We start from the raw sequence: 57,671 nt of genomic DNA, 5'->3' as shown, positions 1-57,671 counted from the left end.
ACCAATCCATATTAGCACACTTAGCCACATCATTGATGAGTACCACGGCGCCTGGTACCGGGAATGAGTTTTCATCAAAGAATACATTATCACCAAAATTTGGGACAGCAGCGTCCGGATTGATCTGACCACCAGGTTGATCACTCCAGTGCTGAATTTCATTCCAGTTTCCGGAACCTCCAATCCAATAAAAATCTTTAGCATTAACAGCACTTGAAAATGACAGTAGGATAATAATATAAATTAAGCTGATTGCTTTTGTATTCATAGCAAAATCAATAAAGTTGCGTATTATTTAATCATATAAAATCATGAGAAGATTCCTATTTCTAAATAATAAAAAGAGGAATAGTCGTATGTGAGGTAAAAATAAGCTAATTAATTGTAAAAAGCATCAAAATCGTGACTAATGGAATGTTTTGACGGTTAAAAATATTTTAGTGTTGTTAACATATAGGGTAATTTGGATTTTGTGGATGACGAAATGAGAATTTGGTATTAAAATATTAAAAGCAGGTTAATAGTTTTGATTGATTTAGATTTTATGAATTATTTGATATTTATGTTGTGTGTTAGGTTTTGTATTTCGTTTTGTAAAACGAAAAAACCACACAAAACTTGAATCTATTCAAGCTTTGTGTGGTAAGTTTTTTTTGTTTCAGAGATTATATATGAGGATTTTATTCCATGAAGATAATTTTTTCAAGTTCGCTCCATTTTACAATGTGGTATTCTTCTGAGGATGTGAAAATAATAATGCCTGCATTTTTATAGGATACATCGGCCTGATCGCCCAGAAATAGTTTCTCTCCACTTTTGAGTTCAATGGAGGAATAATCTTCAGCCATTGGTTTGATACTTTTAATGTTTCTGAAGGGAATAGAAAATTTAATATCATCATTGTAGCCATTTAGTAATTCAGAATCCATGGCTTCGTCTAAATCATAAACAATAACGCCTTCGAATTCTTTTCCTGATTTTGTGACGATTTTACCATAAAGTCTTTCACTTTCCGGGAATAAAGTGTCGCAAAGATTTTCTGTTTCAAGCTCACTCATGATTTCAAAAGAGATAAAATGCTTCCAGTCAAAATCGGCTCTGCCAATGTTAGGAAGGCTCATGATAATTCCTTTGTTACTGCTATTAACATCATTGGTGCTGTACAACTCAATTTCTCTTCCCGAATTGAGTTTCACGAGACAGCCGTTTTCTTGTTTTGTAATATTGTTGATTTTTCGGAAAGGTATCTTGAGATTCCCATCGGAGGAATTTCCATCCAATACATCATCTAATAATCGTTCGTCATGATCCCACTGAACAAAACCCGTAAATTCGCCTTGAGTGGTTGTGAGTTTGCCATAAATACCTTGACCGAATGAATCGTTAATTTTTTGAGCAGGGCGGAAAAATCTGATGATATCAACTTTATTCCAATTCAGATTGATTAGTCCAAGTTCAATATCTAAAACTGATATGCTGGTGTTTACATCATTGGATCCACCTTTGAGATTGATGAATTTTTCTGATTTCAGTTCTAAACTAACACTTTCTCGTCCAGTTACCGTTATTGATTTTATATCACCAAACCGACATTGAAACTTTCTGTCGAAGGAACTCGTACTTTGTCTGTCGGTGTGGACTGATATATTAACCCAATCCCGGGAATGGGTGTGAGTCGAAGATTTGTAAGTTGTTTTAAAGTTTGATTTATTCAGGTATTTGATATAGGGATTTGAGATTTTTTCAGAATTGAAAATGTCAGACAAGAAGACTTCTTCGTTCCCCCAACGTATTGGTCCTTCATAAGTTTTCCCCTCAATTGTTGTGACACTTCCGTAAATCATGCATTTGCTTTGTGCTGATATTGAGTTTGATAAAGTAGTAAGTCCCGTAAGTAGAGTAAATAAAAACAATAGCTTAAGCCTGGATTGAGTGTGTGGATATTTTTTCATTGTAAGTAAGCGTTAAAATATTCAAGTTGCTTATTTAACGAACAGACGACTCAAAAGTTACAGGTAATTGCAAAAATATAAGAAATGCGTTTGTTACAATGTTTAATATCTGTTGAGAGATATTCTGATTTTCGGTGTTGAATTGAAACGAATTGCTTGATTTATTGTTTTTTTCTAAAGAGAATTTGAATGATTTTAGCTTTTTCGACAGGAGGGTAGATTTGAATTAATTCCCAGTCTTTATCGTAGTTGGCTATTGTTTTTTTGAGCTGATAAATTTTCAGCAAATCTTCGGTAATGCCGTCTCGAATATCATGATCGTCAACTTCCCATGGGAAGGACTCCAAGCGATAGAGGAATTTTCGATTCTTCTTATTAATCTTAACTTCAATCTCGGCTAGATCTGATCCTATATTGATAGGTATTGGGATACATAATTCTCTCATAGCTAAGTTTTATAAAATATTATTGGTGAACTATTCATATTTAATGACCATAACCGGATCAGACTTGGCAGCTTTAAAGGATTGCCACGAGACTGTAGAAAGACCGATAATGAGTGTAATAATCAGAGTTAGAATAAAAACCCATGCATGTATAACAATTCTATAAGGAAAATCCTGTAGCCAAATATTAAGAGCCCAATAAGCAAAGGGAACTGCAATCAGGTTGGCGATTATTATGAGTTTAAGAAATTCCCGGGTTAAGAGATATACAATATTATTGGTTGATGCTCCCAGGACTTTTCTTATGCCGAGTTCTTTGTTTCGTTGTTCAGCCATAAAGGAGGATAAACCAAATAATCCCATTGAAGCGATTAAAATACAGATGAATGAAAAAATAATAAACAGTAGAGTCAATCGTTCTTCGGTTTTAAATCTCTTATTGATTTTATCATCCAAAAAGAAATAATGAAATGCATGATTGGGACTAAAGGATTTCCATACATCCCGAATGTAGCTTATGGTTTCATTTTGATTAGTTTGTCTGATTTTAATATAAATAACATCTCTGTCTTCAGGGGCTTCAGAAATAAAGAGGCTCAGGGGTTCAATTGTTGTGCTTAGGGTTTGATAATGAAAATCAGTTATAACACCGATGACTTTCCCTAATCTTACTTCTTTATGTTCTCCAAATGAAACGCCAAATTGAAGTTTTTTGCCTATGGCATTGGCTCCCCATTTAAATTTATTACTTGCAGATTGGTTGACAATAAAGGCGGTTGTAGAGTCGGTCTTAATTGCTTTATTGAATTTACGCCCTTGCATCAATCTTAATTTCATTAAATCAATATAATCAAAGTCAATTATGTTGAAATTTAAAGCATGCTCTTTCATTCCATCGGCTGTCTCATACAAATGAACGGTCTTTGAATTAGAGAATCCGATTATTGAATTAGATGTTGCTACAGCTTCAATATTCGAGTTTTTCTTGAGTTCAGTTTTGAAAATATTCATATTGGTCCTGAGCGAGGAGTCACGAATAGGAGCAATAAGAATGTTTTCTTTATCAAATCCCATATCCTTATTTTTCAGGAAAAAGAGTTGCGAAATGACAATGATTGTTCCGCTAATCATGATAGCTGAAACTGTAAACTGGCAAATAACCAGAATTTGTCTTAAACGCTTGTTGCCACCTCTTGCTTTTCTTCTTCCCTTAAGAATTGCTACCGGACGAAAGGCGGATAAATAAAATGCCGGGTATGATCCTGAGAGTATCCCAAGGATTAGTGCTATAGAAATAATAAATAAAAAGATGTCAGGCGTTTGAACGATGTTTAGAACCAGATCTTTGTTGACCATCATATTGAAAACAGGAAGGATTAATTCTACAATTATGATTGCGATGCCTAAAGCAGCAAATGTGAGAGTTAAGCTTTCTAACAGAAATAAACGAATGATGCTTTCTTTTTGAGCACCAACAACTTTACGCATACCAACCTCTTTGGCTCTTTTGCTTGATCTTGCAGTGGCCATATTCATATAATTGATTCCTGCAATTGATAGGATAAAGATGGCAATTGCCAATAGAATATAGATGTACTTTATATTGCCTGTTGGAGCATCCCAGTTTAAATCTGATTTTAAATGGATATCTGTAAGTTTTTGAAATATTATTTTGAAATCGATCCCAAATTGTTCGCCAAAGTCGTTCATGTATTTTTGATAATAAAGCGGGAATCGTTGTTCAACTTTATCAATAGAGCTATTCTCTTTGAGTAAAATGAAAGTGTAATAGCTAAAATTCCAAAAGGAGATGGGTTCAATAGTGTTGAAGTTGGCGTTTCCACTTCGTTTAGCCAATGTACTGATGGAATAAAGGATGTTGAATTTAAAATGTGAATTGGACGGAATGTCTTTTATGATAGCTGTGACAGTAAACTGGTGTCTTTCATCAACTTTAATAATCTTGCCAATAGGATCTTCATCCCCAAAATATTTATGAGCTAAGGTTTCGTTTAATACTGCAGAGAAAGGTTGTGTTAGTGCCTTTTTCGGATCTCCTTTTACTAATTCATATGAGAAAACATTAAAAAGAGTTGAGTCTGTATAGGCAATATTTTCTTCGTAAAAGTTTTTGTCTTGATATGTAATTTGTTGTTTGTGCGCGGTTATAAACCGTACATATTCTTGCACTTCGGGGAAGTATTGTTTGAAGGTCGGACCCATGGGTAAAGCTGAAGTGGCTGTGCGGTCACGATTCCCGTTGAGGACAAAATCTATTCCAATTCTGTAAATTCGGTCGTGTTTAAGATTGTACTTGTCGTAGGAATATTCATCACGAATAAAGAGCGTGATTAAGATAGTACAGACTAATCCTATGGACAATCCTACCATATTGATAGCAGAATAGAACTTATTTCTTGATATATTTCGAATAATAGTGATAAAGAAATTTTTGAGCATAGGATTGTTCTTTTATTCCATAAGTAGGTCAAATATTTTTAGAGATTACAGTTTTTGTCTCATATTTTCAGTTACAATATGTCCGTCGAAAAGTTGAATGATTCGATGAGAACGATCCGCATCTGAAGGGGAGTGGGTTACCATCACGATGGTGGTTCCCGTCTCGTTGAGCTGAGTCAGCAGATTCATCACCTCTTCTCCATTGGTTGAGTCGAGATTCCCAGTCGGCTCATCGGCTAAAATGAGTTTTGGGTTTGTGATAACCGCACGGGCAATGGCAGCTCGTTGTTGTTGTCCTCCGGATAATTGCTGGGGGAAATGCTTGGCTCTGTGCATAATTTTCATTCTGTCTAAGGTCTCATTGACACGTCTTTTTCGCTCCGAACTTGAAACTTTCATGTAGAGTAAGGGAAGTTCTACATTCTCATAAATGGTTAGTTCTTCAATCAAATTAAAACTTTGGAAAACAAAGCCAATGTTTTCTTTTCTGAGATTGGTTCGTTGTCGTTCATTATATCCGTCAACACGTTCGTTGTAGAAAAAAAGCTCGCCACTACTAGGGTTGTCCAATAAACCCAGAATATTAAGTAGCGTCGATTTTCCACAACCGGAGGGCCCCATGATAGCAACAAATTCACCTTCATTTATTTCCAGGTTTACGTTATTCAGAGCAGTGGTTTCCACCTCATTGGTTCTGAATTTTTTCATTAAGTTGTTTGTCTTTATCATGATATCTTTAATTTCAGTTTGTGAGAAATATAGTGTGTCATTTTATTCGTATCTAATTGCTTTTATAGGGGCAATTGTTGATATTTTATAACTCTGATAAAAAACCGTTATAAAGGCAATTAGGATAGACAGAAGGCCAGCTCCCAAAAATTCCATCCACGAAATATGAATTCGATAAGCAAAACCTGCTAACCACCATTGCATAAGAAAATAAGCAATTGGCCAGGCAATAAGGTTGGCTAGTAATATCCATTTCAGAAAACGGTAGAGGAATGATCTTAACAGGTTTTGAAATTCAGCGCCAAAAACTTTTCGGATCCCCATTTCCTTATATTTCTGTTCAATAATGTATGATGACAAGCCAAATAAGCCCAGTGCCGATATAATTATCGCTATTAGAGTAAAGGATATAAAAACCAGACTCATGCGTGATTCGGCTTTGTATAAATATGAGAAATCATCTTTCAAGAGGCGATATGAGAAAGGTATTTTAGGAAAAGATTTGCTCCAGGTTTCCCTAATTTTGTTTATTATGGGTTGTTCGTCTCCCGATGTTTTAATTGCAATATATTTAAATTCATCGGAGCTCATAAGCATGAGTAAGGGTTTGACACCAACTTGTAAGCTGTTAAAATTGAAATTTTTGACAATACCAATGACTTCGCCCTCGTAATCCCAAATTTTGACTTTTTCTCCAATGGTATATTTCATATTCATAACGGAAGCAGCAGCTTCGTTAATAACCAGTTTTAGACTGTCAGCGCCTTGTTTTGATGAAAAAGCACGTCCTTGTAGGACTTCCATTTCAAAAGTTTCAATAAAATCATAATCGACGAAACTTAACTGGAACAAGACATCTTTTGCATCTTTCGACTTCCCTTTCCAAGAAATATCTGATGTTGAATTTGTAAAATTAATGGGCATTTGGTTGGCCGCAGTAACCTTAAGTACACCGGGTATTTTAATCAGATTTTCCTTCAATTTTGGATAGTGTTTCTGGAAATTATCCAGCATCTCAATGTAAATGATGTTGTCTTTCTGGTAGCCAACATCTTTATCTTGAAGAAAATCCAATTGTCTGTAAATAACGCTTGAGCAAATAATGAGAGCTACTGATATTATAAATTGAATAATAACCATCAATTTACGAAATAAATGGGAATCGCGGTATAATTTTCCCTTGAGGATTCGAATGGGTTTAAACGATGATAAATATAAAGCTGGATAGCTTCCCGAAACAAAACCGGTAAACAGAACGATTGCAGCAAAAGATAAAAGTAAAGTTGGATTGGATAATTTTAAGGTGAGATCTCTTTGTGTTAATTCCTTAAAAAAGGGTAGAAGTAACTCCACGAGTACAATTGCTAATCCAAAAGCTAGCAGACTGATGAAAATTGATTCAGCCATAAATAAAGCGAACAATCCTCTTTTGTGCGCGCCTACAACTTTTCTTACAGCAACTTCTCTGGCTCGTCGTTCTGAACGTGCTGTGGATAGGTTCATATAGTTAAAACAGGCAATCAATAAGATAATAAACGCAACCAGGGTGAAAATTCTGATGTACAGAATGGGACTGAGTTTGTTCCCATTGATTGAATGGAGGTGATAATCAGAAAACTTTTGTAATGCCAGATCGGTATTTGATTGTTTTAGGTTTTGTTTGATATAGGGTTTTATTTTAGTCTCTAAACTTGGTATATAGGTGTTGTTTTTAATTTGGATTATCGTTAAAAATGCATGAGAATCCCAATTGTTTAGATTAAATCCCCAATTTTCTTTAATAAAGTTGAAGGGTAATAAAAAGTCAAAATAGAGTGACGAATTTTTAGGCGAGTCCTTAAGAACCGCACTGACATGATATTTAAGATTTGTATTGATGCTGATGGTTTTTCCCAATGGATTGTCCTCTCCGAAATAGCGTTTGGACATCTTTTCAGTAATAACAATTGATCGTTCATCCGGCATAACTAGGTTGGGGTTGCCAAGAAGGACCGGAAAACTAAATATTTTGAAGAAATCCGGATCAACACATAATCCCGAATTTTCAACAAAAGTTGATCCTTCAGTGCTTAGCATTAATTTCCCCCATGTTCTTGAAATGCGAGTAGCCTTATCAATTTCATCAATATTTTCTTTCAGATTGGCGGCAAGTGGCGCAGGGGTTGCATAAACGGTGAAAGTTTCACCATCAGCATAGGTCTGATTTTCGTAAACACTGTATATCTGGCTTTTGTTTTGATGAAATGAATCAAAACTTAATTCGTATTCAACCCATAATAAAATAAGTAAGCTACAAGTAATTCCTGTAGCTAAACCTAAAATATTAATCAGTGAATATCCCTTTTGAAGATAGAGTTTCCTGAAAACAGTATTTAGAAAAATTTTGAACATTAATTAATATATCTGTTGTTTCGAGAATTGTTTTGCGAATTTAAAATAATATTATTTTAAATTTTCGGCTGATTTATTTTCCTTCTTCAATTACCAAAATTTTTATAATAGAAAACAGAATTTATGATTACACTCGAATACTTTATGAGTTTATTTATCAGCTAGTTTCGTGCCAAAAAATCTTGTTTGTTGTATATCAGCTTATCATGCAGTAATTTAATCATTTTTAGATTTGCAAAATGATCGATTTTCGAACAAATTTTGTACGAAATCGAACATTTTTGTTTTGATTTTGGATTTTTAGTCCTATCTTGATGTTCGATTTTGGACACATACAAATCAAAAAAGAAGATGAAAAGGCTTTGGTTAGATTAGAACTTAAGCAGTTGAGATATAAAAACGGAAACAATGAGTAAAGTCGGAAAAATTTTAGCAATTGATGATAATGAAGATATTCTTTTTTCATTGAAATTGCTGTTGAAGCAGCATGTTGAGTTGATTCACACCGAATCAGATCCTGAATTGATTCCCAAATTGATGAAGCAGGAAACCTATGATGTGATTCTTTTGGATATGAATTTTACAAAGGATGCCATTAGTGGGCAGGAGGGCTATCATTGGTTGAATCGAATTCTTGAAATTGATCCCCGAGCGGTTGTGCTTTTCATCACGGCTTATGGTGATGTTGAGAAATCTGTAAAAGCAATCAAGGCAGGTGCGACTGATTTTATTTTAAAGCCTTGGCAAAATGAAAAGCTAATGGCCACAATTTCTTCAGCGATCAAACTTAGAAAATCGAAAGAAGAGGTGAAGCAATTAAAATCCAAGCAAAAAGAGTTGAATGCGGTTTTGGATCAGCCTTTCAATGATTTTATTGGTGTTTCTCCTGAAATGCAAACTGTTTTTTCGACCATACAAAAGGTGGCGGTAACAGATGCCAATGTTTTAATATTGGGAGAGAATGGAACGGGAAAAGAACTTGTTGCGCGAGCTCTTCATCGAAATTCGTCGAGAAAGGATGAGGTGTTTGTAAGTGTTGACTTGGGTTCAATTAATGAAAACTTATTCGAGAGTGAATTGTTTGGTCATGTAAAGGGTGCTTTTACCGATGCAAGAGCGGATCGTCCCGGTCGTTTTGAAATCGCCTCAGGAGGGACACTGTTTCTGGATGAAATAGGTAACTTATCTTTGCCTATGCAGGCTAAATTACTGACGGTTCTTGAAAGACGCGAAGTTATTCGTGTGGGGTCAAACAAACCGATTCCGATTGATATTCGACTGATTTGTGCAACAAATATGCCTATTCTTCAGATGGTAGCTGAGGAAAATTACAGACAGGATTTGCTTTACCGAATTAATACAGTAGAGATTAGTTTGCCGGCACTAAACGAACGATACGAGGATATTCCTTTATTGGCAGAACATTTCTTGAAGATTTATGCGAAGAAGTATAAGAAGAGTTTTGGTCCACTTTCAAAAGCGTGTATCAATAAATTATACGATTATTCCTGGCCCGGAAATGTACGCGAACTTCAGCATTTGATGGAGCGTGCAGTAATTATGGCCGATGATAATAATTTGCAACCCAGCGATTTTCAGATTAATACCGGACATTCGCAACAAAGCGATGTTGAGCTGGATAGTTACAATTTGGAAGAGGTGGAAAAGAATATCATTCAGAAAGTATTAAAAACCAATCAGGGAAACATTTCGAAAGCAGCCGGAGAACTTGGTTTAACTAGAACATCCTTGTATCGAAGATTAGAGAAATATGGTTTATAAAAGCTTCAGACTTAATTTTATTTTTAGGATTGTAGCGCTTTCTGCAGCTATATTTCTATTGGCTTTTGTTTTGTCAAAGAATAACTATTATACGACAGCCAGTCTTATTTTTCTTGTAATTATCTATCAGATTTACGAGATGATTAAGTACGTTGAAAAAACCAATAGGTTGCTTAAAAATTTCCTGGAATCGATACGCTATTCTGATTTTACAAGAAATTTTAAGGTGCAGGGCTTAGGGAGTTCTTTTGATAAATTGCAGGAGTCTTTTAATGCGGTGATTTCTGATTTTCAGAAAATCAGGGCCGAGAAGGAGGAGCATTATTTTTACTTGCAAACCGTTATTCAGCATATTGGAATTTCACTGATAGCATTTCATCGCGATGGTTCGGTTGAGATGATAAACAATGCTTCCAAGAAACTGTTTCAGGTTAGTAATCTGACTAAAATTCAGGATTTAGAAAGTTTCAGTCCTGAATTTGTTGAGGCGCTTCTGAAACTTAAGCATGGTGAAAATACGCTGATCAAGGTTAATGATAATGATGATATTTTGCAATTGGCGATTTATGCTACCGAGTTTAAAATAAACGACAGACAGGTTATTCTGGTTTCGATTAAAAATATCCAATACGAGCTTGAGGAACAGGAAATAGAATCGTGGCAAAAATTGATTCGTGTTTTAACTCATGAAATCATGAATTCTATTACCCCCATTTCTTCTTTATCGAATACATTGACTACTATTCTTGATGATTTTGGGATGAGTAATGTCAGTAAGTTTGATGAAAAAGATCAAGAAACGATTACCGAAGTGAAGATGGCTTTGGCAACAATTCAAAAACGTAGTTCGGGTTTGTTGCATTTTGTTGATACTTATCGAAATCTGACTAAGATACCGAATCCGAATTTTAGTATTTTTCCTGTTAAGCAACTTTTCGACAACATCCATATGTTGATGAAAGAAGAGATGAAAAATCGTAATATTGAGTGTAGTATCAGTATTGATCCTGAATCGATTGAGCTTTCAGCTGACGAACTTTTAATTGAGCAGGTATTGATTAATTTGATAAAGAATTCAATTCATGCACTTGAACATACCGAGAACCCTAAAATAAGTTTGAGGGCCTATTTGAATAAGCGTGGACGGATTTCGATTCAGCTTACCGATAACGGGCAAGGTATAATAAAGGAGGTGTTGGATAAAGTTTTTATTCCATTTTTTACCACCAAACCTAAGGGATCCGGAATTGGATTGGCTCTATCAAAGCAAATTGTACGTTTGCATGGTGGTACAATTACTGCACATTCTATTCCTGATGAAAAAACAACATTTACACTAACTTTTTAATTGCAAGGAGAAATTCGTGCAGACGAAAATAAAAAATGGTCTGTCTCTTGTTTTGAGACAGACCATTTTTTTAATAATTGAATTTGAATTATAAATCTTCAGGAAATTCCTTCAAATTATTCTGATATATTTTCAGTCCTGTTTTAGGATCGTAATGGGAGCTAGGCCCTGCAATACAGCCTCCTTCACAAGCCATCACTTCAATGAAATTACCACTGGTTTTTCCGGTTTTTGCAAAGGCTTTTAGCATATTGATTTTCTTTTTGTCTAAGCCATTTACGATAACAGGTTTTATATTGACGTATGGTTTTACCTCCAGCACCGATTGAGCAACACCACCACTGGCAGCATAAGCACGACCGTGATTTTTAATACTTCTGTCAAGCTCAATTGGATTACCATCGATATTTATATGCCATCCTCTAAACAGACCGGACAACTCCTCAAATGTCATCACATAATCCACATTCGGATCAGCCATTCCTTCACGGCGTTTAGCAATACATGGACCAATAAATACCAATTTGGCATTTGGGTATTGTTTCTTAGCTAATTCAGCAGTGTAATACATCGGACTTTTTGTGTGCGATACGTACTGCTCCATCATTGGAATATGTTTTTTTACAGCTGAAACATAGGCCGGACAACATGATGTGGTCATAAATGGAGCTTTGTCTTCCAGACGTTCAAGTAACTCATCTGCCTCATTTACGGTTGTGACATTTGCACCTTTAGCAACTTCAATCACGTCATGGAAGCCAAGTGTTTTTATGGCACCAATAACATTTTCTGTTTTATATTTGAATTGGCCATATAGGGCTGGAGCAACCAGAGCGATCGTTTCTTGTTCTGATTTTAGAGATTTCATCACATCGATGATTTGTGAATTCTCCATAATTGAACCAAATGGACAAGCTGTAATACACTTACCACAATCGATACATTTTTCTTCATCAATTTGTTCCTTACCGTGCTCATTTTTAGAGATGGCACCTACAGGACAGGCATTCTCGCATGGTACAGGCATGAAAATAATTGAATGATAAGGGCAAACATTCATGCAGATCCCACAGTTGATACAGTTTTTAGGATCAATTTGAGCCTGACCATTCGCATTCCAGCTTACTGCTTTTTTAGGGCAGTTCATCATACATGGATGAGCCACACACCCCTTACACAGATTGGTTACGATATATGAATTCTGAACACATGAGGTACAGGCTTCGTCAACAACAGTTAGTATCTTTTCGATAGGATTTTCTCTCTGAAGAGCTTCTGTTGCATATTCACCTAGTGTTTTAAGTTCATCACGATCATCTTCAAGTTCGAAACCCAAAAGTGGAATTAACTTTTCTTTAATGATGACTCTTTCCTTAAATATACAGCATCGATCCGCGTCTTCTCTATTTCTTGGAGCCATTTCAAGGGGAACCCTATCAAGATTAGAAACAAGTTTGTCATCGTTAAAGAGCTCTGCCATATTGGCAACCAGATCTCTTCGAATAATCATTGTATTATCTACGTAAGCCATTTTTGCTGTATTTTTGGGTTGTTAGGATTGTTTTTTTTGACGCCGCAAAAGTAGATATAATATGCTTTCCCTTTTTAAATTTTAATGTTTTTTTTAACTATGTTTTAAGTGTTTCATAAAAAAAACTCGAATGAAACATTCGAGTTTTTTATTTACTTTTTTGAGTTGGCTTTTAAGCCAAGTTCTTTACCTTTTTTGAGCATATACTGATAGGCTTCTTCGTAGTTGTTTTGAATTTCACCATCGAGAATCGCATCTTTTATAGCTGTTTTTATATCTCCGATAACACGTGAAGGTGAAAGGTTGAAAGTGCTGATGATTTCTTCACCACTGATAGGGGGTTGAAAATTTCTGATAGTATCTTTTTCTTCAACCTCCTTTAGTTTGCGACGTACGAGTTGAAAATTATCCAGAAATTTCTTCACTTTGGCTTCGTTTTTCGATGTGATATCAGCTTCGCAAAGCAGCATTAATTCTTCAATATCGTCACCTGCATCGAATAATAAACGGCGAATAGCCGAATCGGTCACAACTTCTTGTGCTAAAACGATAGGGCGCATATGTAAGGAAACCATTTTTTGAACAAATTTCATTTTTTCATTCAAAGGCAGTTTCATGTTCTTGAAAATTTGGGGGACCATTTTCTCGCCTATAAAGTTGTGAGCGTGAAAAGTCCAGCCAATACCTTTGACAAACTTTTTTGTTTTGGGTTTGGCAATGTCGTGAAGTAAAGCGGACCAACGCAACCATAAATTGTCAGAGTGGCAGCATAAATTGTCAAGAACTTCAAGGGTGTGATAGAAATTATCTTTATGGCTAATGCCGTTTCGTGTTTCTCTACCTTTCAATTTGCCAAATTCAGGAAAAATAAGTTCGAGTAAGCCCGCTTCATCCAGTAATTTAAACCCAATTGAAGGCTGTTTTGACATCACAATTTTATTCATCTCTTCAATAATTCTTTCTTTAGAGATGATGTGAATTCTATCCTTATTGGCTTTTATAGCCTCAAAAGTAACATCAGAAATTTTAAAGCCCAGTTGGGTTGCAAAACGAATGGCACGCATCATTCTCAGAGGATCATCTGAGAAGGTGATAATAGGATCAAGTGGTGTTTTGATAATTTTGTGTTGCAGATCTTCGATGCCTCCAAAGGGATCAAGAAGTTCTCCAAAGTTATCTTTATGCAGGCTCAATGCCAAGGCATTAATGGTAAAGTCCCGACGTTTTTGGTCGTCATCCAGTGTCCCATCTTCTACAATCGGATTACGTGAATCTCTTTGATAGGACTCCTTGCGTGCGCCTACAAATTCGATTTCAAAGCCTTTGTATTTGAGCATGGCCGTACCGTAACTCTTAAAAATAGAGACCTTAGTATTACCTGCACGAGCAGCGACTTTCTTAGCCAATTCGATGCCGCTGCCTATTACGACAACATCAATGTCTTTCGATTCTCTTTCAAGAAAAAGGTCACGAACAAAGCCTCCAATTACGTAGGATTCAAGGTTTTCTTCCGTTACAATATCTGAAAGTATAGGGAATATGGGGTGTGTTAAAAATCTCTTCACAGTTTAAACTTATATAAATATCAATTCAGGAGTGTATTAGCTTAAGCTGATACATGTTTCAAGTTTGAAACGAATATCTCCTTGATCGGGCAAAAATACAATTATTTAGGATCATTCTAAAATATAAGAATAGATAATCAGCTTTCTAATGAAATTGCACCTATTTTAAAGATGATTTGGATGCTATTGATTTCATGAATTAGTCAGGCGCTCTTCAATCTAAACAGTGGCATTTTGTCATATTATTATCTTGGCATGTTAATTGATATGTAGAAATAGACATATTTACATTTTTAAATTTAATAATTATGGTAGAGCATTTAACATTAGCATCTTTCAAGGAAAAGGTGTTTGATTTCGAAAATAATAAGGATTGGAAATTTGAAGGGAATAAACCTTGTTTAATTGATTTTTATGCAGACTGGTGTGGACCTTGTAAAGCGGTAGCTCCTGTTTTGGAAGAGTTGAAGAAAGAGTATGGTGACAAATTGGAGATTTATAAGATTAACACGGAAGAAGAAAAAGAGTTGTCTTCTGTATTTGGTATACAAAGTATTCCTTCGCTCTTATTTGTACCACAGGATGGCCAGCCTCAGATGGCTCAAGGTGCCTTGTCAAAAGAATCCTTCAAGCAAGCATTTAAGGATGTTTTAGGCGTGAGTGAATAATCTTCTGAAGTAAGAATATTCAAGTATATTTGAGCATCAATAATAAATCAAACAATTATGAGAAATTTAATAAAATCAACCTTCCTGTTAGGGTTTGTATTCCTGAGCCTTGCAGGCTTCTCTCAATCGAAAGTGATTGCTTTGGATGATGAAGGTTTTAAAGAAAAAGTTTTTGACTTTGTGAATGAAAAGGAATGGGTGTTTAAAGGTGATAAGCCTGTAATTGTTGATTTTTATGCGACTTGGTGTGGTCCTTGCAAAAGGGTAGCGCCAATTCTTGAAGAATTACAAGAGGAATATGGCGATGCCATTCAAATTTATAAGGTGGATACGGATAAGGCCAGAGCGGTTTCGGCTGCATTTGGTATTACAAGTATTCCTTCCTTCTTGTTTATTCCTGCCCAAGGGCAACCCCAGATGGCAAAAGGGGCTTTTCCAAAAGCAACCTTTGTGAAAGCTTTAACCGAAGTTATGGGGGTAAAGGAAGTTGTTAGTGAAAAATAGAGGACTGCTAAGTCTTTAAATATGAGAGCACCCAAGTTTTATGGGTGCTTTTTTTGTGCCAGAGACTTTGTTTGCTATCAGATATTCCTTGTATCTTTGTTGATAATGAAAAGTTTAGATCATTCCGTATTGAAATGAATTGAGACTTGTATTTTAAGGAAATCAAATTACCTTTGCGCACTAATAACAGTGGGGTGCCTTAAATAAACGGGCTGAGATTATACCCTTAGAAACAGATTAACTTCGGTTTCTTACACCTGATCCGGATAATGCCGGCGTAGGGAATTGCGAAATTACTATTCGCCTGATATCTCATCTTAAGAACCTCATTGCAATATTTTTTTATCGAATGCTGATCTATTCAGCCTAAAAAACTTTATTGTAATGTCTACAAAAAAAATCAGTTCATTATTTACAAAAGTAGCTTTGCTGCTTGTGTTTCAATTTTTCTGTTTTGCAGGATTTTCTCAAATCACGTTGAGAGGGAAAGTGCTTAATCAGGATGGAAATCCTCTGCCTGGGGCAGCAGTTGTAATAAAAGGGAGTATGCATGGCGTGTCTGCCAATGCTAATGGTGAATACAAAATTGAAAACTTAAAGCCGGGTTTTTACGAGATTGTGGCAAGCTTTTTAGCTTTTAAACCGCAAACACAAGAAGTTGATCTTAAATCAGACCTAAGATTGGATTTTGTTCTTCAATATTCAGCTATCCTGGCAGATGAGGTCTTGGTGTCAGCAACCCGAGCAGATTCAAAAACGCCGGTTGTTGTCACTAATGTAAGTCATGAAGATTTGTCGAAGCGAAATTTGGGACAGGATATTCCGATGCTTTTATCAATTACCCCCTCATTCGTAACCACAACTGATGCGGGCGCCGGTGTGGGTTATACCGGCTTTCGTATTCGTGGATCTGATGCCAATCGTATCAATGTGACAGTTGATGGTATTCCTTTGAATGATTCAGAATCGCATGGTGTTTTCTGGGTAAATATGCCTGATTTTACTTCATCGCTTGATGATATTCAAATTCAACGTGGTGTGGGAACATCAACCAGTGGAGCAGGTGCTTTTGGTGCGAGTATCAATATGCAAACACAGAATGTAAATGCTTTGCCTTATGCTGAAATCTCAAGTTCGGCCGGATCATTTAATACCTTTAAAAATACCGTTAAACTTGGAACTGGTTTAAAGAAAGGTTTTGCTTTTGATGCACGTTTGTCTAAAATTACGTCGGATGGGTTTATTGACAGAGCTAGTTCTGATTTGCAATCGGCCTATGTTTCTGCAGGATATTATGGGGAACGCACCAGCGTAAAAGCCAATGTAATTGTAGGGAAAGAAAAAACGTATCAAGCCTGGAACGGCGTACCTAAAGTTCGTTTGGAAAATGATGCAGAAGGTATGCAACGTTATGCCGATCATTGGTTAGTTAGTCAGGAAGTGGTTGATCATATGTTGGCTTCCGATTCCCGAACTTACAACCAGTATACCTATGACAATGAAACCGATAATTATTGGCAGAAGCATTACCGTTTGTTTTTAACTCACCTGTTTGCGGATAATACTAAGTTTAATATGGCTTTTCATTATACGCAAGGAGAGGGATATTACGAGCAGTTTAAGAAAAATGATAAACTTGAAAAATATGCTTTGGCTCCAGTTGTAATCGGGGGTGAAACCATTGAAAAAACCGATATTATTCGTCGTAAATGGTTGGATAATGATTTTTACGGAGCAGTCTTTTCTTTTTCGAAGAAAATGGAATCGCTTGACCTGGTTGCAGGGGGTGGCTGGAACAAATACGATGGTGACCACTTTGGTGAAATTCGTTGGATGAAAAATGCCGGGGATTCATTTTTAGGCGATCATTATTATGATAATAATGGAACTAAAGAAGAGTATAATGCTTATGTAAAAGCTAATGTTGCCGTAGATAATTCTTTGAGTTTGTATGCTGATATGCAATTAAGAGGGATTGATTATAAAATTAAAGGCATCGATTCAGATTTAAGAGATATTACTCAAAATCACGATTTTTTATTCTTTAATCCTAAAGTTGGTTTGAATTATGAATTCAACGAGAATCACCGTCTTTTTGCTTCTTTATCAGTCGCTAATCGTGAACCTAATCGAAGTAATTATACTGATGCAAAGCCTGGAAGTGTACCAACGAGTGAGCGTTTATTTGATTACGAGTTAACTTATAAGTTATCAAAAGCGAATTTCCTGTTTGAAGCGAATGTGTTTTATATGGATTATAAGGATCAGTTGGTTTTGACCGGTGAAATAAATGATGTTGGTTCAGCTGTGATGGTAAATGTTGATAAGTCTTATCGAACAGGTGTTGAGTTAAGTGCAGCAACAAATATTACAAAATCGCTTTCCTGGAAAGGGAATTTATCATTGAGTGAAAATAAAATAAAGGATTTTGTAGAGCATGTTGATAATTGGGATAACTGGGAGACTGGAGAACAAGCAGTTTCTGATTTAGGTACAACAGATTTGGCTTTTTCACCCAATGTAACGGCTAATTCGGTGTTTTCGTACACTCAATCTGGTTTTGGCATGCAGTTAATATCTCAATATGTGGGTAAACAATATATCGATAATTCATCAAATGATGACAGAAGTTTGGATGCTTACACCGTATCGAATGTAAATTTCTCATATGAATTCAAACCAAAATTTGCAGAAAGTTTGAAATTCAATCTGTTGGTGAATAATGTGTTTGATGCAGAATACGAATCGAATGCCTGGGTGTATTCATATATCTATGGTGGCGAACGTTATGCAATGGATGGTTATTTCCCTCAGGCTGGAATTAACTTTATGGCTGGCTTAAGTCTTACTTTTTAATCAGGAATAGATTCGGATTCATAATTTAAGTTATTAATTTTAAAACCAAGCTGAGAGCGATTACTTTCAGCTTGGTTAGATATAAAAACAGGATGTTAGATTGGATCAGTGCAAACAGTGTTGAAATAATAGGAACGCTTTCAGGCTTTATTTTTCTGTATTTAGAAATCAAACAAAACAAATGGCTCTGGCCGGTTGGTTTGTTCTCTGCACTGATGTATATCTATGTGTTTTTTGTTGCCAAGTTTTATGCAGATATGGGGCTTCAGTTCTATTATGTATTCATCAGCATATATGGTTGGTTTCATTGGTCTCGCTCGAAAGGGCAGGTTGAAGAAGAATTACCCGTAGTCAGTTTAGGGCTTGGTTTGTTTTTTAAGCTTTTATTGGCGAGTTTGTTTATCTACATTGGCATTTCTTTTATTTTGGTTAATTATACCGATTCTCCTATTCCATACTGGGATTCGTTTACAACCGCTCTAAGTATTGTCGCCACATGGATGTTGGCTCGTAAGATTCTGGAGCAATGGCTGGTTTGGGTACTCGTTGATGCCGTATCCATGGGATTGTATCTTTACAAAGGTTTGTACCCAACTTCAATTTTATTTGCTTTTTACACGATTCTGGCTTTGTATGGTTATTATCAGTGGAAAAAAGATTTGGCAAAGTCTCAAGCAATCTAAAGCAAAACCCTATTTTTGTGACTCATAAGTTTACACCACAGAAAAATGAGATCAAAATCAGCAGTTATATTGGCTAATGGCAGTTTTCCAGTCCATGAAATTCCATTGAACAGTTTAAAATCATCGGAATGCATTGTCTGTTGTGATGGAGCCATTAATAAGCTGGAAACTGCGGGTATAGAAGCTCATGCAATTGTGGGTGATTTAGATTCACTTTCTGATGATTTAAAACGCAAATATCAGGATATTATCCATCATTTTTCGAATCAGGATACCAACGATTTAACCAAAGCCGTAAACTGGTGTTTGGCTAATAAAATCAACGATATTACCATTGTTGGTGCTACGGGAGAACGGGATGATCATATGATTGGTAATATTTTTCTTCTGCCATCTTATACGAAAAAGATGAAGGTGAAAATGCTGACTGATTATGGGATCTTCACCCCGGTTATGCGCTCCCGAAACTTCGATTCTTATATCGGTCAACAAGTCTCAATATTCTCTCCTCAAGCAGAAACCATTATCACGACAGCTAACCTACGCTACGAACTAACTAATCAGAAACTGGACATGTTGTGGCAAGGGACATTAAACGAATCCATGGGAGATAGCTTTCGAATCGATTTCGAAGGCAACTCTTTGATTGTGTATCAGGAATATGAAAAATAAATTGTATTCGTTGATTCTGTAAGACCCGTTTTTATTATAATGAATAGATCTTCATAAATTTGACAGATTTGACAGATCATAATATAAAATAATTAGGATAAATTTGTGTCATTATAAACTAACCCTAAAAAAATATTATGAAGAAAATCTTAGTTGTTATTTGTGTTTTAATCGCTTCTTATGGGTATGCACAAGATGTTAAATTTGGTGCAAAAGCAGGATTAAACCTTTCAAATCTCGTAGGTGATGATGTTGACGATGTTGATATGAAAGCTGGTTTATATTTTGGTGGATTTTTGAATCTACCATTAAATAATAATCTATCTTTTCAACCAGAATTGCTATATTCTAGACAAGGCTGGAAAATTGATAGTGGGGATGGTGATCTATCGATAAAAACTACTTATATAAATATTCCATTACTCTTGAAAATGAGTCTGGGAGCATCTGATAAAATTCATGTGTATGCAGGTCCACAATTGGGGTTTTTGGTAAAAGCTGAAGCTCAAGCTGAACAAGGTGATGTGACTGGTACAGTTGATATAAAAGATGAATTTAAGGATTTTGATTTTAGTTTAAACTTCGGTTTATCTTTTGATGTAAGTGATGAAATATCTCTTGACGTAAGATATAATAGAGGGTTGTCAAAGCTTGATGATATTGATAATTCTAAAGCATATAATTCAGTGATTCAGTTGGGAGTTGCTTATTCGTTTTAAGCTGATATAGAAATATAACTTATAAACCTTCAAGGATTTTACTCCTTGGAGGTTTTTCTCATTTAAATAAGTTTAAAAATACCTAGTTTAGCTTCTCACATCATCTCATCCTCAAATCGTCACATCTTCTTAATTAACACATTTTAACTCTCATTAAAAAAACTATCTTTGCGGCAAATCTTAAATTATAAGCAATTGCTATGAATCGCAAAAACTATTTATTTTTATTTATTCTATTTTTCTGCAGTACAAGTTTATTGTCTGCACAATCCACAGAAGAGAAAAAGCCTATTCAGGTAAAATTTGGAGGCTATGTACATTCTCTTTTTACTTATGATACTCGCCAAACAGTAAGTGCTCGTGAGGGCTTTATTTTGCTATATCCTCAGGATGAATTATTGGATGCCAGTGGTAAAGACATAAACAAAGGTGGCGTTTACAATATGGCTGTTATTCAGTCGCGTGTAAATGCAAAAATTACAGGTCCGGATATTTTGGGTGCCAAAACCAATGGTTTGTTGGAAGCTGAGTTTATTGGGAATGCAGAGTCTGATGTTAATGGTATGCGTTTGCGTCATGCTTTTGTGAATTTAGACTGGGGAAATATATCTTTATTGATTGGACAGACTTGGTCGCCCCTTTTTGTTGCTGAAGTTTTTCCAGGAACAGTTGGTGCCAATGCTGGTTTGCCATTCAAGCCATTTGCTCGTAACCCGCAAGTGCGTTTAACTCATAAAACAGAAAATTGGAAAATTTTAGCTGCTTTGGCATCTGAGCGTGATTATACAAGTACTGGTCTTTTAGGGGCAGGTAACCGTTATTTGAGAAATGCAGGTTTACCAATCATTCAAGGACAGGTTCACTATTATGCAGGAAAGCATTTGATAGGAGCTAGTGCTGAATACAAGACTATTAAACCTTCACTTTTGAGTACAACAGGTTCTAAAGAAAATAACGATCTTCAAACTTGGAAGAATGATGAAACCCTTTCTTCATGGGCAGTAATGGGCTATTTCAAGTTAAATTTTAAACCGCTTACAATTAAAGCACAGGCAACTTACGGATCGAATATGACCGATGTGTTGATGTTGGGTGGTTATGCGGCTAAGAGTTTAAATCCTGTAACCAATGAAGCTTCTTACACCCCCATTAAAGTGTTGGGGACATGGGCAGATCTTTCATATCAGAAAAATAACTATGAGTTAGCCTTATTAGCTGGTTATTCAAAAAATTATGGCGCTGATGATGAGGTTGTGCCTAATATGATTTATAGCCGTAGTCAGAATATTGGTGAGTTGTACCGTATTGCACCTCGTGTGTCAAAAAAGATTAACAATCTAAAGCTTGAATTGGAAGTTGAATATACGGCTGCTGCTTATGCAGATTCTACTGATGGTGCTATTAATGAAAAAGCTGAGGTGATCAATTCTCACTGGGTTGGAAACACACGTATTTCTGTAGGTTTATACTATTTCTTCTAATAGAGAAATTACAATATATAGAAAAGCTTCACCGATTTTTATTGGTGAAGCTTTCTTTATTTTTTAGGATCTGTTATTTAATTACTGGCTAGATTTACCAGTAAAGTCTTCAGTTCTTCATTAAGAAGTTGAGTACAACATGAGTAATTGTTGATGATGAGACTAATCGCAAGTTGGGTGCCATTTTGTCTTTTAAGGATTCCGGAATAGGATCTGACACCCGTCATGCTACCTGTTTTTGCCATGAAATTTCCTGCTAAGTCGCTTTGTTTTCCAAAACTTTTTAGTGTGCCATTTTGACCTGCAATAGGTAGTGAATTGAAAAAGGATGTTGCATTTTCACTTCTATTCATGTGAACCAAGACTTGATTCAAAGCTCGTGCTGATATCGCATTAAAGTGGGATAGACCACTACCATCAAATAAAAATAAGCTTGAGGAATCAAGGCCTTTTGACTGCCAGAACTCTTTTAAAGCGCTGATGCCCGATTGCCAATTGCCTTCTTTTTTTTGTGTTATCCCAATTTGAAATAAAAGATGATCGGCAAACAGGTTGATACTTTTTTGATTGGTTAAAGCGACTATTTCAGATAGGGGAGGTGACTTGAATTTTAGTAATGTTTTCTGAGTTTTTGTCTTAAAATCCTGCTCTTTAATTTGAATGCCTCCCGCCTGAAGAACTTTGCTTAAATCTGAAAGCAATACGAGTTCAGGTCTTGATACGGCACCTTTTACTTTAAAGTCAGTGCGATTCTGAGGAATGGTCCCGTCAATAAGTCTATGCGAATCCGTAGGTCCACCAAAGATATAGGCTCGGTCTTTATTGATGGTTGAGCTCATCACTTCATTGGAGAATGTCATTCCGCTTTGTTTGCTGTCAACTTTTGTGATCTTTGTGAGTTGACCAGCTTCCTTAGATTCAAAATGCAGCGTGTAAGTATTGTCCTTATAACTGATTGTATGAGGTATGGCTCCATAATAATTCCCAATATCTTCCCAAATCCATGTGCGTGGCACAGAGCTTTTGTAGTAACTCGCATCAACTATTAGCTTGCCATTAATCTGATGGATTCCATTTTTTTTCAGTTCATTGTAAATCGAAGAAATAAAGCGGTTGTTCTCTGGAAAATATTTGGATGCCAGGCTGGGATCTCCACTGCCTCTGATAAGGAGATTTCCCATCAATATGCCATCCTTATTAATTCGACCAGTGATTAAAACTTCAGTTTGAAACTGAAAATCTGAGCCTAAAATTTCAAGTGCCGCCGCTGTTGTCAGTAGCTTTTGTGTTGAAGCAGGAGTCAGGCTCTTTTCTGAGTTGTGAGCGGCTAAAATTTCACCTGTTTTCAGATCCCGAATCTCAATGCCAATGCTCGCTGATTTAAATATTTCATTTTTTACAAATCCGTTTAAATAATCTTGATCGCCAGTTTTTTGAGCATAGGTCGAAAAATTTAGCACAATAAGATAGATACAGAAACATAAGTTTAAAGCAGATCGATTCATATTTATGTGTGATAAGGACAGTTAGGTATATAAAAAGTCAGAAATTTATTTTAATCATCCATTTCATTCAGGATGTTTTCAACTTCCTTTTCGGTGTTGTGTAATTTTTCTTTGCAGATTTTTAAAAGCTCAGAGACACGTTTTACTTTATCCGAAAGTTGATCCACATCCAATTCTTCATTTTCAATTGCCTGAATGGTTTCTTCAATTTCGGTGATGGCTTCGCGGTAGTTTATTTTCTTTTTTGACATGGGATATATGTTTAAGACGTTTATAATTTATAGTAAGTTTTATTTTTTTATCTGTTTGACCTGACTTTCAACACTGCCTTTGGCAAATTTGGTTTCGATGATATCATCTTCTTTCAGCTGGCTGGCATCTTTTACAATTTTACCTTGACTAAGAGTTAAAGTGTAGCCTTTTTTCAATATGTTTTCAGGATCTGCGTATTTGGCACTTTGTTCGAAAAGTTCGAGTTGATGCTTGTGTTTGTTGAAGAATCGCCGACTCACATTTCTTTGTTTTAATATAAACTGATTGAGATTCATTTGTTCCATATCAAGCAGATGCTTGCTGTTTAGCTTTATGTCGAAAGAGAAGGATTGTAATTGATGTTTTGAGTTACGCAACAGACTTTTGCCGGACGCAATGATGCTTTGTCTGGCCATATCAAGTTGATTTGTTTTATTAGCTAATATCTGACGAACCTGCGGGGTGAACTTTTGTGAAAGCATCTGTAATCGATCAGAAGATTCGGTTAAAATATCTTGTACACCAGCAATGAAACTCTCTTGTAAACCTTCATGATAGGCCTCGCATTCGTCAAAACAATCGATTAAGAATTCGGCAGCAGCCGTTGGCGTTTTTACTTTTACATTAGCCACCATATCTACGACACTTTCATCTCGTTCATGACCAATTCCTGAGATGATAGGAATTGGGAATTGTGCAATGTTTTGAGCCAGGGCGTAAGTATCGAAGCAATTGAGATCAGAACTTGAGCCTCCGCCACGGATGATAACAACTACATCAAAAATATCTTCGTAGGCATATATTTTCTCTAAGCTTTCAATAATAGATGCTTCTGCCTGATTCCCTTGCATAATAGCCGGGAATAATTTGTGGTGGAATTTATATCCTTGTGAATTATTCTCCAGTTGATCAACGAAATCTTCATATCCGGCTGCTGTTGGCGATGAAATAAGGGCTATAGTTTTGGGAATTTCCGGAAACAGAAGATCCCGATTCATATCAAAGACGCCTTCTTGTTTCAATTTTTCGATGACCTCTTTTTTTCTTCGGGCCATATCACCCAAGGTATATGTGGGATCAATATCCTTAATATTCAGACTGTAACCATATATTTCCTGGAACTCAACACTAACTTTTATCAAAACTTTAATTCCTGAACTAAGTGTTTGTCCTGTACTGGTTTTGAAATAAGGATGAAGCATTCTAAAGGTGTATGCCCATATTGTCGCACGAGCTTTGGCTGTAATCTGATCTGTATTTTCGTCTTTTTCGATTAGCTCCAGATAGCAATGTCCTGTTTGAGTTTGCCTCAGTTCTGATATCTCAGCAACCACCCAGATTTCATCCGAAAAGGCATCGGATAAATGCGATTTGATTTGATTGTTTAATTGATATAGGCTGATGCTTTTCACAGGTCGTGTTTATTTAATAAGGTTTACAGATTGTGTATTTGCTTTTTGTTACTACAAAATACTTATTTTCCTCGTTGTTTCATTAAATACTCAGTAGGGTTATCTATATAATGTTCCGGATCGATATCCTTATTTTTATTCGCTTCCATAGCTTCTAGATCCTGTTGTTGCTTGGCATCAAGTTCATCTTGGTTATCAGCAATTCCCATTTGGTATGTTATCGTTTTATCAATTTTACCTTTTATCGTGTAAAAAATCCATTTTTCATGTCGCTTGCCGTTTTTATAAAATCCATCAATTTTAATAATGCCATTGTTATAATAGGTTGTGAAAGCGTCATTCAGTTTGCCATTGGAGTAGTGGGCACTTATGACTTTATTTCCGAATTTATCGTAACGGATCCACTTCCCATTTTTAAGGTCGTTTTGATATTCATAGGTCTCGTATACTTGACCATTGGGGTAATAATAAGTGCTCAGCCCATCTTTTTCCCCATTTTCATAATATTCCTGAATTCGAATTTGTTCATTTTTATCAAAGTATTGCCAAAGAGAGTCTTTCTTTTTGTTGCTATAATTCCCGATAGCAGATAACTGTTCGTATGTGTTGTAGAGTTTTGCTGTGGCCTTTTTACCTTCGTTTGTAAAGACCAAGCGAGCTTTTATAGTACCATTGTCATGATAGCGAATCATTTCACCATCAGGATAGCCATCTTTAAAATATCCGGCATATATTTTTTTTCCCATGGGCGTGGTATTTTCCCAATAGCCTTGTTTTCGTCCTTGTTCATCCTTTTTGTTTTGGGCAGATATGCTTAATGAAAATAAAAACAATAGAGCTAAGGATATGATTCGTTTCATGAATTTGAAATTAAAGTAATGTTTGTAATTCTTATAGGAATATTGAATTCTTCTTCCAAAAATAGTAAGAAATAATGCAGATTCATGCAAAATCTTAATTTAATAAAACTGTAGACTCAACTGGATTTATCGTCCCTTTAAATATGATATTCTTTGAATTTCTAGATTGGTTATTTAATTATCAATAAAATATTAGTTTTGTAATCAGTAACAATACCTTTTTTATATTTAATTCAGATTGATCGACATGAAAAAGATCCTTATTATTTTGGGACTACTAGTGATAGTGGCCATTTCTGTATTTTTTCTTCTGGGAAAAGAAGAAAAGATGCCAACTCATGTGAAAATAAATCCTGGCTTTAGTGAATATGTTGATTCCTATACTTCAGGTATTATTTCTAGTGAGTCGAAAATAAAAATTCGACTGAGTGGACAATTTAAGCAGGATGTTGAGTCAGGAGTTCCAGTGAAAAATAATGTGTTTTCTTTTGAACCTGAAATAAAAGGGAAAATTACATGGTTGGATAATAGAACTCTTATTTTTAATCCTGAGGAAAGTCTAAAATCCGGACAGAGATATAAAGGGACTTTTCATTTAGGCAAGTTGATTGATGTTCCTAAAGAATTTGCTGAATTCCCAATTCAGATACAGATCATAAAACAAGCTGTTCGAATTTCTAAAATTAGTTTTTCGCCTTATAAGCCAACTGAATTAAAATATAATGCATTGAAGGGAGAACTGGCTACTTCTGATGTAATTGATAATCAGATTGTCGAGAAAATGATGAAGGCAGAGCTTGAAGATAATAGGATAAAATTAAAATGGGAACATAATGTTGGGTCGAAAATCCACTGTTTTACAATTGATAGTCTGATTCGTACAGATAATGACAGAAAGTTGATTCTTGCTTTCAATGGCGAACCTTTTAATGTTGATGTGAAGGGTGAAAAAGAAATTGAAATTCCGTCTATCAATAGTTTTCAACTGATGAAAGCCCTTGTTTTACAGCAACCGGAACAGCATGTTGAGATTCATTTTTCTGATCCTTTAGATGGACAGCAGGATTTTCGTGGATTGGTAGAGATTGAAAGTGCAAAGAAGCTCAAGTTTACAATCGAGGGAAATGTCTTAAAAGTTTATCCGAATAATCGTATAACAGGTTCTAAAGAAATTAAAATTTCAAGTGGAATATTAAGTGTTTCTTCAACTAAATTACAGAAATCATATACTAAGGGATTAACATTTGAGGCTATTAAACCACAAATTAGTTTGATTGGTAAAGGGGTTATTGTTCCTAATTCCAATGGTTTGCATTTCCCTTTTAAGACCGTGAATTTATCGGCAGTTGATGTTGAGATTATAAAGATTTTTGAAGATAATGTGACACAGTTTTTACAGGTAAATCAATTGGATCAGGATAGTGAGATGAGACGAGTCTCGCGTCCGGTTTTCAAAAAGACCATTGAACTGACTTCTCCTAACTTAATTGATTACGGGCAATGGAATACTTTTTCAATAGACTTGGATGAATTTATTCAGAATGACCCCGGAGCCATTTATCGTGTGGAATTAAGTATGAAAAGGGCTTATTCACTTTATCCTTGTTCAGAAGAAGCCCAGTCTGATGAAGAGCTTGAAGATAATTGGGATAGTATTGATGAAAAGGAAGATTCGGCTTGGGATGGTATCGAGACCTACTATTATGATGAGGATTACAATTGGTATGATCGAAACAACCCTTGCAAAAGCTCCTATTACAAGAATAAAAAAGTGGGACGCAATGTCTTGGCTTCTGATTTGGGGATTATTGCCAAATCGGGAAATGATAAAAAGGTAGTGGTTGCCGTAGCCGATTTGCGAACAACAGAGCCCTTATCAGATATTGAAGTTGAAATATATAATTATCAGCAACAACTTTTGGGTAAACAGAAAACAGATAAGGATGGCTTGTGTACTATTGATTTGAAACAAAAGCCTTTCTTGTTGATTGCTAATAAAGGTAAGCAAAAAGGGTATTTGAAGTTGGATGATGGATCTTCTCTATCCTTGAGTACTTTTGATGTTTCAGGAGAGAAAATATCCAAAGGAATCAAAGGCTATATGTATGGAGATCGTGGAGTTTGGAGACCGGGTGATACTCTTTTCTTGAATTTTATTCTTGAGGATAAGCAGAAAGTGTTACCTAAAAATCATCCGTTAAGCTTCGAATTGATTAATCCGCGGGGACAAACGACTAAGCATATGGTGAAAACTCAAGGTGTTGGTGATTTTTATTCTTTCATAACAACTACCGATTCTGATGCACCGACAGGTAATTGGTTGGCAAGGGTTAAAGTGGGAGGAGCCACATTTGAGAAAAGTCTTCGTATTGAAACAGTAAAACCTAATCGTTTAAAAATTAAGATTGATTTTGGAAAAGATAAGTTAACGGCGCAGGACAATGCTGTGAAAGGAAAACTAGAGGTGAAATGGTTGCACGGTGCTGTTGCACGTAATCTGAAAGCTGTTATAGATGTCAAGTTAAAGTCGGTAAAGACCCGTTTTAAACGTTATACTGATTTTGTATTTGATGATCCTACTCAGGAATTTGAATCCGAAGAATACAGTCTTTTTGAAGGAGAGGTGGATGATAATGGATTGGCTGATTTTTCTTCTAATCTAAAAATACAGAGTCATGCCCCGGGAATGCTTAAAGCAACTTTTTTAACTCGAGTATTCGAAGAAGGCGGCGATTTTAGTATCGATCAAATAAGTTTGCCATATGCGCCTTATAAAGCTTTCGTTGGTTTGAAGACGCCTGCAGGTGATAAAGCTCGCGGTATGTTGCTTACCGATGAGAATCATAAGGTTAGTGTTGTGACTGTTGATGCTAATGGGAATCCTATTGCACGAAAAGGGATCGAGGTTCAGGTTTTTAAAGTGAGCTGGAGATGGTGGTGGCAGTTAGGACCAGATAATTTGGCATCCTATGCCGGAAGTTCTTACCACACGCCACTTATTTCCAAAACCATTTCAACCAATTCACAAGGTATTGGGGATTTTGATTTTAAAATAAAATACCCGGATTGGGGAAGATATTTGATTCGGGTGAAAGATACTGACGGTCATGTTAGTGGTAAAACGGTGTATGTTGATTGGCCAGGTTGGGCCGGAAGAGCTCAGGAGGATAATCCGGGTGGTGCCAGTATGTTGATGTTTGGCTCCGATAAAAAGGATTATAAGGTGGGCGAAACTGCTAAAATTACGTTTAAAGGCAGTAAAAATGGGAGAGCTCTGATTAGTTTGGAAAATGGGTCGAAAGTGCTGAATTCATTTTGGGTACAAACTCAGGATGAGGAAACTGTTTTTGATTTGAAGTTGACTGATAAAATGGCTCCGACAGTTTATGTTAGTATTACTCTTTTACAGCCACATGCTAATACGGCTAACGATTTACCTATTAGATTGTATGGGACTATTCCTTTAAATGTAGAGGATCCGCAAACTCAGTTGAATCCGGTTTTGAATATGCCGGACGAACTTTCGTCCGAACAAGATGTCACTCTAAAGGTGAAGGAACGTGATGGTAATCCCATGACCTATACTATTGCTATGGTTGATGAAGGTCTGCTTGATTTGACTCGTTTTGAAACACCAAACCCGTGGAGAAATTTCTATAAGAGAGAAGCCCTGGGCGTGAAAACATGGGATATTTACAATATGGTATTGGGGGCTTATGGTGGTCAAATCGAACAGGTTTTTGCTATTGGTGGTGATGAGGATTTACAAGGAAAAGGCAAAAAGAAAGCTGATCGATTTAAACCAGTAGTTAAGTTTTTAGGTCCCTTTGAATTGGATAAAAATAAAACAGCTGAACATCATATCAAGCTACCTAAATACATAGGCTCTGTAAGAACCATGGTTGTTGCGGGAAAAGACAATGCTTACGGTTCTACTGATAAGGCTACAGCCGTTAAAAGTCCTTTGATGTTATTGGCAACTTTGCCCCGTGTCTTGAGTCCATTTGAAGAGGTGAAAATTCCTGTTACGGTATTTGCTATGGATGAAAAACTGCAAGATGTTTCAGTAAAAATTGAGTGCAACGATCTATTACAAGTTGTAGATGGTAGTATCAAGCAGATAAAATTCAATCGTATCGGAGATCAGGATATTGAATTTAATTTGTTGGTTAAGGAAAATTTAGGTGTGGCTAAGGTGAAAATTATTGCCGAATCAGGTAGTGAAAAGGCTGAATACGAGATGGAAGTACAGGTGAGGATTCCCAATCCCAAAGTAACTGATATTTATTCAACAATCATTCAGCCTGGTGAAATGTGGAAACAGGAATTTATTCCTGTGGGCATTAATGGAACCAATACAGCGATTCTTGATTTGGCTAGTATTCCACCTATTGATTTTGGCAGACGATTAAAGTATTTGATTGATTACCCTCATGGTTGTGTGGAACAAACAACTTCATCGGTATTTCCTCAGCTTTATTTGGATAAAGTGATGGAGGTTGATGAGAATGTGAAAGAGAAATTGACGACCAATATTGAGGCAGGTATCAATCGTTTGAAAAGTTTTCAACTTGCCGATGGTGGTCTGAGCTATTGGCCGGGAGGGGATAAATCAGATGCATGGGGGACTTGTTATGCCGGTCATTTTATGCTTGAAGCGGAAGCCTTGGGGTACCAATTACCTATTGGTTTTAAAGAACGATGGTTGGAATTTCAGCAACGCGAAGCCAATAATTGGCAATCTGATGGTAAGGCTCATTCTCAATTGATTCAAGCTTATCGTTTATATACAATTGCCTTGGCAGGAGAAGCTGAGATTGGGGCAATGAACCGCTTGAGAGAGTCGAATGATTTGACCAATGCCGGGAAATGGCGATTGGCAGCGGCCTATGCCTTGGCGGGAAAGCCTGAGGTGACTAAGGAAATAACGAGCTTGTTGCCAGGCTCTATTCCTTCGTATAAGGAACTGTCTTATACTTATGGTTCATCCGAACGTGATGAGGCGATGATTCTGGAGACTTTGATTTTATTGAAGGACAAACAGCGCATGGTGCCCCTTATCGAAAAACTGTCCGGAGAGCTAGCATCAAAAAGCTGGATGAGTACACAGACCACGGCTTATTGTCTGATTGCTTTTTCCAAGTTATTGCAAGGCGACTATGCCGGAAGTGGTGATCTGAATTATACCTATCGTTTTAATGATCAGGAAAAAGTTGAGGTGAACACTGATAAAAAACTGAAGCAGCATCAGGTACAATTACAGTCTACTGACAAGGGAGTTGTCGAGATTGTTAATCAGTCAACTACAGTTATGTATGCCACATTGGCTGTTGAAGGTATTCCTTTGGAAGGTGATAAAACTGCATCAGCTAATGGTTTAACAATGAAGGTCGATTATAAGGATTTGGATGATAATCTTATTAAGCCGGAGTCTATTGTTCAGGGAAGTGATTTTAAGGTGGAAGTTAGCATCACTAACCCGGGCACTTTGGGAGATTATAAAGAAATGGCTCTGACTCAACTTTTTCCTTCGGGATGGGAGATTCATAACAGCCGAATGTTTGATGGCAAATCGACCCAGCAGGCTGAGCAGTTCGATTATCAGGATATACGGGATGATCGAGTATATACTTATTTTGGACTAAAGGCTGGCAAAACAAAGCGTTTTACTATTCTTCTGAATGCCTCTTATTTAGGCAAGTTCTACATGCCGACAATCTCATGCCAGGCGATGTATGATAATAAAATATCGGCACGCACCCCTGGTGAATGGGTATTGGTAGTGAAATCGGGGAAATGAAAAATGCAAGTGGTCTTGTAAGCAAAATTTGAATTCGGCTTTGTTTGCAAGACTAATTTTATAAAATTGTGATGAGAAAATCATTCAAGATTGTCTTACTTTTGCTTTGTTTTGCCACAATAGCTTTTTTGTTTATCCCAGTACCTCAAGCTACGCAGTCCCAGTCATCGGTTTTGTATTCGAGGGAAGGACGTTTGCTAGGAGCTAAAATTGCGGATGATCAGCAATGGCGTTTCCCTGAACTGGATTCAGTTCCTGTGAAATTTGAATCGGCTATTCTCAACTTTGAAGATGAATATTTTTATTTCCATCCGGGTATTAATCCGATTTCGTTGTGTAAAGCTCTTGTAAGGAATATTAAAGCCGGGCGGATTGTTAGTGGTGGCAGCACACTAAGTATGCAATGGGTTAGAATTTGCAGGCAAAATCCATCACGAACAATCAGTGAGAAATTGCTAGAGATGATTTTGACCCTAAGGGTTGAATTGAGCACCTCAAAAAAAGAGATTCTGAAAAAATACGCTTCCCATGCTCCATTTGGTGGTAATGTTGTGGGATTGGAGGCTGCTTCCTGGCGTTATTATGGTCGAAGTCCATATCAATTGTCGTGGGCAGAGTCAGCATGTTTGGCCGTTCTCCCCAATGCACCATCTTTAATTCGACCTGGTAAAAACATTGCAAGGCTTAAAGTCAAACGAGATCAGTTGTTAGCTAAGATGTATCGAAATGGTGTGATCGATTCGTTGCAATATGAATTGGCTTTACTTGAGAAATTGCCAAATAAACCCTACGATTTGCCAAGGAAAGCTACTCATTTATTGGAGTATTTAGTTGGAGCGAAGTCGGGACAAAAATATTATTCCTGTATTGATTATCAATTGCAGGAACGTGTATCTCGTCTTGCAGAGAGACATCACAGACATTTAGTTATGAATGAAATTCATAATTTGTCAGCCATTGTTCTAAAAATTGAAACTGGTGAAGTGCTCTCTTATTTTGGTAATGTAGAATCTGAAAATAATGCAGAACATGGCTGTGATGTAGATATTATTCATGCGGCGCGAAGTTCGGGTAGTATTCTAAAGCCTTTTTTGTACGCCTTAATGCTGGATCAGGGGGAAATTCTGCCCGAGGCACTGATTGCAGATATCCCTACACAGATTCAGGGGTATGCACCCAAGAATTATAATAGAAAATATGATGGTGCAGTACCTGCATCAAAAGCATTAGCTCGTTCTTTGAATGTCCCTGCAGTTCATATGCTCAAACAATTTGGCGTGGGACGATTTCTCGATTATCTTCAGAAAATGAATTTCACAGATTTATCCTATTCTGCTGATCATTATGGCTTGTCATTAATATTGGGTGGTGCTGAAACGTCCCTTTGGGATTTGGCAGGTGCTTATTCCAGTTTGGGACGCACACTTAAGCACTACAATACTTATTCGTCTCATTATCGAAAGCAAGATTTTCATCCTCCTGTTTTGGAAATGAAAAATGTAGAAGATATTTCACCAAGTGATTTTATTGAGGGAAAAATCAAGTTAGGTGCCGGGTCAATATATTATACCTTGGATGCTTTGTTAAAGGTAAATCGTCCTGAAAATGAATCGGGTTGGGAATCTTTCTCATCGTCTTCAAAAGTCGCTTGGAAGACAGGAACCAGTTTTGGTTATCGTGATGCTTGGGCTGTCGGCCTAACAGGCGATTATTTAGTTGCTGTATGGGCTGGTAATGCAGATGGTGAGGGGCGTCCGGGTTTAACAGGGGTGACTGCTGCAGCTCCACTCATGTTTGATATTTTTGACCTTTTACCTCAATCAGATTGGTACGAAAAACCATTAGAAGATCTTGAGAGCATTTCTGTCTGCAGAGAAAGTGGTTGCAGGGCTTCGGCTATTTGTCCTTATGTCGATACATTGGATGTCCCCCAGTCGGGTTTGAAAACAGCTGTATGTAGTTACCACAAGTTGGTACATTTGGATAAGGACGGTCGATATCAAGTGAGTTCGGATTGTATTATGCCGCATGATATGACTCATAAAGCCTGGTTTGTTCTACCTCCTGTTTGGGAGTGGTATTATAAGCTTAAGCATCCTCTTTATAAGAGTTTACCGCCTTATATGGAAGGCTGTTCACCTCAAGGTGAAATCCCCATGATGCAATTTGTATTTCCGATGGCATCTTCGGTTATTTATTTGCCAATGGGTTTGGATGGTAAGATACAATCGGTTGTTTTCGAGATTGCACATCGCCAGTATGGCACTAAAATTTATTGGCACTTGGATGAAGAATATCTTGGGGAGACCGTAGATATTCATCAGATGGAAATTCTTACTGATAGTGGTGAGCATATTGTAACTGCAGTTGATGAAAATGGCAATCGAATCATTAGAAAAGTTCTTTTTGTGAATAAATATCAGGATTGAATAAAAAATGCCTGCTGAAAATATTCGGCAGGCATTTCTTATATTGAAGAATAGGAGTGAATGCACACTCCTAAATCTTAAATTATCATCTATTTTACTTCTTCGAAGTCAACATCAGTTACTTCATCATCAGCTTTAGCTTGCTGTCCGCCTTGAGCACCTGCATCAGGTCCTGGCTGTCCAGCTTGTTCTTGTGCTTGAGCATTGTAGATGTCTTGAGATGCAGCCTGGAATACAGTATTCAATTCTTCAATTGCAGTATTAATAGCATCAACATCCTGAGCTTTATGAGCTTCCTTCAATTTATTAAGAGCATCTTCAATAGGCTGTTTTTTATCAGCTGGTAATTTATCTCCAATCTCTTTTAATTGTTTCTCAGTTTGGAAGATCGTGCTATCAGCTTTGTTCAAAGTATCCACTTTTTCTTTAGCCTTGTTGTCAGCTTCTTCGTTAGCTTTAGCTTCTTCTCTCATACGTGAGATTTCTTCGTCAGATAATCCTGAAGATGCTTCGATACGAATTGACTGCTCTTTTCCTGTTCCTTTGTCCTTAGCAGATACATGTAGAATACCATTTGCATCAATATCAAAAGTTACTTCGATTTGTGGAACGCCACGTTGTGCTGGTGGAATGCTATCCAGATTGAAACGACCGATTGTTTTGTTACCGCTAGCCATTGGACGTTCACCTTGTAGTACGTGAATATCTACAGAAGGTTGGTTGTCAGCAGCAGTAGTAAAAGTTTCAGTTTTCTTAGTAGGAATAGTTGTATTGGCTTCAATTAATTTAGTCATTACACCACCCATAGTTTCGATACCCATTGAAAGTGGAGTCACATCCAAAAGAAGAACATCCTTAACCTCACCAGTTAATACACCACCCTGGATAGCAGCACCTACAGCTACAACCTCATCAGGGTTAACACCTTTTGATGGTGCTTTTCCGAAGAATTCCTGTACAATATTCTGAATAGCTGGGATACGAGTTGATCCACCCACTAGAATTACTTCATCAATTTCTGATTTAGAAACCCCAGCATCTTTCAATGCCAATTTACATGGTTCAAGCACGGCTTGAATCAATTTGTCAGCCAATTGCTCAAATTGTGCACGAGTTAATGTTCTAACCAAGTGCTTAGGCATACCGTTTACCGGCATAATATATGGCAAGTTGATTTCAGTGCTTGTTGCACTTGATAATTCAACTTTAGCTTTTTCAGCAGCTTCTTTCAAACGCTGAAGTGCCATGGCATCCTGACGTAGGTCTAAGTTTTCATCCTTAAGGAACTCTTCAGCCAACCAGTCGATAATGATTTGGTCAAAATCGTCACCTCCTAAGTGTGTATCACCATTGGTTGATTTTACCTCGAATACACCGTCGCCCAATTCAAGAACAGAGATATCAAAAGTACCACCACCAAGGTCGAATACTGCAATTTTCAAATCGTGATCTTTTTTATCCAGACCATAAGCCAAAGACGCAGCAGTAGGCTCATTAATAATACGCTTAACAGTTAAACCAGCAATTTCACCAGCTTCTTTTGTTGCCTGGCGCTGTGCATCGTTAAAATATGCAGGAACTGTAATTACAGCTTCAGTCACTTCTTGTCCTAAGTAATCTTCAGCAGTTTTCTTCATTTTTTGAAGAACCATTGCTGAAATTTCTTGTGGAGAATATTTACGATCGTCGATTAATACACGAGGGGTGTTGTTATCACCTTTAACGACCTTATAAGGTACGCGTTCAATTTCTTTGGTTACTTTATCGTAAGTTTCACCCATGAAACGTTTGATAGAATAAATGGTTTTGGTTGGGTTTGTAATCGCTTGACGTTTTGCAGGATCACCAATTTTTCTTTCTCCGTTTTCAATAAAAGCCACAATTGAAGGTGTGGTTCTTTTTCCTTCGCTGTTAGGAATTACAACTGGTTCATTTCCTTCCATTACAGAAACACAAGAGTTGGTTGTTCCTAAGTCGATTCCAATAATCTTACCCATTTTATTATTTATTTAAGTTTTTAATATACGATTTTGTTTTTGAGTTCATTTTTAAACTCGAATGGATTTAATCAAAGCCTGTGCCAAGATATTTTTTGCCAAAAGCGATGCATATTTGACACTGAGATTGCCAAAAGCTTGCAGTTTTATGACAGAACTGCTGCCAAAAAGACAGGATTGCGACATTTTTTATGAAAAAATTACTTTGTAAGAGCTCAAAAATCCGATGTTATTGGAGCTCATATTTTCTCGTTTAAGTTTATCAAATATTCTCCTTGTCTGGTATATCTTTATCAGTTTCAACTTATTTCAATCTTTTTCTAACTTTGCTTAATAAATTTGTAATACTTAAGTAGATTTGCAGATTGAACTATTTAAAAAATTAGCAACAAAGAAAATGTCAATTCATAAAGAATCAATCAAGCGAGTAACCACTCATATTCTTTCGGAAATGAAGCTGAAAGGAGAAAAAATTGCCATGTTAACGTCTTACGATTTTTCAATGGCTAGTATAGTTGATAAGGCAGGTGTGGATGTGATTCTAGTTGGAGATTCAGCCTCGAATGTGATGGCGGGTCATGAAACAACACTTCCAATTACTTTGGATCAGATGATATATCATGGTGCTTCGGTGGTTCGGGCTGTTAATCGTGCATTAGTTGTTGTCGATTTGCCATTTGGAACTTACCAGGGAAATTCGAAAGAGGCTTTATGTTCTTCTATTCGTATCATGAAGGAATGTAGTGCTGACGCCGTAAAATTAGAGGGTGGCCGTGAAATTATAGAGTCAGTCAATCGAATTTTATCAGCAGGAATTCCCGTTATGGGACATTTGGGATTAACCCCACAGTCGATTCATAAATTTGGAACCTATGCTGTTAGAGCTAAAGACGAAGAGGAAGCTGAGAAGCTATTGGAAGATGCAAAGATGCTTGAAGAAGCGGGTTGTTTTGCCATTGTTTTAGAAAAAATACCAGCAAGTTTAGCGACCAAAGTTGCTGAATCAGTTTCAATACCTGTTATTGGTATTGGTGCAGGAGGTGGCGTTGATGGTCAGGTTTTAGTTGCTCATGATATGCTGGGAATTACACAGGAGTTTTCGCCACGTTTTTTAAGAAGATATCACAACCTCTTTGCTGAAATGAAGGGTGCAGTTGAAAACTATATACAAGATGTGAAATCGAAAGATTTCCCAAGTGAAAGAGAGCAGTACTAAATTTATAATTATTAATTAATAATTATTAATTAAAAATAGATGGCAAAAGAAAAAAGATTAGAAGTATTATATGAGGATAATCATATTATAGCTGTAAATAAACGAAGAGGTGATATCGTTCAGGGTGATAAAACCGGGGATGAGCCTTTGAGTGAAATGGTAAAGGCATACATTAAAGAGAAATACAATAAGCCGGGTGATGTTTATTTAGGTTTACCTCATAGACTGGACAGACCTGTTAGCGGTGTTGTGATTTTTGCTAAAACAAGCAAGGCTCTTACTCGCCTGAATTTAATGTTTCAACAAAAAGGTGAGGAAGTTAATAAGGTGTATTGGGCTATTGTAAGTAATTGTCCAAGACTCGAGGAGGAAGTTTTAACTCACTACTTATTGAAAAATGAGGAGCGAAATAAGAGTAATGTTTTCGATAAAAAGAAAAAAGGGGCTAAAGAATCGACTTTGGAGTACAAACTTTTAACCCGATCTCAGAAATATTATTTATTGGAAGTAAAACTTCACACAGGTCGTCATCATCAGATTCGTGCGCAGCTGGCAAGAATTGGTTGTCCGATTCGCGGAGACTTGAAATATGGTTACCCTCGTTCGAACAAAGGGGGAGGTATCGATCTTCACGCACGTGAAATTAGTTTTATGCATCCGGTAAAACTGGAACCAATTACCATTAAGGCTCCAATACCTAAGAATGATAATCTTTGGAAAGAGTTATATAATTTGTTATAGGTAAATAAAGTCTATAAGGCAGATATAAAAATGGCTAAATCATCAGCAGGTGCTTGAGGATTTAGCCATTTCATTTTGAATGATTGTTGACAACTATTCGTCCAGCATATTTTTTTCAAAATATAGGGGTAACAATTGTTTGATATTTTCTATTTCGAATATTTGTTTTTGACCATAAAGGAAAACCTGAATTGGGGTATGGTAACGTTCTTCAGTTTCCAATAAAACCTGACGGCAGCTGCCACATGGAGGAATTGGTCTTTCAAGAAATTGCCCATTGTTATAACACGCAATGGCAATACTTTTAACAGGGACATTGGGGTATTTTGAATTGGCATAAAACATGGCAACTCTTTCGGCACATAAGCCTGAAGGATAGGCTGAGTTTTCTTGATTACTTCCCTGAATGATTTCGCCGTTTTCAAGTAAAACGGCAGCTCCTACACTAAAATTTGAATATGGAGAATATGATGATTGCGTTGCTTCTTTGGCTTTATTAATCAATTCCTGGTTGACAGAATCAAGTTCTTCAATTGAATTGTATTCTAGAACAGTTGTAATTAGTTGAGTTTTCTTCATTACCATACAAATTTCCTGATAAATAATTTTTTATTACAAATTAACGGAGAATAGTAGGATTGTATTTTGATTTCCTATTTTTATGGTTGTTTACTAGAAGTGGCGATAAAGATATAGAATTATTATTAATATTTTGTAAAGGGGAATTTTAATCCACCTGAAAATCATATTTTTTCCGTTTGCTGATAGGCAAGAAAACTCTGGTAAAAGACAAATTCCGATCCTTTTATTATAAAGAAATATACATGAAATTACCTAAACTTCTACTAATACTATTTTGTCTATTCTCAATACAAGCTTTTGCTGAAAATAATCCGAGGAAGGCATATATTGCCAAATACAAAGACTTGGCAATTGTTGAAATGAAACGGACCGGTATACCGGCAAGTATAACTTTAGCTCAGGGCTTGCTCGAATCGGGTAACGGGAATTCAACTTTGGCTACAAAAGCGAACAATCATTTTGGAATAAAATGTCACGATTGGACAGGGCCATCTATCAAAATTGATGATGATAAAAGAAACGAATGTTTTAGAAAGTACGAGGATCCTTACCAATCTTATAAAGATCATTCGGAATTCTTAACGAAGAGATCGCGTTATGAATTCTTATTTAAACTGAATCCAACTGATTATAAAGGGTGGGCAAAAGGATTGAAAAAAGCAGGTTATGCTACTCATCCCAAATATGCTCACATGTTGATCGATATTATTGAAGAAGAAAAACTGTATCTTTTAGATAATAATAATGGCTTGCCTAAATCTAAGGACTATGGTAATTCAAGTTTGGATGAATTTCAGAACGATTTGGATTTGAGACTTGAGGTTGCGAATGGTGTTCATTTTATAAGAGTTGTAAAGGGAGATACTTTTTATAATCTTGAGAAGAAAATGGGAATTACTCGTTCAAAATTATTGAAGTATAATGAACTTCCTAAAGATTATATTTTAAGTATAGATCAAATTTTATATTTCCACAAGAAGAGAAATAAGGCGGCTAGAGGATACAATTTCCATTTGGTAAAAGCAGGTGAGACTTTATATGATATTGCTCAGAAGTATTGTGTAAAACTTAAGAAAATCCGAAAATTTAATGATTTTTCAAAGAAGCATGAAGTGTCTGCAGGTGACCGGGTTTATTTGCGTAAAAGATAGTTTTTTGCTGATTAAAATATAAAAGGGCAATCCACGTAATTGGATTGCCCTTTAGTTTTAGGGAGACTTTTATATTTTAGAAACAGTATCGATTTTCTTCGATTAATTTTTCCGCAATTAAACGTCGTTTGTCTTTACTGTTTAAGCCACTATGTTTTGTGAAGCGTTTGATCCCAAGTAGCATCATTCTTAATTCATCGCCCGAGGCAAACGAATTCAGGGCATCTTTGGCATTTTTGTAAATTCGATCAGCAGCATCGTATATGAAAACTTCTGCCATAGCTATTTGTTCTTTATATGAGTCCTGATTTTTCGTTTCGATCAGTTTCTCGACTCTTAATAGTATGGATTCAGCCAGATAACAATCTGCTATGATATCTGAAATATTCATGAGTATCTCCTGTTCGTTACCTAATTTTGTCATGAATTTTTGAGCAGAAGCTCCTGCTACTAAAAGAGCTGCTTTCTTAAAATTAGAGACAAGTTTATTTTCTCTAACGAACAAACTTTCGTCAATTTCACCAAAATCGGGAATAGACATTAATTCTTTAGCAACGGCTTGTGAAGCGGATAAAAGAGGGAGTTCATTTTTAAAGGCTTTTTTCAGAAGAAAATCGACTGTCAGCATGCGGTTGATTTCGTTAGTTCCTTCAAAAATACGGTTGATACGTGAGTCGCGATAAGCTCTTTCCATTGGCGCCTCGGTTGAATAACCCATTCCTCCATAAATCTGTACGCCTTCGTCCACTACAAAGTCCAGAGCTTCCGAAGCCGAGACTTTTAGTATTGCAGCTTCTGCCGCAAATTCTTTTTGAGCATTTATCACGGCATTTTCTTTACTCATACCCTGATTAACTAATTCAGTAATATTGTTTTGAATGTCGTTGCTGCATCGATACAATGCCGATTCAATGGCAAATAAACGGATACTTTGTTCTGCCATTTTAGCTTGAATGGCTCCAAACTTTGAAATACACTGACCGAACTGGACACGTTCATTGGCATAAGTAACCGTGTTGGTGATGACATTTTTCCCTGCCCCCAGAACAGCAGCGGCCAATTTAATTCGACCATTATTCAGAATATTTAAGGCGATTTTAAAGCCCTGACCTCTTTCTCCCAAGAGATTTTCAACGGGGACCTGACAATCTTCAAAAAACATCATACAGGTTGAAGAGCCTTTAATTCCCATCTTTTTCTCTTCTTGTCCAAGTTTAATACCACTGTAACTTTTTTCAACAATAAAGGCACTCAAATCTTTATCATCGTCAATTTTTGCAAATACGGTACATACATCAGCGAATCCACCGTTGGTAATCCACATTTTCTGTCCGTTGAGAATGTAATATTTGCCATCAGCACTTAAAGTGGCTTTTGATTTTCCTGAGTTTGCATCAGAACCGGCTCCTGGTTCAGTCAGGCAATAGGCACCTTTGTATTCGCCACTAGCCAGTTTGGGAAGATATTTATTTTTTTGTTCCTCAGTTCCATAATAGAGAATTGGAAATGTTCCAATACCAACATGAGCAGCAAAAGCAACAGCAAACGAGCTAAAGGTACCCATGATTTCTGTACTTAGCATAGACGTATTCATGTCCTGACCAAAACCATCATATTCCTCGGGAACAGAAACGCCTAACAAACCAAGTTCTCCTGCTTTTTCGAGTAGCTCAACCATTAAACCTTCCTGTTGACTATCTATATCATCTAGCCGGGGAAGGATTTCTTTTTCAAGAAAATCGCTGCAGGTTTCCTTTATCATGATCTGCTCTTCTGAGAATTCTTCCGGAATAAATATGTCTTGAGGCTTGGTTTCTTTTACCAGGAATTCACCGCCTTTGGGATATTTTGTCGTTGTCATATCTGAGGGTTTTAGGTTCTTAATATTTGAAATATCTGCTTTGCGTGTTTTTTTAGATTAGAAGATTTCGAAAATGCCAGCTGCTCCTTGGCCCGAGCCAACACACATACTGACCATGCCATATTTTTGTTTTCGTTTTTTCATTTCATGAATTAACTGAACCGTCAGTTTTGTTCCTGTACAGCCCAAAGGATGACCAAGGGCGATTGCCCCTCCATTTATATTTGTAATGTCCGGATTGATGTTGAGTTCCCGCATAACGGCTAAGGCTTGAACGGCAAATGCTTCGTTCAACTCCAGTTGTTCAATTTGATTTATCGCTATGCCTGATCGTTTCAGTACTTTGGGTATAGCAGTAACTGGGCCTATTCCCATATGTTTGGGTTCTACACCAGTCACAGCATAATTGACGAAGCGCGCGATGGGCTCCTCATTAAGTTCTTTAAGTTTTTTTTCTGATACAACCAGAACGAAGGCAGCACCATCTGAAGTTTGTGAGGAATTTCCAGCCGTAACGGTTCCTTTCATATCAAATACGGGTCTGAGTTTACTTAAACCGTCTAAAGTTGTATCTTTTCTGGGGCCCTCATCCTGAGAAATAATATGCTCCTTTTGCTCCAATATGTCGTTTTCATTTACGAAATTCTCAATCACTCTGATTGGAACAATTTCATCAGCAAAGCGATTGTTTGCGATTGCCTCAATTGCCTTTTGATGAGAATGAAAGGCGAACTTGTCCTGATCTTCGCGAGATATATTGTATTTTTTCTGCAAGGCTTCTGCCGTGATTCCCATATTCCAGTACCAATCGGGATTGTCTTTGGCGATATTCAGGTTGGGAACAACCCGCCAACCTCCCATAGGAATCATTGACATAGATTCGGCCCCACCAGCCAGTATACAATCCGCCAAACCCATTTCTATTTTTGATGCAGCAATAGCGATGGATTCCAGTCCTGAAGAACAGTAGCGATTAACTGTCATGCCTGGAACGTTAACACTATTCAATCCCATTAAAGAAATCATCCGGCCCATATTCAGTCCCTGTTCAGCTTCGGGCATGGCATTTCCTACGATAACATCATCTATTTGAGTATTATCGAGCATGGGGAATTGTCCTATGATTTCCTGAACGAGTTTGGCAGCCATATCATCCGGGCGAATCAGACGAAGCTTCCCTTTTTTTGCTTTTCCTACTGCGGTTCGTTTTGCGGCTATTATATATGCGGTCATAATATTTGGTGTTAGAGATTTATCTGTAGAATCATATTCTGTCTAGATTTCTTATCGAGTAAATTAATTTCTTAATATTTTCCCCTTTTGTAACAGGCTTTGCATGCGTTCCAGCGTTTTTTTCTGCTGACAAAGCTTTACAAAGGTTTTTCGTTCAAGATTTAAAAGGTAATCTTCTGAAACCTGAGAAACTTCATTTAATTCTCCTCCACTTAGAATCTTACCCAGTTCGATAGAGATGTGTTTGTCGTATTCCGAAATATAATTGCCGACCTGCATGCCGTCTGCACCCGAATAAACCAGACTAAGGCCTTCCTGACCAAGAACAGTAATATCCTTGGGAGGAATAGGAGGGGTGTAACCTTTTTCTATCATTAGTAGGGCAGCTTGCTTGGCATATTTGAGTTGATGTTTTCTACTGACAACAATTTCGTCAAGATCTTTTCTAAGGTAGCCCAGATCGAAAGCTTCCCAAGCCGATGTCGAAACCTTAGCTTGTCCGATTGTTAGAAATTTATCTCTGAATCGGTTAATTCTAACATCATCTGTTTTGATTTCATTGGATAAGCGCAAGGCAAATTCTTTAGTGCCCCCTCCGGCAGGAATAACTCCCACTCCGAGTTCGACTAATCCCATATAGGTTTCGGCATGTGCAATCACCTTATCACAATGCATGCTAATTTCACAACCGCCACCAAGTGCCATATTGTGAGGCGCCGCGATCACAGGGAATGGTGCATATTTGAGTTTGAGCATGGTGTTTTGAAATGTTTTTACAACCATGTCCAATTCTTCATATTCTTGTTCAATGGCCAGCATAAAAACCAAACCGATATTGGCTCCGGCTGAGAAATGATCGCCCTCGTTTGAAATAATTAAAGCTTGATGATCGGCTTCCGTAATTTCAATAGCTTTATTGATTCCTTGAATAATTTCACTACCTATAGTATTCATTTTAGAATGAAATTCCAGATTGATAACACCATCACCAAGATTGATGATACTACAGCCTTCATTCTGCCATAAGGTCTGGCTGGAGCGAATATTCTTTAGTGAAATAAATTGCTCAGAACCAGGAATTGTGATGTGTTTATTGGTATTGATATCGTAATATTGCTGGTGACCATTCTGGAGTTGATAGAAGGATTCTTTTTTTTCCATCATTTCATAAACCCATGCAGCGGGTTTCATGCCGAGTTCTTCCATTTGCGGAATGGTTTTGTCGAGACCTAGACTATCCCAAATTTCAAAGGGGCCAATTTCCCATGCAAAGCCAGCACACATGGCTTCATCAATCTTATACAAATCGTCTGTTATTTCTGGTATACGGTTCGATATATAAGCAAACAAGCCGAAAAAGAGTTTTTGATAAAAGAGATTGATTTTGGAATTGCCGGAAATCAAGCTTTTTATTCGCTTCGTTAGTTCGGGAAGAACCTTAGCTTTTTCAAACTCTGCAATTTTTAATTTTTGCATGGGTTGATAGTCGAAGGTGTTCAGGTTTAAGCTGAGGATTTCGCTTTCACCATCTTCGTTTTTAACTTTTTTATAAAATCCCTGTTTGGTTTTAGAACCCAGCCACTTCAGATCTAACATTTTTTGAATACTCTCAGGCACTAAGAATGTTTCTTTGGCTTCATCATTAAGCAAAGCTTTTTGTAAGTTCTGTGCCACAAATACTAAGGTGTCGAGTCCAACAACATCACAGGTTCTGAAAGTAGCAGATTTTGGGCGGCCAATAATAATACCAGTTAGTTTATCTATTTCCTGCACAGAAAAATCCATTTCTTCCATCAGGTGAACGACTGACATCATGGAGTAAATGCCAACCCTGTTTGCAATAAATGCGGGTGTATCTTTACAGCTTACGACAGATTTACCCAGAAATCGTTCTCCATAATACGAAATGAATTCAAGAACTTCTTCTAAAGTTTCCTTTGTCGGGATAATTTCCAGTAGTTTTAAATATCGAGGTGGATTAAAAAAGTGGGTTCCGCAAAAATACTGTTTGAAATTCTCACTTCTATCCTGTGCTAATAATTGTATAGGAATACCCGAAGTGTTGGTTGTGATAAATGTATTCTCTTTTCTATAAAGTTCGATCTTTTCATAGAGCGTTTTCTTTATGTCAAGATTTTCGACAACAACTTCTATTATCCAATCACAGTCACTTATTTTGGGCAGGTCGTCATCAAAATTTCCCAAGGTAATTCTTTGGGCAAATTCTTTCTTGTATAACGGATCCGGTTTTAGTTTAAGCGTACGATTAAAGAGCTCATGCGTGATTCTATTTTTAACCTGCGGATGGTTCAAATCCAGTCCGAGCTTAATTTCCTCATCATTGAGTTCTTTGGGGCTAATATCCAGCAATAAGACCTGAACGCCTATGTTAGCAAAATGACAAGCAATTTGAGCGCCCATTACACCAGCTCCTAATACTGCAACTTTATTTATTTTGTAATTCATAGTGTGTGATTTATCGATAGAAAAAGATTAGTTCGTGTAGATATCTTTGATCAGATCCCGATACTTTTCTCTTAGCACCTTACGTTTGAGTTTCAGTGTTGGTGAAAGTTCTCCGGTTTCGGGAGTCCAGGTATCGGTTACAAGTCGCATACTTTTTATACGCTTGGGGTGATCGTAGTGCTTATTGTTTTTGATTAATTCACGCCAAATACGCTTTATGATTCTGTCGTTACTAATAATTTGTTCCTTGCTGTTGTATGGTATGTTTTTCCGTTTGGCATAGGACTCCAGAAATTCGAAATTCGGTGAAATAATCACTGCAGGGAAACGTTCTGCTTCACCAATGACAATAACCTGATCGATAAAAGGAGACTCCTTTAATTTGTTTTCCATCACTTGCGGTGCGATGTATATGCCGCCTGATGTTTTGAATATCTCCTTCTTTCGGTCTGTGATTTTCAGAAACTTATTGTCTTCCATGCAGCCAATATCTCCGGTATGAAACCAGCCCTCTTCATCGATGACTTGTTTGGTCAGTTCCGGATCTTTATAATAGCCCAACATGATATTGGGTCCTTTGGCTAATATTTCGCCATCGTCAGCTATTTTCACTTCCACACCTTTTATAAGCGGGCCAACAGTTCCGAAGCGAATATCGGGCCAGGTACTTTGATTGGCAGCAATAATTGGAGAGGTTTCAGTCAAGCCATAGCCTTCCTGAACCGGAATACCAGCCGCCCAAAACAAACGTTCCAGACGAACCTGAAGAGCCGCACCTCCGGAACACATAAATAGGATGTTGCCACCTAAGGCTTCCTGCCATTTTTTGAAAACAAGTTTTCTGGCAATTTTTAATTTGAATTCATACCATTCGCCATTTGCTCTGTTAAGTTCATATCGATAGCCTAAGTTCACAGCCCAGTTGAAGATGGAACGTTTAAAGAAACTGAGGCTTTTTCCCTTGGTCATAATTTTATCGTATACCTTTTCTAAAAGCCGGGGAACCGTTGCGAAACCATGTGGTTTAATTTCCTGTAAATTTTCTCCAATGGTATCCATGCTTTCGGCATAATAAATACTGAGGCCTTTGTACTGGTATTGATAATTAACCATACGCTCGTAAACGTGATTAATAGGTAAAAAGCTTAAAACCTTGTGGCTGGAATTAAGTATTAAACGTTCAGCAGAAGCCAGAACATTACTGAGAAAATTATGATGAGAAAGCATCACACCTTTGGGTGTTCCGGTTGTGCCTGATGTATAAATAATGGTTAACAAGTCCTTAGGTGAAATGCTGTTTTTTATCTCAACAAGTTTTTCTTTCTGATGATCCTCTGACTCGGCTCCAAGTTTTAATAATGTTGACCAGTTTGCAACGTCTTTAATCTGATCGAAAGAATAGATTTTGGGTACGGAAATTTGATTGTCAACGGCCTCCTGAATTTTAGTATAATGACTTTCGTTTGCAACAAAAATAGCAACAGGTTTGCAGTGCTCAATTATATAATTGTAGCTTTTGCTTCCAATAGTTGGATACAGAGGAACATGGACTAAGCCAGTTTGAGCTAAAGCCATGTCCAGGAAATTCCATTCTGGGCGATTGTTTGAAATACTTATAACACGATCGCCTTTTTTTAAACCCAATTCGAGGAATGCAAAAGCCAACAGGTTTGAATTACGGATATAGTCTTGTGTGCTATAACTTATCCATACTCCATCTTCTTTCTTTACAAGAGCCGATAGTTTATCAGGGAAATGTTGCTGATAATTATCTAATAAATCAAATATGCGCGTTACCATAAGCCTATCCTTTCATGTTAAACTGACTTTTGTTGGCGTATGCCTATATTAGTTTTCTGATGATAATGGGAGAATCTATGGACCTGATGAGGTTTGTAGATTGATAAAAATAACGAAACTCAACAGCACAAATCGGGAAACATGTTTCGTTGAAAATGTGGACTTATTTAATCCTCTTTAAAAGTTAAGCAAATCTTTTTTGAAAAGGAAAAATATTTTGCGAACAGAACAGTATCTTTTTTGAAAGAAATTAATTCTATGTTTGATGACTTGAAATTTGCGGATTCAGATTTATCAATAATTAAGAAGAATTGTTTTTATAAGTAAGGTTTTTCCGGAACTAAATCTTACTGCAAAAAAAAAAGAGCTTATCTCCATGAGATAAGCTCTTTATATCAAATTCTTTTCTTGACTAGTCGATTAGAAGTTTGTAATTAGTGATTTGCTGGAAACCTCTTAAAAAATCACCAATATTCATTCTTTTCTTTCCTGCCATTTGAATGGTGGTTAGATTTATGAAACCGCCATCAACAGCTACTTTTAGATAGGTTTTCGTATCACTTATAAGTGCGCCAATAGGATGTGAGTGTTCTTCAGTTTCTTTAAATGCAGCGTAAACTTTAAGAGCCACTTTTTTATCATTAGCGTCTGTGAGTTCGGTCCATGCTGCCGGATAAGGACTCAGCCCTCTAATGTGATTGTGTATCTGATCAATTGTGGATGACCAGTTTATTTTGCAGTCATCCTTAAATATTTTTGGTGCTGTTTTTAGTGTTTCACCTTTAGTAATTAAATTTTCTTGTGGAATCTGCGGATAGTCGCCGGCTTCAATGGCACAAACGGTTTTCACAACCAATTGAGATCCGATTTCCATCAATTTATCATGTAAAACCTCAAGGTTATCATTCTCACCAATGCTAACTTTCTCTTGAAAAATAACATTTCCGGTGTCGATTTCTTTTTGTAGGAGAAAGGTTGAAACACCTGATTCTTTGTCCCCATTCATAATAGCCCAATTGATGGGGGCTGCTCCACGGTAGTGAGGGAGCAAAGAAGCGTGAAGATTTAATGTTCCGTATTTAGGCATATTCCAAACCATTTCGGGTAACATCTTAAATGCAACGACAACCTGTAAATCAGCATTCAGAGCTTTTAATTCTGCAAGGAAATTCTCATTTCTGAATTTCTCAGGTTGGAGAATTGGTAAGCCTTTTTCAAGGGCGTATTTTTTTACAGCAGATTCCTGAATCTTTTGCCCGCGACCAGCTGGTTTATCAGGATTAGTGACAACTCCAACAACATTGCAGCCTGACTCGATTAGAGCATTAAGCGGAGCTACAGCAAATTCGGGAGTTCCCATATAAACAATTCGTAAGCTATTCTGACTCATGTTGTTTTGGTTTTATTCTTTTAAATTTTGATTGCCTTTGGTGTGTTTCGGAAAATAAGGGCAATGTTTGCATCCATTCCCGCAACAATAGCCTCTTTCACTAAGGTATTTCTTAGTTAATATGCGGTAGCCATCGGGGCTCATATAGTAATCGATATCTGGTTTTAATTCGTCGAACATAGTAGATCGTTTCTGTTTGAGGAGGTTTCAAGCCTATTGTTTAATTTCAAGGAATTGTTTCATTTTCTCATTTTTGATCGTCACTGACAAGTGGTATTGAGAAATTTTCCAAGTTCCGTTTTTTAATGTTAGCACACCTGAGGCACGGCAAACGCCCATCCATGTATTGAGTAATTCATTGAACCAGGCTGTGTCACCATCTTCTGAAAAATAGATTTTTCTGTCGAATGCTTTAAAATCCCATGCCTTGCCCTTTGCAAAATAAGGCTTGCAAAACGAATGAAATTCTTGTTTTGTCCATCTCTCAGAGGCATCAGTTCCTATATAAATGGCATTATCTGCAAAAGCTGAGAAATAGGTATCAATATCGGCATGACTTGCGGCTAAATGCCAATTATCAAGCAATGTATTTAAATCTTTAGGATCAGTCTTAGTTTTGTTTTGACAAGCTCCTAAAGAAAATGTTAGTGCCAGGATAAATAGAATTTGCTTAGGCATCTTTTTTTGAGAAAAATTTAACTGGATTAATCTTTTTAAAGAAATTGATATAGACATCGATATTCAGGATTCCGGAATCAGTTGTTGCCTTATAAGTCAGTATAATTCCAAGTGGGAGAATGACAATAGATGAAATCCACATTCCGATAAATGGAGATAAAACAAGCTCACGTGCAGCTCGTTCACCAGTCATCGAAATGATGTAGTAGATGATGAAGAAGACAACTGATACAATCACAGGCATACCAAGGCCTCCTTTTCTGATAATTGCACCCAGTGGTGCTCCAATAAAGAAAAAGATGATGCAGGCGAAAGATAATGTGAATTTACGATGCCATTCGTTATCGTGCTTTTTAATCCATTTATTTTTTGCCTCTTGTATAGATAGGTTTCTTGAAATATTCTCCTTGGATTTTCGACTGTAGCTTAGGGCATTTCCAACTGATCTTAGTTTATCACTTAAATTGAGTTGTTGATACAAAGAGTCTGCATTCCATGTTTTAGCAGCTAAAAGAATCTGGCGAGTTGAGTCATTACGAGTTGCCTTACTTTCTTTTTTGAAGTATTGGTAGCTTGATAACTGGTGAGCCAATCGTTGTTTTTCTTCGTTTAATTCATTAACAAGTGTATCTTTTTGTTGAGCAAGTTGTTTCAGATTTAACATACGGTATGAATTACGAAAACGATCCTCATCGGTGCGTTTCAGTTCATTACCCGGTAAGTTAATTGTGGTTTTGTATAAATCGAACTTGATTCTTTGAGAGGGGTGTTTATCCCGATCTCTATGCTTTTTAGGTTTAACTTCTTCGTATCGGTTGCCACTGTAAAGGGTTAAATCCAAGAACAATTTATCTTCACTTGTCGACATGATTCCGGAATCAGCTATTGTTACCTGTGTGTTCCCCTCATTATTTCTATGGTCATAGATTAATAGGTCGTGAATCATTCCGGTTTCCTTATTAATTGGACCAACTTTAATACCAAAACCGGGAAGGTCACTTGTGAAGACCCCTTCTTTTAAAACCAGTTCAGGATTTTGATGTTGGATATCGTAAAGCAGAGCACTTGTTTTAAGAGAAGCAACTGGCATGACGTAGTTGGAAAAATAAAAAGCGCCTAAGCCAATAAACATGACTAGAATAATTAGGGGACGCATGATGCGTTGTAAAGAAATGCCTGCAGCTTTCATTGCAATTAACTCATAATTTTCACCCATATTGCCAAAGGACATGATAGAGGCTAAAAGAATTGCTAAAGGAAGTGCCATGGGGACCAGGGTGGCCGAAACGTAGAACATGAACTCTGCAATCACAGTCCATTCTAAACCTTTTCCTACAAACTCATCGATATATCGCCAAAGGAATTGCATGAGCAAAACAAACATGCAGATAAAGAAGGTGAATGTTAAAGGACCTAAAAAACTTTTTAGTATAAAGGCGTGTAGTCGTTTCATGGATCTGGTATTCAATATTAAGAATCAAGCAAGGTTGATTGACTTAATACAAGCTCATTTTATAATGCAAAAAATAAGACCAGTTATATATGAATCTGGTCTTACTGCTTACAAAAATAAAGTATTTTATCAGGAATATATGTTTTTGAGTGTTAAAAATTATGCACCCAATACGTGTTTCAATTCTGAGATTTGAGTATCCCAAAGTTCCATGTTTTCATCAATTTCGTCTTCGTCAGCGAAATCCGTAATAATTAAAGATAAATCATTGGTTAAGGCGTCAATTTCGAAACGAAATTCAAAATAACTGTCATCGTCTTCATTATCTAACCAACGGAATCGAACAACTTGATTTTCTTTTTTAAGAATCATTTCAGCCTTTTGCTCAGATCCATCCCATTCGAAAGTGAAAATTTTCCCTTTTTGATTTACGTTATCAGCAAACCATTCAGACAATCCACTTGAAGTACTTAAGCGTTCAAACAATACCTTTGGAGAGGCGTGAATGACATATTCTAGATCGTATTTTGTCATGTGTTTATTTGTTTTCTTTTCAATTTGAATTATTTCTTAATATCTGTATTACAGATGCTTAGCTAATATCAAATTATTCAGGATTGATGGTCTGATATTAGGCGCAAAAGTAATAAATAATACTTAACTAAATTATCTTTTTATATTTATTCTAAAAAAGAATGAAAACTTGATTATTAGTTATGTAGCAAGTATTGTTTGGTATAAGATATGCAAAAAATATTTTTTATCGGTGCTTTATAATTGTTTTTATTGGTAATTTGAAAAGATTAGAAATAAAAAAAGGCTTAGAAAATCTAAGCCTTTTGAGTAGCGAGAGGCGGGTTTGAACCGCCGACCTCATGATTATGAATCATGCGCTCTAACCAACTGAGCTACCTCGCCGTTTCTCAATTGCGATGCAAATATAGTGTCTATTTTTAATTTAAAAAATCTTTTTTTTTATTTTTTGAAATTTCGATTCGGATATTTGTGAAACCGTTTAGAACACAGAAGACTGTGGGTTTGAAAAATATTCTGGGAAATGTGGTGTAAAAAAAAAAGACTTAGAAAAATCTAAGTCTTTTTGAGTAGCGAGAGGCGGGTTTGAACCGCCGACCTCATGATTATGAATCATGCGCTCTAACCAACTGAGCTACCTCGCCGTTTCTCAATTGCGATGCAAATATAGTGTCATTTCTGAATAAAAAAAAGGAGGATCTTGAATTTTGATTTAAAATATTTTGTTTGAGAATTGGTGTCTTTGTTTATTAGTGAGTTAGCTTTAGATATTTTTTTCAAAAAAAATAAATTTGATTGTTAATTCTTGCCTGAAAATGCGAATATGCCTGTTTCAGGGCTTTTCAGAAGTCTAATTTCAGATAATTATTTATTGAAATATATTCTGTTTAGAATTTGTTTCCTGATTTTTTTGAAAAAAAAGGGCCGACTAAGCAATAATTAATCACAAATTTTCCCAAGTGTATTTGAATTCAGAATAGTATCTTTGTCTGCCTTTCAGAAATAAGGAGAAATTGAATCTTTAATCATATAAAAATACCATACTATGACTAACAATTGGTTTGAATGTAAAGTGAAATATGTTAAAATTGACGAAAACGGTAAAGAAAAGAAAGTTACAGAGCCCTATTTGGTAGATGCTGTTTCTTTTACTGAAGCAGAAGCTCGTATTCATACCGAATTGGAGAAGATGATTCATAGTGATTTTATTGTGACTAATATTAGTAAGTCGAATGTTAGTGAATTGTTTCCGAATGAGAATGGAGATCGTTGGTTTAAAGCCAAAACAACTTTTGTTTCTGTTGATGAGGAATCTGGTAAAGAGAAAAAATCAAATAACTACATGTTGGTTGAGGCCAATAATGTAAAAGATGCTTACGAATATTTAACTGAAGGTTTAAGCGACATGATTGTTCCTTTTGAAATTCCATCAGTTGCTGAGAGTCCGATTATGGATGTGTTTCCATTTTTTAAGGATGAGCTAAATGAGGAAATTCCTGAAAATTTAAAACCGCTTGTCGAAGTCGAAGACTAAATTAATTAGTCCCAAATATAAAAGGAGCAAATTCACAATTTGCTCCTTTTTTGTTTTTAGGTTTTATTTATTCTGATTCGCGTTGTAATTTTACGAAAACGATTGTTTTCTGTTGAAAAACATTTTTGAAATTGATATTTATGTGAATTAAAGCTATAGTTGTTTATGTTGTAATGTGTAGTTTTTCAGCGATTTATTATTGAAATATTGTTTCGTAAATGTGGAAATCGAAATTGCATTTAATTAGTGGACAAAATCTGAATGAAACTTTACATTTGCTGAATAAAATTATCTAAAAAAAGACGCGATTTATTGCCTTTTCGGAGGTGGTATTGAAGCTAAAGCATTAACATATGAAGACAAGAACAGAACACGATTTATTAGGTTATAAAGAAGTTCCAGCTGAAGCATATTATGGAATTCAGACCCTGCGAGCAGTAGAAAATTTTGATATTTGTGGTGTAAAGCTTAGTGCATATCCAAAATACATTAAAGCTCTAGCCATGGTAAAATGGGCTGCAGCAAAAGCAAATAACGATTTAGGATTATTATCAGATGAATTGACTGCTGCTATTACTGAAGCTTGTCAGGAAATTATCGATGGAAAACTTATAGAAGAATTTCCAGTTGATATGATCCAGGGTGGGGCTGGTACCTCAACCAATATGAATGCGAATGAGGTGATTGCAAACCGTGCTTTAGAAATCATGGGTTTTGAAAAAGGTGATTATGAGAAATGTCACCCAAACAATCACGTTAACCTTTCTCAATCGACTAATGATGCTTATCCTACTGGTATCAAGATTGGTTTGATTCTTAAAAATGAAGCTTTGGTTGCGAATTTGAAAGAGTTAATTGCTTCTTTCCGAGCTAAAGGTGAAGAGTTTAAGGATGTTTTGAAAATGGGTCGTACTCAGTTGCAAGATGCGGTACCAATGACTTTAGGACAGGAGTTCGAAGCATGGGCTGTAAACTTGGAAGAAGAGATTCTACGTCTTAACGAAAATGCAAAATTATTCTTAGAAGTGAATATGGGTGCTACAGCAATCGGAACGGGTATCAATTCTGAACCTGAATATTCTGAGAAATGTATTAAGCACTTACGTGATATTACAGAAATGGAAATCGTATTGGCAGGTAACCTTATTGAGGCGACTCCTGATACAGGTTCTTATGTGATGTATTCATCAGCTATTAAGCGTTTAGCAATTAAGCTTTCTAAGATTTGTAACGATTTACGTTTACTTTCTTCAGGACCTCGTTGTGGATTCAACGAGATTAATTTGCCAAAAATGCAGCCAGGTTCTTCTATCATGCCAGGTAAAGTAAATCCTGTGATTCCTGAGGTTGTGAACCAAATTGCTTATAAGGTGATTGGTAACGATTTAACTGTTACTTTTGCTGCTGAAGCCGGACAGTTGGAATTAAATGTTATGGAGCCTGTAATGGTTCGTGCCATGTTGGAATCTATGGAAATGTTGGAGAGTGGTATGTCAACATTAAAAGAGCGTTGTATCGATGGTATCACTGCTAATGTTGAGCACTGTAAAGAAATGGTGTTGAATAGTATTGGTATTGTAACAGCTGTGAATCCAACTTTAGGTTACGAAGCATCATCAAGAATTGCAAAACGTGCCTTGGCTGAAAACAGAAGTGTTTACGATTTGATTCTTGAAGAAGGCTTATTGTCGAAAGAGAAGCTTGATGAGATTCTTGCACCAGAGCGTATGATTAAGCCTCAGAAATTTATTAAAGCTTAATTGTTGCAATTGTATTATATAGTAAGAGCCATCTTTTAAGGATGGCTCTTTTTTTATCTTGTAGAATTTGTTTTTTTATTGATTGAGAATAAGTTTTTTAATTGTTTTAATCCAGTCCGGATGATCGTTAAGGCTCTCAACAAGAACTAATTTTTCACCCCCATTTTCAGTGAATAGCTCGGTGAATTCACCTCCAATTTCGATGGTTGTTTCCAAACAATCGGCAACAAAAGCTGGACTGAATACCATAATATTTTTCTTACCCTCCTGTGCTAACTTAACCATTAGCTTATCAGCAAATGGTTCCAGCCAATCTTTATCCAATCTCGATTGAAAAGCAACGGTATATTTGTTCTGAGGAATGTTGAGTTCATTTGCAATAAGCCTTGCGTTTTCATAACAAGTGGCTTTGTAGCAATAATAATCGGTTTCACGATTAAACGTTTTGTCACAATTACAGGTTTTGCAATTTCGTCCAGGGTGTACCTTGTTAATTTGTCTGATAGGCAAACCATGAAATGAAAAGACAAAGTGATCAAATGTTGCTAAGTCGTGTTTCAATGCGTTGTTCGCAATGATTTTGATATAATCGGGATCTTCAAAAAACTGATTGATGATATTGACCTCCGGAATGACTTCCCATGGCTTCATTAGTTCCATTACCCGTTCAATAGTCGATCCGGTTGATGAAGACGCGTATTGTGGATACATGGGGAAAATAACTAAGCGTTCAGGCATTTCATTTTTGATCTTATTAAGAACACTGGGTAAGGAAGGTTCTTTATATCGCATTGCCAATTCAACTTTATATTCATCGCCCAATTCTGCCTGAAGCATGGCTTTAACATTCTCGCCATAAATTAGTAAGGGAGAACCTTCAGGAGTCCATAGCTTTTTGTAGATTTTAGATGAAGATTTTGCCCTGAAAGGGATAATGATCAGATTCACTAAGATTTTTCTAAGAAGCCATGGAATATCAATAACCCGTTTATCATTTAGAAATTCTTTTAGATAGGATCGAACATCACTAACATTCGGACTTTGTGGAGTTCCAAGATTGATAAGAAGAACGGTCGTTTTTTTATTCATTTTCGCTGTATAAGTAGGATGTGCTTGTGTGAAGATATTTAAAAATGAATCAATGAGCAAGCGCATTTATTTTCTCTATGAATATTCAATCCAGTTAATTCCTTTTTTTAAAAGTTTAATGGTTTTATCTTCAGGAGAGTTTGCTTCAATTTCGTATTGATAAGTCCATTTTACTTCAGGAGGCATACTTACCAAAATAGATTCAGCTCGACCATTGGTATCTATTCCAAATCGGGTTCCTTTATCCTGCAGAAGATTAAATTCGACATATCGGCCACGGCGATGCAACTGCCAGTCTTTCTCTTGTGCGTTATAAGACTTTTTGGCGTTCTTCGTCATAATTTTGGCATAAAGAGGCGCAAAAAGTTGTCCAATTTCAATAACAAAATTGAAAATTTCGTTTTTAGATAAACCTGTTGATTCATTTAAATGATCAAAGAAGATTCCGCCAACTCCTCTGGTTTCATTTCTGTGAGTCAGGAAGAAATAATCATCAGCCCAGGTTTTAAATTTTGAATAGAATTCAGGATGATGCTTATCGCAGATTAATTTTAATGCCTGATGAAAATCAGCAGCTTCTTTTTTGTCAATGTAAATAGGGGTTAAGTCAATTCCACCACCAAACCAATAATTTCCATCGGTAAGCTCGAAGTAACGAACATTCATATGGACAATAGGAACATGTGGGTTTTCGGGGTGCATGATAAGCGAAACTCCTGTGGCAAAGAAATCATCACATTCGATTTTAAGTTTCGATTTAATTTTTTGAGGTAAACGACCATGTACGGCAGAAAAGTTAACGCCACCTTTTTCAATAATATTACCATTTGCGATGATTCGGCTTCTTCCACCGCCGCCACCTTCCCGATTCCAAGTGTCTTCTTTAAATTTGGCTTTTGCGTCAGCAGTTTCCAGAGTTTGTGTGATTGTATTTTGAAGTGCTTTAAATTGATCAGCTATTTGTTCTTTAGTCATTTGAGCGGTTTTCATATTTGATATTTTTTGATCGATTCTCTTAGTGCTTAAGCATCAATTTTCTTTTTCTTGAATTGAAACCGATTAAGCATTTTCTTTTCAAAAGCCCAAAAGAATTTGTGTTGACCTAATACTGAGCCTACAATAACAAGTAAAACCTGATAAGAGGGGGTAATGATTAAAATACTCATTGGAATTTTTATCCAAAGGCTTGTTGTTGAGTCAATACTTAAATATTCAAATATGGGACGACGCACCATTACTGCGAGGCTTCCTGTTACAGAAAAAGTAATAAGGATTAATATGAATTGGAAGTTGGACTCGATTTTCCATCTATTTTTAAGTTTTTGAAGCATCTTTTGATATTTAAATTCATTTCAAAGATAGAATAAAATACCTTTTTGTCTTTAAATATGACTTTCAATTAATATTGTAATTTTTTATAAGAGTATAGAGCAAAAAAAAAAGGATGCCCAATTGGACATCCTTTTCATATATGATAGGAAAATTTCTTATTGAGAAACTCTTTCTAACCATTTAACCATAACAAGCATGATGATCATTGAAATCGCACATGCTACGATGAATACTGTCCAGGTTAACCAAATAGGTACACCAGCATATAGCATTGCACCAAATACTAATAATTGGTTACCAGCACCTGTAGCACCTAACCAAAGACCTTGCATTAGACCTTGATACTGAGGAGGAGCTACTTTCGATACGAAAGAAATTCCAAGAGGACTAATGAAAAGCTCAGCTACTGTAAGGATGAAGTAAGCACCAATCAATAGGAATGGAGTTACTTTAGCAGCCTCAGGAAGACCACCCATTTCAGTTACTTCAGAGAATAATGGTACATTAAGAGATCCCAGAGTCATCAATACATAAGCCAATGCAGCGATAAACATACCGATTGCAATCTTCTTAGGAGTAGATGGCTCAATGCCACGGTTACGTAACCATCCGAAGATACCTACAACAATTGGAGTTAAGGCTACCACAAAGAATGGATTCATCGATTGGAAAATCTCTGGATCAAAACTAAAGCCACCAATATTAAGTACAGTATAATCTCTAGCAAACATGGTAAGCGTTAAACCATTTTGGTGGAATGAGAACCAGAAGAAGATAACCACACCGAATACTGCTAATAAAGCGTAGAT

At 36.5% G+C, this 57,671-nt stretch carries 43 protein-coding genes and 2 tRNA genes (2 of these 45 cut by a window edge); 16 read left to right on the top strand and 29 right to left on the bottom strand.

What is annotated here, in order from left to right; translation table 11 throughout:
- The 6 genes from EO244_RS01710 to EO244_RS01685 form a co-directional block, all read right to left on the bottom strand.
- Positions 1-268: the 5' portion of a T9SS type B sorting domain-containing protein gene (locus tag EO244_RS01710; protein ID WP_129252304.1), read on the bottom strand. The gene continues 9,206 nt to the left of window position 1, outside the view; only the first 268 of its 9,474 coding nucleotides appear in the window; its start codon is at positions 266-268; the stop codon falls past the left edge of the window.
- Positions 269-680: 412 nt separating this feature from the next.
- Positions 681-1,952: a hypothetical protein gene (locus tag EO244_RS01705; protein WP_129252303.1), complete on the bottom strand. Its 1,272-nt coding sequence runs from the start codon at positions 1,950-1,952 to the stop codon at positions 681-683.
- Positions 1,953-2,113: 161 nt separating this feature from the next.
- Positions 2,114-2,398 carry a hypothetical protein gene (locus EO244_RS01700; protein ID WP_129252301.1) on the bottom strand — a complete coding sequence of 95 codons (285 nt, stop codon included), beginning with the start codon at positions 2,396-2,398 and terminating at the stop codon, positions 2,114-2,116.
- Positions 2,399-2,428: 30 nt separating this feature from the next.
- Entirely contained in the window at positions 2,429-4,858 is a 2,430-nt protein-coding gene (locus EO244_RS01695; RefSeq protein WP_129252299.1) for an ABC transporter permease, read from the bottom strand.
- 45 nt (positions 4,859-4,903) lie between these two features.
- Positions 4,904-5,587 carry an ABC transporter ATP-binding protein gene (locus EO244_RS01690; RefSeq protein WP_129252297.1) on the bottom strand — a complete coding sequence of 228 codons (684 nt, stop codon included), beginning with the start codon at positions 5,585-5,587 and terminating at the stop codon, positions 4,904-4,906.
- Between the two features lie 42 nt (positions 5,588-5,629).
- Positions 5,630-7,978, bottom strand: coding sequence for an ABC transporter permease (locus EO244_RS01685; RefSeq protein ID WP_129252295.1), 2,349 nt, complete (start codon positions 7,976-7,978; stop codon positions 5,630-5,632).
- 408 nt (positions 7,979-8,386) lie between these two features.
- Between EO244_RS01685 and EO244_RS01680 the strand changes: the two genes are divergently transcribed.
- Positions 8,387-9,760 (top strand): sigma-54-dependent transcriptional regulator, encoded by a 1,374-nt coding sequence (locus EO244_RS01680; RefSeq protein ID WP_129252293.1) that lies wholly within the window; start codon positions 8,387-8,389, stop codon positions 9,758-9,760.
- Positions 9,750-11,108, top strand: a complete 1,359-nt coding sequence (locus tag EO244_RS01675) for a sensor histidine kinase (RefSeq protein WP_129252291.1) — start codon at positions 9,750-9,752, stop codon at positions 11,106-11,108. The genes EO244_RS01680 and EO244_RS01675 overlap by 11 nt, the downstream gene beginning before the upstream one ends.
- An 88-nt stretch (positions 11,109-11,196) precedes the next feature.
- Here the strand turns inward: EO244_RS01675 and EO244_RS01670 are convergent, their stop codons facing one another.
- Together EO244_RS01670 and EO244_RS01665 are read right to left on the bottom strand one after the other, a co-directional pair.
- A complete protein-coding gene (locus EO244_RS01670; protein ID WP_129252290.1) occupies positions 11,197-12,639 on the bottom strand; it encodes a monomeric [FeFe] hydrogenase in 1,443 nt (480 codons plus the stop codon).
- Between the two features lie 152 nt (positions 12,640-12,791).
- Positions 12,792-14,204 (bottom strand): CCA tRNA nucleotidyltransferase, encoded by a 1,413-nt coding sequence (locus EO244_RS01665; protein WP_129252288.1) that lies wholly within the window; start codon positions 14,202-14,204, stop codon positions 12,792-12,794.
- Between the two features lie 308 nt (positions 14,205-14,512).
- Here EO244_RS01665 and trxA (EO244_RS01660) point away from each other — a divergent pair, with 308 nt between their 5' ends.
- The 7 genes from trxA (EO244_RS01660) (at position 14,513) to EO244_RS01630 (ending at position 21,787) form a co-directional block, all read left to right on the top strand.
- Positions 14,513-14,872 carry a thioredoxin gene (gene trxA, locus EO244_RS01660; RefSeq protein ID WP_129252286.1) on the top strand — a complete coding sequence of 120 codons (360 nt, stop codon included), beginning with the start codon at positions 14,513-14,515 and terminating at the stop codon, positions 14,870-14,872.
- 57 nt (positions 14,873-14,929) lie between these two features.
- On the top strand, positions 14,930-15,376 hold the full coding sequence (gene trxA / locus EO244_RS01655) for a thioredoxin (protein WP_129252284.1): 447 nt from the start codon (positions 14,930-14,932) through the stop codon (positions 15,374-15,376).
- A 384-nt stretch (positions 15,377-15,760) separates the two neighbouring features.
- Positions 15,761-18,232 (top strand): TonB-dependent receptor, encoded by a 2,472-nt coding sequence (locus tag EO244_RS01650; protein WP_129252282.1) that lies wholly within the window; start codon positions 15,761-15,763, stop codon positions 18,230-18,232.
- Positions 18,233-18,324: 92 nt separating this feature from the next.
- Entirely contained in the window at positions 18,325-18,915 is a 591-nt protein-coding gene (gene pnuC, locus EO244_RS01645) for a nicotinamide riboside transporter PnuC (protein WP_129252280.1), read from the top strand.
- 45 nt (positions 18,916-18,960) lie between these two features.
- Complete coding sequence (locus EO244_RS01640) at positions 18,961-19,587, top strand: thiamine diphosphokinase (protein WP_129252278.1); 627 nt, start codon at positions 18,961-18,963, stop codon at positions 19,585-19,587.
- A gap of 137 nt (positions 19,588-19,724) precedes the next feature.
- Positions 19,725-20,306, top strand: coding sequence for a porin family protein (locus tag EO244_RS01635; RefSeq protein WP_129252276.1), 582 nt, complete (start codon positions 19,725-19,727; stop codon positions 20,304-20,306).
- A gap of 200 nt (positions 20,307-20,506) precedes the next feature.
- Positions 20,507-21,787 carry a hypothetical protein gene (locus tag EO244_RS01630; protein WP_129252274.1) on the top strand — a complete coding sequence of 427 codons (1,281 nt, stop codon included), beginning with the start codon at positions 20,507-20,509 and terminating at the stop codon, positions 21,785-21,787.
- 77 nt (positions 21,788-21,864) lie between these two features.
- On the opposite strand, the gene dacB is transcribed toward EO244_RS01630, so the two are convergent.
- The 4 genes from dacB to EO244_RS01610 all read right to left on the bottom strand — a co-directional run bounded on the left by dacB (position 21,865) and on the right by EO244_RS01610 (position 25,816).
- On the bottom strand, positions 21,865-23,247 hold the full coding sequence (gene dacB, locus EO244_RS01625) for a D-alanyl-D-alanine carboxypeptidase/D-alanyl-D-alanine endopeptidase (RefSeq protein ID WP_164977386.1): 1,383 nt from the start codon (positions 23,245-23,247) through the stop codon (positions 21,865-21,867).
- Between the two features lie 95 nt (positions 23,248-23,342).
- Positions 23,343-23,543 (bottom strand): exodeoxyribonuclease VII small subunit, encoded by a 201-nt coding sequence (gene xseB, locus EO244_RS01620; RefSeq protein ID WP_129252269.1) that lies wholly within the window; start codon positions 23,541-23,543, stop codon positions 23,343-23,345.
- 39 nt (positions 23,544-23,582) lie between these two features.
- Positions 23,583-24,956 carry an exodeoxyribonuclease VII large subunit gene (xseA, locus tag EO244_RS01615; RefSeq protein ID WP_129252267.1) on the bottom strand — a complete coding sequence of 458 codons (1,374 nt, stop codon included), beginning with the start codon at positions 24,954-24,956 and terminating at the stop codon, positions 23,583-23,585.
- A gap of 62 nt (positions 24,957-25,018) precedes the next feature.
- Positions 25,019-25,816 (bottom strand): toxin-antitoxin system YwqK family antitoxin, encoded by a 798-nt coding sequence (locus tag EO244_RS01610; protein WP_129252265.1) that lies wholly within the window; start codon positions 25,814-25,816, stop codon positions 25,019-25,021.
- A 247-nt stretch (positions 25,817-26,063) separates the two neighbouring features.
- On the opposite strand from EO244_RS01610, the gene EO244_RS01605 reads away from it, so the two are divergent.
- Together EO244_RS01605 and pbpC are read left to right on the top strand one after the other, a co-directional pair.
- The gene (locus EO244_RS01605; RefSeq protein WP_129252263.1) at positions 26,064-31,616 is read left to right on the top strand and encodes an alpha-2-macroglobulin family protein; all 5,553 of its coding nucleotides are present in this window, start codon (positions 26,064-26,066) and stop codon (positions 31,614-31,616) included.
- A 71-nt stretch (positions 31,617-31,687) separates the two neighbouring features.
- Positions 31,688-34,045 (top strand): penicillin-binding protein 1C, encoded by a 2,358-nt coding sequence (gene pbpC / locus EO244_RS01600; protein ID WP_129252262.1) that lies wholly within the window; start codon positions 31,688-31,690, stop codon positions 34,043-34,045.
- An 89-nt stretch (positions 34,046-34,134) separates the two neighbouring features.
- On the opposite strand, the gene dnaK is transcribed toward pbpC, so the two are convergent.
- Positions 34,135-36,042, bottom strand: coding sequence for a molecular chaperone DnaK (gene dnaK / locus EO244_RS01595; RefSeq protein WP_129252260.1), 1,908 nt, complete (start codon positions 36,040-36,042; stop codon positions 34,135-34,137).
- A 397-nt stretch (positions 36,043-36,439) separates the two neighbouring features.
- Here dnaK and panB point away from each other — a divergent pair, with 397 nt between their 5' ends.
- Together panB and EO244_RS01585 are read left to right on the top strand one after the other, a co-directional pair.
- Positions 36,440-37,258 (top strand): 3-methyl-2-oxobutanoate hydroxymethyltransferase, encoded by an 819-nt coding sequence (gene panB, locus EO244_RS01590; RefSeq protein WP_129252258.1) that lies wholly within the window; start codon positions 36,440-36,442, stop codon positions 37,256-37,258.
- A gap of 39 nt (positions 37,259-37,297) precedes the next feature.
- Positions 37,298-37,999, top strand: coding sequence for an RluA family pseudouridine synthase (locus EO244_RS01585; protein ID WP_129252257.1), 702 nt, complete (start codon positions 37,298-37,300; stop codon positions 37,997-37,999).
- A 93-nt stretch (positions 38,000-38,092) separates the two neighbouring features.
- On the opposite strand, the gene cdd is transcribed toward EO244_RS01585, so the two are convergent.
- Entirely contained in the window at positions 38,093-38,578 is a 486-nt protein-coding gene (cdd, locus tag EO244_RS01580) for a cytidine deaminase (RefSeq protein WP_129252255.1), read from the bottom strand.
- A 245-nt stretch (positions 38,579-38,823) separates the two neighbouring features.
- On the opposite strand from cdd, the gene EO244_RS01575 reads away from it, so the two are divergent.
- Positions 38,824-39,732 (top strand): glucosaminidase domain-containing protein, encoded by a 909-nt coding sequence (locus tag EO244_RS01575; RefSeq protein WP_129252253.1) that lies wholly within the window; start codon positions 38,824-38,826, stop codon positions 39,730-39,732.
- A 76-nt stretch (positions 39,733-39,808) separates the two neighbouring features.
- Here EO244_RS01575 and EO244_RS01570 read toward each other — a convergent pair whose 3' ends face one another.
- From EO244_RS01570 to EO244_RS01525, 11 genes are all read right to left on the bottom strand, one after another.
- Positions 39,809-41,593, bottom strand: coding sequence for an acyl-CoA dehydrogenase family protein (locus EO244_RS01570; protein WP_129252251.1), 1,785 nt, complete (start codon positions 41,591-41,593; stop codon positions 39,809-39,811).
- Between the two features lie 57 nt (positions 41,594-41,650).
- The gene (locus EO244_RS01565) at positions 41,651-42,826 is read right to left on the bottom strand and encodes an acetyl-CoA C-acyltransferase (protein WP_206734440.1); all 1,176 of its coding nucleotides are present in this window, start codon (positions 42,824-42,826) and stop codon (positions 41,651-41,653) included.
- Positions 42,827-42,889: 63 nt separating this feature from the next.
- Entirely contained in the window at positions 42,890-45,292 is a 2,403-nt protein-coding gene (locus EO244_RS01560; protein ID WP_129252248.1) for a 3-hydroxyacyl-CoA dehydrogenase/enoyl-CoA hydratase family protein, read from the bottom strand.
- 27 nt (positions 45,293-45,319) lie between these two features.
- Complete coding sequence (locus EO244_RS01555) at positions 45,320-47,092, bottom strand: AMP-dependent synthetase/ligase (protein ID WP_129252246.1); 1,773 nt, start codon at positions 47,090-47,092, stop codon at positions 45,320-45,322.
- 412 nt (positions 47,093-47,504) lie between these two features.
- Entirely contained in the window at positions 47,505-48,482 is a 978-nt protein-coding gene (gene fmt, locus EO244_RS01550; protein ID WP_129252245.1) for a methionyl-tRNA formyltransferase, read from the bottom strand.
- 12 nt (positions 48,483-48,494) lie between these two features.
- Positions 48,495-48,662 carry a DUF5522 domain-containing protein gene (locus tag EO244_RS16850; protein ID WP_164977385.1) on the bottom strand — a complete coding sequence of 56 codons (168 nt, stop codon included), beginning with the start codon at positions 48,660-48,662 and terminating at the stop codon, positions 48,495-48,497.
- A gap of 33 nt (positions 48,663-48,695) precedes the next feature.
- A complete protein-coding gene (locus EO244_RS01545; protein WP_129252243.1) occupies positions 48,696-49,160 on the bottom strand; it encodes a nuclear transport factor 2 family protein in 465 nt (154 codons plus the stop codon).
- A complete protein-coding gene (locus tag EO244_RS01540; protein WP_129252241.1) occupies positions 49,153-50,613 on the bottom strand; it encodes an LptF/LptG family permease in 1,461 nt (486 codons plus the stop codon). The genes EO244_RS01545 and EO244_RS01540 overlap by 8 nt, the downstream gene beginning before the upstream one ends.
- 159 nt (positions 50,614-50,772) lie before the next feature.
- Positions 50,773-51,147, bottom strand: coding sequence for an START-like domain-containing protein (locus EO244_RS01535; RefSeq protein WP_129252239.1), 375 nt, complete (start codon positions 51,145-51,147; stop codon positions 50,773-50,775).
- A 310-nt stretch (positions 51,148-51,457) separates the two neighbouring features.
- Positions 51,458-51,531: transfer RNA gene (locus tag EO244_RS01530), tRNA-Met, on the bottom strand.
- 186 nt (positions 51,532-51,717) lie between these two features.
- A tRNA-Met gene (locus EO244_RS01525) sits at positions 51,718-51,791 on the bottom strand.
- Between the two features lie 401 nt (positions 51,792-52,192).
- On the opposite strand from EO244_RS01525, the gene EO244_RS01520 reads away from it, so the two are divergent.
- Both EO244_RS01520 and aspA read left to right on the top strand, forming a co-directional pair.
- Complete coding sequence (locus tag EO244_RS01520) at positions 52,193-52,681, top strand: DUF4494 domain-containing protein (RefSeq protein ID WP_129252237.1); 489 nt, start codon at positions 52,193-52,195, stop codon at positions 52,679-52,681.
- A gap of 353 nt (positions 52,682-53,034) precedes the next feature.
- The gene (gene aspA, locus EO244_RS01515; protein ID WP_129252235.1) at positions 53,035-54,441 is read left to right on the top strand and encodes an aspartate ammonia-lyase; all 1,407 of its coding nucleotides are present in this window, start codon (positions 53,035-53,037) and stop codon (positions 54,439-54,441) included.
- A 75-nt stretch (positions 54,442-54,516) separates the two neighbouring features.
- Here the strand turns inward: aspA and hemH are convergent, their stop codons facing one another.
- The 4 genes from hemH to EO244_RS01495 form a co-directional block, all read right to left on the bottom strand.
- Positions 54,517-55,530, bottom strand: coding sequence for a ferrochelatase (hemH, locus tag EO244_RS01510; RefSeq protein ID WP_129252233.1), 1,014 nt, complete (start codon positions 55,528-55,530; stop codon positions 54,517-54,519).
- A 75-nt stretch (positions 55,531-55,605) separates the two neighbouring features.
- Entirely contained in the window at positions 55,606-56,520 is a 915-nt protein-coding gene (gene hemF / locus EO244_RS01505) for an oxygen-dependent coproporphyrinogen oxidase (protein WP_206734439.1), read from the bottom strand.
- 32 nt (positions 56,521-56,552) lie between these two features.
- Positions 56,553-56,861, bottom strand: a complete 309-nt coding sequence (locus tag EO244_RS01500) for a DUF6787 family protein (RefSeq protein ID WP_129252231.1) — start codon at positions 56,859-56,861, stop codon at positions 56,553-56,555.
- A gap of 156 nt (positions 56,862-57,017) precedes the next feature.
- Positions 57,018-57,671, bottom strand: partial view of a peptide MFS transporter gene (locus tag EO244_RS01495; protein ID WP_129252230.1) — the final stretch only. It continues 861 nt past the right edge of the window; only the last 654 of its 1,515 coding nucleotides appear in the window; its start codon lies off the right edge, out of view — the gene reads right to left on this strand; it ends in the stop codon at positions 57,018-57,020.

Source organism: Ancylomarina salipaludis (genome assembly GCF_004122035.1).
In the GTDB taxonomy this organism is placed as follows: Bacteria; Bacteroidota; Bacteroidia; order Bacteroidales; family Marinifilaceae; genus Ancylomarina; species Ancylomarina salipaludis.
This window is presented reverse-complemented; position numbering and strand designations above follow the sequence as displayed.

Coding starts and splice junctions, on each gene's coding strand:
- EO244_RS01675 (WP_129252291.1), top strand. CDS start 9,750: ATGGTTTATAAAAGCTTCAGACTTAATTTTATTTTTAGGATTGTAGCG.
- EO244_RS01680 (WP_129252293.1), top strand. CDS start 8,387: ATGAGTAAAGTCGGAAAAATTTTAGCAATTGATGATAATGAAGATATT.
- pnuC (WP_129252280.1), top strand. CDS start 18,325: ATGTTAGATTGGATCAGTGCAAACAGTGTTGAAATAATAGGAACGCTT.
- EO244_RS01630 (WP_129252274.1), top strand. CDS start 20,507: ATGAATCGCAAAAACTATTTATTTTTATTTATTCTATTTTTCTGCAGT.
- EO244_RS01705 (WP_129252303.1), bottom strand. CDS start 1,952: ATGAAAAAATATCCACACACTCAATCCAGGCTTAAGCTATTGTTTTTA.
- EO244_RS01700 (WP_129252301.1), bottom strand. CDS start 2,398: ATGAGAGAATTATGTATCCCAATACCTATCAATATAGGATCAGATCTA.
- panB (WP_129252258.1), top strand. CDS start 36,440: ATGTCAATTCATAAAGAATCAATCAAGCGAGTAACCACTCATATTCTT.
- EO244_RS01585 (WP_129252257.1), top strand. CDS start 37,298: ATGGCAAAAGAAAAAAGATTAGAAGTATTATATGAGGATAATCATATT.
- fmt (WP_129252245.1), bottom strand. CDS start 48,482: ATGAGTCAGAATAGCTTACGAATTGTTTATATGGGAACTCCCGAATTT.
- EO244_RS01640 (WP_129252278.1), top strand. CDS start 18,961: ATGAGATCAAAATCAGCAGTTATATTGGCTAATGGCAGTTTTCCAGTC.
- EO244_RS01605 (WP_129252263.1), top strand. CDS start 26,064: ATGAAAAAGATCCTTATTATTTTGGGACTACTAGTGATAGTGGCCATT.
- EO244_RS01635 (WP_129252276.1), top strand. CDS start 19,725: ATGAAGAAAATCTTAGTTGTTATTTGTGTTTTAATCGCTTCTTATGGG.
- xseB (WP_129252269.1), bottom strand. CDS start 23,543: ATGTCAAAAAAGAAAATAAACTACCGCGAAGCCATCACCGAAATTGAA.
- EO244_RS16850 (WP_164977385.1), bottom strand. CDS start 48,662: ATGTTCGACGAATTAAAACCAGATATCGATTACTATATGAGCCCCGAT.
- EO244_RS01565 (WP_206734440.1), bottom strand. CDS start 42,826: ATGACCGCATATATAATAGCCGCAAAACGAACCGCAGTAGGAAAAGCA.
- EO244_RS01555 (WP_129252246.1), bottom strand. CDS start 47,092: ATGGTAACGCGCATATTTGATTTATTAGATAATTATCAGCAACATTTC.
- pbpC (WP_129252262.1), top strand. CDS start 31,688: ATGAGAAAATCATTCAAGATTGTCTTACTTTTGCTTTGTTTTGCCACA.
- aspA (WP_129252235.1), top strand. CDS start 53,035: ATGAAGACAAGAACAGAACACGATTTATTAGGTTATAAAGAAGTTCCA.
- EO244_RS01670 (WP_129252290.1), bottom strand. CDS start 12,639: ATGGCTTACGTAGATAATACAATGATTATTCGAAGAGATCTGGTTGCC.
- EO244_RS01535 (WP_129252239.1), bottom strand. CDS start 51,147: ATGACAAAATACGATCTAGAATATGTCATTCACGCCTCTCCAAAGGTA.
- EO244_RS01545 (WP_129252243.1), bottom strand. CDS start 49,160: ATGCCTAAGCAAATTCTATTTATCCTGGCACTAACATTTTCTTTAGGA.
- EO244_RS01685 (WP_129252295.1), bottom strand. CDS start 7,978: ATGTTCAAAATTTTTCTAAATACTGTTTTCAGGAAACTCTATCTTCAA.
- hemF (WP_206734439.1), bottom strand. CDS start 56,520: ATGAAAACCGCTCAAATGACTAAAGAACAAATAGCTGATCAATTTAAA.
- trxA (WP_129252286.1), top strand. CDS start 14,513: ATGGTAGAGCATTTAACATTAGCATCTTTCAAGGAAAAGGTGTTTGAT.
- EO244_RS01560 (WP_129252248.1), bottom strand. CDS start 45,292: ATGAATTACAAAATAAATAAAGTTGCAGTATTAGGAGCTGGTGTAATG.
- trxA (WP_129252284.1), top strand. CDS start 14,930: ATGAGAAATTTAATAAAATCAACCTTCCTGTTAGGGTTTGTATTCCTG.
- EO244_RS01610 (WP_129252265.1), bottom strand. CDS start 25,816: ATGAAACGAATCATATCCTTAGCTCTATTGTTTTTATTTTCATTAAGC.
- EO244_RS01650 (WP_129252282.1), top strand. CDS start 15,761: ATGTCTACAAAAAAAATCAGTTCATTATTTACAAAAGTAGCTTTGCTG.
- EO244_RS01500 (WP_129252231.1), bottom strand. CDS start 56,861: ATGCTTCAAAAACTTAAAAATAGATGGAAAATCGAGTCCAACTTCCAA.
- EO244_RS01575 (WP_129252253.1), top strand. CDS start 38,824: ATGAAATTACCTAAACTTCTACTAATACTATTTTGTCTATTCTCAATA.
- hemH (WP_129252233.1), bottom strand. CDS start 55,530: ATGAATAAAAAAACGACCGTTCTTCTTATCAATCTTGGAACTCCACAA.
- dnaK (WP_129252260.1), bottom strand. CDS start 36,042: ATGGGTAAGATTATTGGAATCGACTTAGGAACAACCAACTCTTGTGTT.
- EO244_RS01540 (WP_129252241.1), bottom strand. CDS start 50,613: ATGAAACGACTACACGCCTTTATACTAAAAAGTTTTTTAGGTCCTTTA.
- EO244_RS01690 (WP_129252297.1), bottom strand. CDS start 5,587: ATGATAAAGACAAACAACTTAATGAAAAAATTCAGAACCAATGAGGTG.
- EO244_RS01570 (WP_129252251.1), bottom strand. CDS start 41,593: ATGACAACGACAAAATATCCCAAAGGCGGTGAATTCCTGGTAAAAGAA.
- cdd (WP_129252255.1), bottom strand. CDS start 38,578: ATGAAGAAAACTCAACTAATTACAACTGTTCTAGAATACAATTCAATT.
- EO244_RS01520 (WP_129252237.1), top strand. CDS start 52,193: ATGACTAACAATTGGTTTGAATGTAAAGTGAAATATGTTAAAATTGAC.
- EO244_RS01695 (WP_129252299.1), bottom strand. CDS start 4,858: ATGCTCAAAAATTTCTTTATCACTATTATTCGAAATATATCAAGAAAT.